Raw genomic sequence first — 56,787 nt, forward strand, 5'->3', positions numbered from 1 at the left:
TCCGACGACAGCCCCAGTTGCCGCGCCTTGTCTTGCGCGATGTCGATGCGCAGCACTTTGCCCGGCTCGTTCCAGTCGTAAATGATCTCGCCGATGTGCGGGTTTTTATCCAGTTCAGTGGCCAGGGCGATCGCGTGCTTGCGCACTTGATCGATGTCTTTACCGCTGACCCTGTATTGAATCGGACGCCCCACCGGCGGGCCCATTTCCAGGGCCTGGACGTAACTGCCGATGCCGACGAAGTCTTCACGCAAGCGCTTTTGCAAACGAGCAGTCAGCGCCGTGCGTGACTCCAGGCCTTTGCTGACGATCACCAGTTGCGCGTAGTACGGGTTCTGCAACTGCTGGTCGAGAGGCAGGTAGAAACGGATCGCACCCTCGCCGATGTAGGTGCTCCAGCGCACGATGTCCGGGTCGCCCTTGAGCGTCGCTTCGAGCTTGTCCACGGCTTTGCGGGTTTCGGCGATCGAGGCGTTTTGCGGCAGGTTCAGGTCGACGAGGATTTCCGGACGGTCCGAGGACGGGAAGAACTGGTTCTGCACGAACTGCATGGAAAACACCGAGAGCACGAACAGCGCCACGGTGATACCGATGGCCCACCAGCGGTTGCGCATGGCCCACAGCAGGCCGCCATTGAACGCCCGACCGATGCGCCCTGGCTCTGCGTCGTGAGGTTTCACATTGCTGCTCAGAATATGCACACCGAGCACCGGGGCGAACAGCACGGCGACGATCCATGACACCAGCATGGCCACCGCGATCACCGCGAACAGCGTGAAGGTGTACTCACCGGCGGAGCTCGCGTTCAAACCGATCGGCACGAAACCGGCGACTGTAACCAGCGTGCCGGTGAGCATCGGGAACGCCGTCGAGGTGTAGGCGAAGGTCGCCGCCTGTTCTTTGGTTTCGCCCATTTCCAGGCGTGTGACCATCATCTCCACCGTGATCATCGCGTCGTCCACCAGCAGGCCGAGAGCGATGATCAGCGCTCCGAGGGAAATCCGCTGCATGGTGATGCCACTGTATTCCATGAAGAGGAAGACCATCGCCAGCACCAACGGAATCGAACACGCCACCACCAGCCCGGCGCGCACGCCAAGGCTGACGAAGCTGACGATCAGCACGATCACCACGGCCTCGAACAATGCACTGGTGAAACCGCCGACAGCTTCTTCCACCACTTCGGCCTGATCGGAAACGTTGTGCACGCCAACGCCCACCGGCAGGTCGGCCGTCAGCTCGTTCATGCGCAGATGCAGCGCCTTGCCAAATGCCTGGATGTTGCCGCCCTTCTTCATGGCGATTGCCAGGCCGATGGCCGGCTGGCCGTTGAAACGAAACTCCGGGGTGGCAGGATCGACATAGCCACGGCTGATGTCGGCGATGTCGGCCAGGCGGTAGAAGCGGTCGTTGAGCTTCAGGTTGACGTTGGCCAGGTCTTTCTCAGAGGCAAACTGCCCCGAGGTCCGCACCGAAATCCGCTCCGGGCCGGCCTCGATCACTCCCGCCGGGGTCACGGCATTCTGTGATTGCAGGCTCTGCACCACCTGGCGCTGATCGATGCCGAGGGCGGCGAGTTTGCGGGTGGAGAAGTTCAGGTACAGCACTTCATCCTGCTCGCCGATCATTTCGACCTTGCCCAACCCTGGCACTTCACGGATTTCGGCACGCACCTGTTCCACGTAATCGCGTAGCTGGCGCATTGACAGGCCGTCAGAGGTAAAGGCATACACCGAACCGAACACGTCACCGAACTCATCGTTGAAGCCCGGCCCTTGCAGGCCTTGCGGGAAGTCGCCGCGGATGTCGTTGATCTTCTTGCGCACCTGATACCAGATTTGCGGAATGTCCTTGGCGCTGGTGGTGTCGAGCAGATTAACGAAGACCGTCGATTCACCGGGGCGGGTGTAGCTTTTCACGTAATCGAGCGAGTCGAGTTCTTCGAGTTTTTTCTCGATCCGGTCAGTGACCTGCTTGAGGGTTTCTTCCTGGGTCGCGCCGGGCCAGCGGGTCTGGATCACCATGGTTTTGATGGTGAACGACGGGTCTTCTTCGCGGCCCAGGTTCAGGTAGGAGAACACGCCCATCAACAGCGCGACGAACATCAAATACCAGACAAACGACTGATGCTTGAGGGCCCACTCGGATAAGTTGAAACTCCCTTTCATTGCGGGCCGCCCTCGTCAATTCTCACTTTCTGCCCCGGTTTGAGGCTATTCACACCGGCACTGACCACCCGCTCGCCGGATTTCACACCGTTGGCCACGACCACTGTGTCGTCGGTCCGGCTGACCAGGCTGACCTCCCTTGGGGCAACGGTTTGCGTCTGTGGATCGACGACCCAGATCCGTGTTTTCCCATCGACCTCCTGCAATGCGCTCGCCGGCAGTTCGAGGCGTGGTTTGATTTCAGAGCTGAGGGTCACGCTGATCGCCGTGCCGAGATGAAAACCCGGTGGCGTATCAGTCAGGCTCAGGCGGGCACGACGGGTACGGGTCGCGCTTTGGGCCTGGGGTTCGATTTCACGCACGATGGCGGTGCTGGTGATGCTCGGGTCCAGCTGCGAGGCGACCTGGAACACCACGTCGGCCGGCAAATCATCGACCAGGGTGTCGGGCAAGTCGATCACTGCTTCCTTGATGTCCGGCTGCGCCAGGGTCACCACTTGCTGGCCGGCGGTCACCACTTGCCCGGCTTCGGCATTCCACGCGGTGACAATGGCTTTGTGATCGGTGCGCAGCTCGACGTAGTTGAGTTGGTCCTGCGCCTGGTTGACGGCGGCCCTGGCTTGATCGAGGGACGCCTGGGTGGTTTTCAGTTCGGTCTGGGCGATGTCCAGTTGTGCCTGGGCGCCGACCCCGCGATTGAACAGTTCCTGCTGACGCCGGGCGTTGGCCTGGGCGTTGATGAGCTGCGCCTGAACACGCGCCAGGTCACCCTGGGCCGAGCGCAACTGGTTCTGCTGATCGGTGGGGTCGAGGGTGGCGAGCAAGGCGCCTTTCTGGACTTCGGCGCCGACATCGACATTGCGGCTGGCGATACGCCCCGGCACCCGGAAACCGACATTGCTTTCGTAACGGGCCTGAATGCTGCCGGCGAACCGGCCGAGATCCTCTTGATGGAGCGCTTTCACTTCCACAGACAACACCGGCCGCACCGGTTCTGGCGGCGCTTCTTCCTTGGAACAGGCGACCAGAAGTACAGCGGCGGACAACAGCAACAGGTGCTTCATGGTTGGGCTCCTGTGGTTGGGGTCTGATCGGTATTTTCGACGACCTCCACCCGTACGCCCGGGTGCAGCAACTGGCCGCCCGCAGTGACGACTTTTTCGCCACCGGTGAGGCCGGCGCTGACAATGACTTTGCCGGTCAGGTAACGGCCAACGGTGACCGTGTGCAACTGCGCCTTGCCCTCGGCGTCCACCAGCCACACGGCCGGGTCGCTGAGGTTTTTGGTCAGGGCCGCCCAGGGCAGTTCCACTGCGGTTTTACCCACTGGCTTAGCCGTGGCGCTCACCACCGAGCCGAGCTGCATGCCTTCAGGGAGACCATCGAGGCTGACTTTGACTTGCACCGTGCCGGTCTGCGCGGACACCGCTGGCGTGACCTCCCGAACGGTGCCCGTGGTCTTGATTTTCGGATTGTCGAGCAGGCTGACCACAATCGATCGGTCTGACGGCGGTTCGGTCAGTAGCGATTCGTAAACATTGAACACCGCGTCACGCTCGCCATCCCGGGCCAGGCTGAAAATCGGCACCGTGGCCTGCACCACCTGGCCGACTTCGGCCTGGCGCGCAGTAATCACGCCTGGCGCATCGGCAATCAACGCGGTGTAGCTCAGTTGATCGCGGGCGTTGGCCAATTGCGCTTGAGCCGCGCTCAATGCGCTCTGGCTGCTGCGCAAGGCCGCTTGGGCGGAGTCGTATTCGCTCTGGCTGGTGTAGCCCTTGGGCAGGAGTTTTTGCTGGCGAACGAAGGCGGCGGCAGTCTGTTTGACCCGCGCCTGCTCGGCAACCACCTGGGCCTGGGCCGAATCGACATTGGTTTGCAGGTCTTTGGGGTCAAGCCTGGCCAGCACTTGTTTGGCCGACACCCGGTCACCGACATCGACCATGCGCTGGATGATCTTGCCGCCCACGCGGAACGACAACTCGGTCTGGACTCGGGCCTGAACATCACCGGTGAGTGTCACCGCAGCGGCGTAATCGGTTGGCTTGACCTCTTGCACGAAGACTCGCGGACGGTCCTTCTCGACGGGCTTTTTTTCACCACAGGCGGTCAGCAAGGCGAAGAGGCTCAGGCCAACCATTAATTTCAATCCGGGACCCGCCATGCAGACTCCTTTGCGTTGTACGTACGTGCCAGTGACGATACGACTGTGAGCTTAGAACAGGGTTCAACAGGTGCACGGGTTTGCTACGTACCTTATGGCCTGGGGACTATCCTGTGGCGAGGGAGCTTGCTCCCGCTCGGCTGCGCAACAGACGCAAACCTGCTATCTCGTTTTGCCTGACACACCTCGTTTAACTTTTTTGAGCCGCTTCGTAGCCCAGCAAGAGCAAGCTCCCTCGTCACAGACGATCACAGTCGCCGACGATAAGACAAACTGGCGGACCCTGCAGCAGGAAGCTCCCCATGCTCAAAACCCTCGCGGTGGCCAACTACCGCTCGATCAATAAATTGGTGATTCCGCTCGAACGGCTGAACCTGATCACCGGCCCCAACGGCAGCGGTAAATCCAATCTCTACCGCGCCTTGCGTCTGCTGGCGGAAACTGCTCAGGGTGGAGTGGTCAATGGCTTGGCACGCGAGGGTGGGCTGGATTCGACCTTCTGGGCCGGGCCGGAAACCATCACCCAGCGCATGCGCACTGGTGAAATCCCGGTCCAGGCAACCATGCGACACGGCGTCAAGCGCCTGCGCCTGGGGTTTGCCGGCGAAGACTTCAGCTACTCGATCGCGCTGGGCCTTGCGGAACCGAGTCTTTCCGCGTTTTCTCTGGACCCGGAAATCAAAAGGGAATGCATCTGGTCCGGGCCGTTCTATCGCCCGGCCAGCCTGCTGGTGGATCGCGACGGCCCGATGATTCGCACACGGGCCGGACGCGGCTGGGAGGTGCTGGCCCAGCGCACGCCGAATTTCGACAGCCTGTTCGATCAGGTTGGTAGCTTGCGTACCTCGCCGGAAGTCTTGCAGCTGCGTGAATTCATCCGCCGTTGGCGCTTCTACGATCACTTTCGCAGCGATGCCGAAGCTCCGGCGCGACAACCACAACTGGGCACTCGCACGCCGGTGTTGCACCACGACGGTCGCGACCTCGCGGCGGCATTACAGACCATCCGCGAAATCGGCGATCCCGAAGCCTTGCAGGCGGCGATCAGCGATGCGTTCCCCGGCGCGACGCTGAACATCGCATTGCTGCAAGGTGGCCGATTTGCAATCGAGTTTTATCAGGAAGGGTTGTTGCGGCCACTGTCCGCCGCCGAATTGTCGGACGGGACGTTGCGCTATCTGTTGCTGGTCGCGGCATTGCTGACACCCCGGCCGCCGACGCTGATGGTGCTGAATGAGCCGGAAACCAGTCTGCATCCGGACTTGTTGCCGGCGTTGGCGCGGTTGATTATTCGAGCGTCCGAACAGTGCCAGGTGTGGGTGGTGTCCCATGCGCGGCGCTTGATCTCGGCATTGCAGCAAGACCCGGAATGCAATTGCATTGTGCTGGAGAAAGATTTCGGCCAGACCGGGATGGTCGGGCAGCGGATGCTGGATGAGCCGGTGTGGTATTGGCCTGACTGAGACACACTGATCGTTTCCACGCCCTGTGGCGAGGGAGCTTGCTCCCTCGCCACAGGTGGGAGCGATCATCTGAAGCCAATCACCCCTGCCACTTCCCACCCTCGACAATCACGCTTTCAGGCCTGGTGTCGTCGCTCAGCTCTTTGCGCACATACTGGTCGTACAGCTTGAGCAAAAACTTATCCTCACCCAGCTTCGCCAACTCCGCATTCACCCAATCACGCAGTTCGATGTTGCCCTTCTTTACCGCCGGGGCGATCGGTGCTTCGGCGCCCAACTTCTGCTCCAGTACGCGGTAGCCCGGGTTTTGTTTGGCCCAGCTGAACAGCACCAGATTGTCCTGCGCATAAGCGTCGCCGCGACCATTGGCCAGGGCTTGCAGGGACTCGGAGTTTTTCTCGAACTTCAGCAGTTTCCAGTCCGGATGATTTTTCGTCAGCCAGATGTCCGCCGTAGTGCCCGTGGTGACAATGGTGGTGCGGGTTGCCAGGTCATCGAGGGTCTTCACCGAACTCGCCTGCGGCACCAGTGCCTGCACCGCCACCTTGAGGTTCGGGTTGGTGAAGTCCACCGCTTCCTTGCGCTCCGGGGTGACGGTCATGTTGGCCAGGATCAGGTCGACCTTGTCGCTCTGCAGGAATGGAATCCGGCTCGCCGGCTCCACCGCCACGAACTCGACTTTGTTTTCATCGCCCAATAGATCCTTGGCGAATTGGCGGCCAATGTCAGTATCGAACCCCACGTAACGCCCGGCTTCATCGACAAAACCGAACGGCGGTTTGTCGGTGAACACGCCGACAATCAGCTTGTCCCGGGCTTTGATCTTTTCCAGGTAACCGGCCGGTGCGCTGCTGACGCTGGCGACTTTCGGCTTGGCCGGCTCTTCGGTTTTGTTGCAACCGGCCAGCAGCGCCAGGCCGAACAGCGGGAGTAGCAGCAGAGAAGACTTGGCAGTTTTCATGGCAGTTCCAATTCCTTTATTTGAGTCGTTTTGGGTAGTGCGGCGACGAAGGAGAACTTCTCCAGGAACTGCTGCGCTCGTGCGGTTTGCGGGTTCGTAAAGAAAATCTCGGGGGGTTGTTGCTCAAGGATGCTCCCGGCGTCCATGAACACGATGCGGTCGGCCACGGCGCGGGCGAAGGCCATTTCGTGGGTGACAATCAATAAGGTCATGCCCTCGCGGGCCAGGCCCTGAATCACTTCGAGTACCTCCTTGACCATCTCCGGGTCGAGGGCGGCGGTGACTTCGTCAAAGAGCATGACTTGGGGGTTCATGCACAGCGAACGGACGATGGCGATGCGTTGCTGCTGACCACCGGAGAGCTGACGCGGGAACGCGTCGCGCTTGTCCAACAGGCCTACGCGCGCCAGCAAGGCTTCGGCCTGGGCACGGGCTTCGCGGCGGTCGCGCTTCTGCACTTTCACCGGGCCAAGCAGCACGTTATCGAGCACGCTCATGTGCGGAAACAGGTGATAACTCTGGAATACCATGCCGATCTGCTGACGCACTTCGCGCCAGTCGGTGCCCTTGTCCAGCAACTCACGCCCGGCAAAATTCAAGCTGCCGCTGTGAGCGACTTCCAGGCCGTTGAGGCAGCGCAGCAAGGTGCTTTTGCCACAGCCGCTGGGGCCGAGGATGACGATCACTTCGCCCGTTCTCACCTTCAGGTCGATGCCGTTGAGCACCTGCTGCTCGCCGAAAAATTTGTTGAAACCCTTGAACTCGATCAATGCGCTCATGCTTGCGTCCAGCGCCGCTCCAGCACGCGGGAAGCGGCTGACAGCGGGTAGCAGATGAAAAAGAAAAACAGAAACAGCGCGCCGTAGATCAGTACCGATTCGTAGGTGCGCTCGATGATCTGCTGGCCGACCTTGATCACGTCCACCACGCCGATCAGCACCGCCAGAGAGCTGGTCTTGATGATCCGCGTGTAGACGTTGATGGTCGGCGGCGTCATGCGTTTCAGCGCCTGGGGCAGCAGCACGTAGCCATAGAGTTGCGGGCCGTTCAAGCCAATCGACAATCCCGCTTCTCGCTGGCCGCGCGGTAACGAATGCAAGGCGCCGCGCACCACTTCCCCGACTTCGCTGGCGCCCCACAGCGACAGCACCAGCACCGCGCACCAGAAGCTCGGAATGCTCAGGCCGAAAAAAATCGGCAGGCCGAAGAACAACAAATACAACCAGACCAGCACCGGGATCGCCCGGAACAATTCCAGATAAACCCGCAGCATTGCGTTGAGCCATGTCGAATTCAGCGTGCGCAACACGCCGTAGAGCACCCCGCCGACGGTGCTGAAGGCGATGCTCAGGAATGAAATCGACAAGGTTTGTGCAGCGCCCTTGCCCAATTGCGGCAACGACACCATGAGCAACTCAAGACCCGAACTGGCCATGCTGGAGCCTCCTTTCCAGACGGCTGAGCAGCAGCGACAACGGCAAAAACAACAGCACGCAGATCAACGTCAGCACGGCGAGCATTTCGTAGGTTTTGTAATAGAGCGCGATGTAGCTCTTGGTGGTGTAGAGAATCTCCGGCACCGCCACCGCCGAGACCACCGTGGTTTCCTTGAGCAGGAATATGAAATTGGCGAACAGCGACGGCAGGCTGAGGATGCCGGCCTGCGGCAAGATCACGTAGCGCAGCAATTGCCCGTGGGACAAGCCTATTGAACGACCGGACTCAAGTTGCGCCTGGGGCACGGCATCCACGCCGGCGCGCAGGACTTCGGTGAGGTAGGCTCCGCCGAGAAAGGTCATGGTGATGATCGCTGCGGCGAAGCCCGAGACTTTGATGCCCAGGGCCGGCAAGGCGAAGTAGACGAAGAACAACTGGATCAGCAATGGCGTGTTACGCGCCAACTCCACATACAGCCCGACCAGGCGCTGCAGGTAAGGCGTGCGAAACACCAGAATCGTCGCGTTGATCAGCGCCACCAGCAACGAAGTGCCGATAGCGATCAAGCCGACCTGCAGCGTCACGCCAACGGCTTTGAGAAACGCCGGCAGGGTGCTGAGGATAAACGCGTAATCGAAGGTCATTGAACATCCTGTACGCCGCTCGGTAAGCGGCGATGGCGCAGTCCATGGGCAGTGGATAACCACCCGGCAGGCGCCAACTTTAAAGGTATAAAAAGAGGAATTTAAATACCGTTAAAGCATATTGATATCACGCAAAAAACTATTCTGCGGATTTGCGACGGCAGCGGGGGACGGTTATTTTCCTTTGCACTGTAGGAGGGATCTTTTTTTCAAAATGCCCCTCCAAGGACGTGCAGCTTTTGGCCAGACTCCCCCGGCCGAACCATCACAAGGAAGAGAACATGGCTGACGTAAAAGTGACGCCGCGGCTGGATCCGCAGGACATCGTGAAATTGCTGGTGGCGCTGCGCAAGGCGTTGAAGACGCGGGTGGCCTGAAATCTTTTGATCTTGGCGCAATAAAAAACGCCGACGCTGTAGTAGCCGTCGGCGTTTGAAACCTTGAAGGGTTCGAGACTGCAATCAATCAGAACGCCGGCAGTACCGCGCCGCTGTATTTCTTGTCGATGAACGCCTTCACTTCCGGGCTGGTCAGAGCCTTGGCCAGTTTCTGGATGGCAACGCTGTCCTTGTTGTCCGGACGTGCCACCAGGAAGTTCACGTAAGGCGAATCGGCACCTTCGATCACCAGTGCGTCTTTAGCCGGATTCAGGCCCGCGTCCAGCGCGTAGTTGGTGTTGATCATGTCCAGATCGACCTGGTCCAGAACACGCGGCAGCATGGCCGACTCCAGTTCCTTGAACTTGAAATTGTGCGGGTTCTTGGCGATGTCTTTCGGGGTGGCCAAAGCGTTTTTCGGGTCTTTCAACTCGATCAGGCCAGCCTTCTGCAGCAGGATCAGGGCACGGCCGCTGTTGCTGCCTTCGTTCGGGATGGCGATGGTTGCGCCGTCCTTCAGCTCAGCCAGGGTTTTGACTTTCTTCGAGTAGCCGCCGAACGGTTCGACGTGCACGCCGATCACAGTCACCAGGTTCGTGCCTTTGCCTTCGTTGAAGCTTTTCAGGTACGGCAGGGTCTGGAAGTAGTTGGCGTCCAGACGCTTCTGATCGACCTGCACGTTCGGCTGAACGTAGTCGGTGAAGACTTTGATTTCCAGGTCCACGCCTTCTTTGGCGAGGGTAGGCTTGATCAGTTCAAGAATCTCGGCATGTGGAATCGGCGTCGCCGCAACCACCAGTTTCTCGCCAGCCTGGGCCAGACCCGCGGTCAGGGCAGCCGCCAATGCGGTGAACAACAGAACCTTTTTCATGCAGTGTCCTTATCGAAAATCACGGTCGTCATCGACGACGGCTAAATGTTTAGGCGCCAGTGAAGTGCTATCGCTGGCGTGACGCGGACGATACCGGGATTTTTTATTCCCGAACAATATCTTTTATTCACTTTCATATTCCATTTTGTTCATACAGCCCCCCTTCCATAAATCCATCCACGACCCTGCAGGAGCGCGACTTGCCCACTAAGCCGTCCTCCAGACAGACCGAGTTGTCTGGTTCGCGAGCAAGCTTCGCTCCTACAGAAGCCCCGTCGCTTTGAGCAGGTCTTTCAAGGCCTCTTTTTCGGCGGCGGAGCCGCTGCCGAGGATTTTTTTCAGTTGCTGCTCGATCTGTAGCAACGATGCAGGCGCCTCGGGCAGATTCAAATGCTCCGGCAAAATCTCATCGCCAGTACTCACCAGCAGCGCAAAGTGAATGACGTTCTCCAGCTCTCGGGTGTTGCCCGGCCAACTGTGTTGCTCCAGCAGATGCTGCGCGGCTTCGCTGATCAGTGGCACCGGCAGGTCGAGGCGCTGGCTGTAGATGCCGAGGAAGTATTCGGCCAGCGATAAAATATCGCCCACCCGCTCACGCAAGGCCGGCAGTTCGAGCTGGCCCTCGCTGAGGTAGTGATAAAGCCGCTCATGGAATTTTCCGGCCGCCACTGCCTGGGCCAGATCGATGCTGGTGGCCGCCACCAGACGCACGTCCACCGGGCTCGGCTGGTGCGCACCGACGCGGGTGACTTCGTGGTTTTCCAGGGCTGCGAGCAACTTGATCTGGATCGGCAGCGGCAGGTCGCCGATCTCGTCCAGGTACAAGGTGCCGCCGTTGGCCGAGCCGAACCAGCCGGCACGACTGCTGGCCGAACCGCTGTAACTGCCGGCGGCATAGCCGAACAGTTCAGCATCGGCGTAAGTCGGGCTGATCGCGCCGCAATTGACGGACACGAACAACCCGCCACGATCACTGGCGCGATGGATGTGCCGCGCCAGCAGTTCTTTACCGCTGCCGGTTTCACCGCGAATCAACACCGAGATCGAACGTGGCGCCAATTGTTCCAGCTCCTGGCGCAATTGCCGGGAACGCGGATCGACAAACACCAGCGCCTTGGCGCGGATGCTCAGCGGGCTTTTCTCCGCATCGGGAAAGGTCAGCAATGGCTGACCGAAGATTTCATGCAAACTCATGGCAGACTCCCGCCCAAAACCGCCGGGAGGCGGGGGCCGATTCAAAAAAAAGAAAAAAAGGAAAGGATTCAAGCGCGACGCAGGGCGTGCTGTTCCATGCGGTTCTGCAACCGATAAAGGTAGGCAAAACCCTGCTCCCAGCGCCGGTGACCGGACTTCACGTTGATGTGCCCGGCCCCCGATAAAATCCCCGCCTCGGCGCCCCACTGACGCGCCAGTTCAAGCGCGCGTGGCGCGCTCACGGCGGCGTCGTTGTCAGAGCTGACGACCTGGCTCGGGAACGGCAATAAATGGGTCGGGATCGGCGCAAAGTTGCGTAGGGCCGGCGCGCAGGCCGGGCGCTCGACGTCCGCCGGCGCGACCAGCAAGGCGCCGCGCACTTGACGCAAAAATTGCAGCGGCGCGGTGGCTGCCCAATGGGCAACGGTGATGCAACCCAGGCTATGGGCGATCAGGATCACAGGCGTGCTGTCGGCGGCAATCGCCTCGGCCAACGCTGCGACCCAGTCTTCACGACGAGGCGTCAGCCAGTCGGCCTGCTCCACCCGCGCGCTGTTTGGCAGACTGTTCTGCCAGTGGGTTTGCCAATGATCTTCTGGCGATCCTTGCCAGCCCGGCACAATCAGGTAGCGAATTGATTCGTTGCGCATGGGGGAGCTCTCCTGCTGTGTGTCTGTTCCTGATCGAGTATAGGGAGGAGAGTTATATTCGCTAAGGAATAAGAAGCTATTTATTAAGACCAATATCGAATATGCGTTTATCCAAAATAAAAAAGGGGCCGCACCCTGCCAAGGAGACGGCCCCGGAAACTCAAAATCTGTTTGCGCTGATCAACAATCCTGAAGCCGATGATTGGCGAAATCGGTTATCCAATAAAGGAATATTTAATTACTTTATTAGACCTAAATCACATATACGAATCATCTTCGGCAATCGCCGACCCCTCGCTGCTTGCGTCACAACTTAGCGTCCCTTTGGGTCAAATTGATGACGAGCGTTTTTCGCCTTTGAGTTTCCGGGTGCCTTGCTCAAACCTGAGCGGGATGCACTTGACGGGGTTCTGTGGTCGCCTTGTGCGCAAATCGGTTCGCCCGTGCAAACGTCCCGAAATCATTGAACCGAACCCCCATCTCACGCATCACCTCATGCGCCACCGGCACCGTCATCTGGCGGATGTAAAACGGCTCCTTCACCACAAAATGATGGATCCCGTGGCTGCTGCCGAAGTTGAAGCAGAACACCTGCAACGGCCACAGCCACCAAGGGTTCAAGACCTGAGTCTGCTGAATCACATTCCCCGGCTCGACGTCACCGTAGTAGTGCATGTTCGAGCTGACAAAATGCAGGCAGAACGTGCGCAACACGTTCGGACCGATGATCACCACGACAGCGATGTCGATCACTTGCATCACCGCCAATGTCGTCGCCGACCATTCGATGGGCGCCCCCGATAGATGCGCGATGCCGTTGGCGGCGTGAAAACCGAGGAACACATACCACGCCCCCCAATGCATCAGCGCCAGCGGTGCGTAAACTTTCAGGGAGCGCTTGAGGATGCTGAACTTGTGCGCCCAGGTCTTGGCCCGCAGCATGCGGATAAGCGCCGACATCACGTTGTCGCCAACCATCAACAGCCGCGCAAAACCCCAGCGCTCACCGTTGGTGATCGCCCGCTCTTCCATGTCGGCTTCAGTGCCGGACACCTTGTGGTGGTTGAGGTGCAAATGGCGGCGGATCCACGGATTGATGGTGCTCGGCCGCGCCAGCCACACCAGGCCCATCATCAGGTTATGCGGCACCCGCCGTTTGCGAAAATACATGCTGTGGATCAGGTCATGCTCAAGTTCATGGGTCAACGAGGCGAAGAACGCGTTGACCAACAGGCATGCCCACCAGGCCATGTATCCGTTGATATAGAGCACTGCCGAACCGATCATCCCGGCCAGGGCGAAGGCCAGGATGCCCGCACCCAAGGCGTCCTGATGGTTGAGAATCGGGTAGCGCCGACGCAACTCGACGCCCTTGGCCAATACCACCTGGCGAATATGCGCTGATCGTTGTGCTGCATTCAGTCGCAGGGGACTTGCAGAAGTACCGTCCATGCTTCCATCCTCTGGTTATTGATGTTCGCATCCTGCCCTGTGATGCTTCACACAGCGGTAGCCGTGAACGCCAACCTGTTGACCGGACGCGCCAATCGACATGACTGAACCGACCTCCCTCGCCAGCTGGACCCGCGCCCTGCGCAAGCAGCTCGATGCGCTGGGCCTCGACAGCACCGCCCTGTGCCGACAGGCGGGGCTCGATCCGCAGTTGATGGACGACCCGAACGCCCGTTACCCGTTGTCCGGCACCACACGCCTGTGGGAAATCGCGGTGCAGGTCAGTGGCGACCCGGCGATTGGCTTGCGGGTGTCGCGGTTTGTCAGCCCGACCACGTTCCATGCGCTCGGGTATGCGTTGGTGGCCAGCGGCAGCTTGCGGGAAGTGTTCGAGCGCATCGTGCGTTATCACCAGGTGGTCAGCGATGCGCTGGACCTGGAGTTGACCCGCGCCGAGGATCGCTACCGCTTCCGCCTGAAAATCCCCCAAGGCAACCCCGCGCCAGCCTTCGAAGCCATCGACGCATTCGCGGCGATTTACGTGCGCACCTGCCGTAACCGGCTGGGCCGCGACTACGCGCCGCTGGCGGTTTATCTGCGCCGTCCGGAACCTGCCGACCCGCATCAATGGCACAAAGTGTTCCGTTCGCCGGTGTATTTCGCCGCCGAGGAAGACCGACTGGAATTCGCCCTGGTGGATTTCGACAGCCACCTGGACGACGCCAACCCGGAACTGGCCGAACACAACGAGACCGTGCTCAAACGCACCCTGGCGCAACTCAAGCCCCTGACCTGGGAGCGCAAGGTTCGCGACGCCATTGAAGAGCAACTGCCTGAGGGCGAACCGTCGGCCGATCGCATCGCAGAAGCACTGCACTTGAGCTTGCGCAGCCTGCAACGACACCTGGCGGACGAAGGTTGTCGGTTCGATACGCTGCTCAACGAAAGTCGGGAAAACCTGGCGCTGCTGCACCTGCGCGACCCGCAATGCTCGTTGAGCGAGGTCAGTTATCTATTGGGATTCGCCGACACCAGCAGCTTCAGCCGCGCGTTCAAGCGCTGGACGGGAATGACGCCGGGGCAGTTTCGGGATGGGTTGCGGTAATAGATTCCCAAGGCGTGTTGAGATTTCCGGCCCCCATCGCAATTTCTCAAGCACCACTGAAACCGCTACCGCCCCCGATCCCGCCGCAACAGCTTGCGCACCCGCTTCACCAGCTCGCTGACGGTAAACGGCTTGAGCAGGTAATCATCCTCATGCAGCTCCAACCCGCGCAACCGGTCCTCGATGCCGTCCGTGGTGGTGAGCAATAGCACCGGCGTATCGCCGAGCTTGCGGATCTGCTGCAGCAACTGCCAGCCGTTGAGCCCCGGCAGCATCACGTCGAGGATGATCAATTCATATTCGCCAGATTCGATAAAGCGTCGGCCGTCCATGCCATTGAGCGCTACATCCACCGCATAACTCGCTTCGCTCAGGCCTTTGGCCAGGAGGCTGGCGGTCTCGGGCTCGTCTTCCACTAACAGCACACGCATGGCACACCTCGATTGTCGTCTTCACAGGCTAGGCGCGTTCGTGGACAAAGCCCATCAATAAAATCGACAGCGCCTGCAAGTGCACATCAAACCACCGCCAACGCCCGCAACCGCTGCGCATCCAGAATCTCGATCTCGCCATACCTGAGATTCAGAATCCCCTGCCCCTGCAAGTCCTTGAGGATCTGGTTGGTGGTCTGGCGCGACAGCGACAGCATCGACGCCAATTGCTCTTGCGGCAGTTGCAGAACGCGGCGCGGCAGGTCGATTTCACCATAGCCCTCGGCGATCATCAGCAAGCGATGGGCCAGGCGCGCCGGGGCTGGCATCAGGCTCAGCTGTTCGAGGTTGATGAAGGTCAGGCGCAGTTTGTGGCTCATCAGCAATGCCAGTTGCCGCCAGTACACCGGGTGTTCGTCGAGCAATGCCAGCAGCGCCGTTTGCGGGATGTGCAACAGAATGCACTGGCCCACGGCGTAGGCATCATGGGTTCGCGGCTGGCCATCGAACAGGCAGATTTCGCCGAACCAGTGCGGCGGTTCCACCAGGCTTAGCAGCGCTTCCTTGCCCTGCTCATTCACCGCGCCAATGCGCACCGAACCTTCAAGCACCGCATACAACCCGCACGGGGGATCACCGCGTTTGAACAGCAGTTGCCCCGGTGACAGCCGCCGAATCCTGGCGATTGCCAGCAGACTATCCTGTAAGGAAACAGGCAAGTGACTGAACCATTGCCCCGTCATCAGGCGCGAACGCCAAACCTGCATGTCCATGAAAACTCCTGGAGATTGTCGCCTGGCTGACAGAGCGAGAGATGAACCCGGGGCATCATCAATCACCCTACAGGAGGAATAACAATGAAAAGCCTCGTTGACCATCTCAGTCAATACGCCGCCTACCACCGTGATCCGCGCAATATCGCCAGCCACTTCGTGGGCATTCCCCTGATCGTCGTGGCGGTCGCGGTGTTGCTGTCGCGTCCGCAATGGGCCGGGGGCTGGCTGTCACCGGCAGTGCTGGTGTCACTGATGTCGGCGTGGTTTTACCTGCGCCTGGAACTGCGGCTGGGGGTGCTGATGACGGTATTGCTGGGCCTGTCGATCTGGCTGGGGCATATGCTTGCGCAGCAGAGCACATTCGTCTGGCTTGGCGCCGGCATCGGGATGTTTGTGGTGGGCTGGGCGATACAGTTTGTCGGTCATCATTACGAGGGGCGCAAACCGGCGTTTGTCGACGATCTGACCGGACTGATTGTCGGGCCATTGTTTGTGGTGGTGGAAGCAGGCTTCCTGCTGGGGCTTCGGACCGAGCTGAAACGAGCCATCGAAGAACGCGCCGGGCCAGTGGCCTTGCGCAATCAACGCTCCGCCGCCTGAGAAAAAGAGCGGTAACGGATTGATACCGTTACCGCTCCAGGTTTCACAGCGTGCCGAACTCGACCCGAACCGTCAGTGCACCGAGGTTGTCCTTCAAACCCGCACCGTAGAGGCCTAGCAGGTCATCATTGATACACAACTGCAGCTCGCCTTGCTGGCCGGCCGGAATCTGCGCCAGATCACCGATCAGGAAGGGAATGCCAAAGTCACCAACACGGCCGATCAAAGCACCTTCGGCGGCCCCCATCAGCGTATAGCCGAACTTGGCGATGTAGTTCGGATTGCCCTTTCCATCCACCCAATTACCCTCCGGGCTGGCGCACCATAAGCCAAGGACACAACGAGCCAGACGTGGAACCAGACCGTTGATCTGTACACCGGTGCCCTGCCAGGGCAGATTGGCCAGAACCTCCACCGTCGCAGCCTTCAGGTCGTTGGCCAGCGTATCCCCGGCCTGGAACGACAACGCAGCAATCGTCAGGCTCGGGTTCGAAGTGCCGGTGCTGGGGAAGACACCATCGCCCACCAGGAACAGGTTCTTGTGGTCCCAACTGCGCTGGTATTTGTCGACGACCGATTTGGTTGGATCATCGCCCATGCGATAGGTCCCCATCAGGTGTCCGGCGCCCTGGAAACTGTAGGGCTCATTGTCATAGGTGAACGTCCCGGGCGTGAGAGGCTTCGTCAGCTCCACCGCGCCGAGCAGTTCGGTGATGATGTGAGTCGCCAACTTCTTCGCCTGCTTGAAGCCCTCCTTGGTGTATTTGGACAGGTCATAGTGAATTTCCGGCCGGGGAATGCCGAGCCGGTCCTTGTACTCGGTCGACGGCACGATGTAACACGTGGGGTGATCGGGATCGTCCTCGACCTGCTCCACCAGAAACGCGATCCGGAACTGACGGATGAACAAGTCGTTGAGCTTTTGAACCAATGCTGTCCCATAGAGCACTTGCTGTGGTTTCAAGGCCGGCGGTAGCGGGTTGGTTTGACTGTGATTCGCCCCGTCGATGAAGTCAGCCACGGTGGTGTAAGGATCGGTGGCCGGCCAGTTCCAGCCCTCGTTACCGATTTCGATGCGCCACGCCGCTCGAGATTTGCGAAAGTCACCGTCACGCAAACTCTCGATGCCCGCCGTGGACAGAGGACCCCGGTACGGAAAAACCGCCTTGCCTTCAGGCATCAGCCCCCATGCCAGGTAGATCGGGTGATCGGCCAGGCTGCGTCCCACCTGTCCACTGCTGTTGGCCACACCTTTGGGCCAGGCATCGCTGACCGAGTTGAGCAATAACTTGGGTGTCTCGATGGCATGGGCGGCGATCACATAACGCTGCCCGATAGCGACGCCGGTTCCAGTGACCGGGCCGTCGCCAAGCTGATACTGAATGAATTCGATACCGTTGATATTGCTGTCCGCCCCGACGGTCACTTTGCTCGCCACGGTTCGGTACAACACCTTGACCTTGCCGGTGGCCAGGGCCTTGTTCATTGTCACTGTCGCATCGTACTTGGCCTGGATCGGACAGATCGGTGTGCAGTTGGTGTTGCCGGCACACACCCGGCGCCCCGCGTAAGGTTGGGAATTGCGCCCGGCGGGCGTCGGACTGACCACCAGCGGCAAGCCGTCGAACATCTGCCCCGTCACGGCCGTGACAAAACTGCCATCGACCAGCGACAACGGAATGCTATGCATCGGGAATGAATAACCTTCGGGAAAGGTCATGCCCAGATAGGCCTGGTCGGCGACATTGGCCGCCACGCCGATTTCCGCCTCGGCCCGGCAGTAGGCACTTTGCAGATCGTCGTAGCCGATAGGCCAGTCCACCCCGACGCCGTATTTTGATTTCAGGCGAAAATCGTTCGGCACCATGCGCAGACATGTCCCTACCCAATGCCAGGTGGTGCCGCCGCCGACCCGTTCATAGGTGCTGGTGAAGGGCATCGGGCCTTTCTGCACCAGGTAGCTGATCGCCGGCTTGTCCCAGCCCAGGATCAAATCGGCGATGGTCGCACGTGGGGCGTTCTCGTTGGCCGGATCACGCGGCGTGTCCAGGCTCGTCACCGGTGGGTAAGGGGCCTCGGGGGTTTTCAGCGTGGACGTATAGAAGCGCTCCAGGTATTGAGCACGGTTGGCCGGGATTTCCGGGCCTGATTCGAGCACCAGCACATCCACCCCAGCCATGCCCAGTTGATAAGCGATGATGCTGCCGGCCAGCCCCGCGCCAACGATCACTACGTCCGCTTGTTCGGTACTCATGACAAGGCTCCTTGCTGTCCGCTGGCGGGTACCCCGGTGTAATCCTCAAGGCTCGGCGGCGTGGTGTTCCAATAGCCGAAAAACATCTCGCTGTATCCCATGGGATGGGCCTGGGCAATTTTCCAGGCCCAGCTGTTGATGTAGGCCTGATCGGACACCACCATCGAGTCGGTCGATTTGTAGCTCCCGGTGGCATAGGGCTGATACCAGACACCCAACAACCACAGTTTCATGATTGAACGCGCTGCTCGGGCGGTTTGCGTGGTCGCCGGTTGCGCCCCATCCATCAGCACCGCCTGGGCGATCCGGTCCGGAGGCTCAAGGTCCGCCGCCATCGTGGCGTACTGAGTCAGCAAGGCGTTGAGCACATCAGGCGTGATGCGCGGCGTGATGAACTCGAGAAAGATCGGCGGTAAGCCCACCTGGTCGATGGCCGGCGCCAGTCGATCAGCGGGAATGCCGGTGAGGGCCGATGAAAGGCCAATGAAGTTTTGCAGATCACTGCTCATGGCTGACTCCTTGTCCACCCGTGGACTGTGCGCGTTCAAGCAGGTAGGTGAAATCCGCGAAGCTGGTGCGCGGGGATTCGGTGACATGGGTGGCCGCATTGCCGTGACACGCCATGCAGCTGGAAGACGCCAGGGGCACGGTGCCCTGGATATAGGTTTCCAGCGTGGCGTTGGCCAGGAACAAGGGCGCGGGACTGCCCAGTGGGTTGGTCGCCGATATCTGGCAATTGGGCTGTGGAGGGGCTGACGGCCACTGGGTGCTGATCAATTGATAGTTCGCCCACACGCTCTGCGGATTGACCGTTCGCAGCAGGGCCTGGTACGTGGTGTTCAGCTTTTTGGTGGCGTCGGTCAGCGGCGCGTCACGCTCGATCTGCGAGGGCGTCGCCTTGACTGCCGGGTTCCACGGCCGTGGCGGAGGCTGGTTGACGTCGCTCTTGCTGTTGACGTTGTAGAACAGGTACGGGCCCACCCGCTGCTCAGGAGGCGTGGATTTCTCCGGTACGTTTTTCACATGTTCAAAGGTTGACCAGACCCACTGCGCGGCATTGGCGGTCTTATGAACGATGTGCAACCCCACCAGCCCGACCGGCTCGGATACACACGACTCCTCGACAATCGGCCCATGACTCGGATCGTTGTTGCCCGGTGTATAGACCAGTGCATCGACGGTGTGGAAATCCTGTCGGCGATCATTGGGGCCAAGCACTTTCCACGACGCCTTCACCATCACCGCACCGACCTGCTTCGTCTCAGCCGAGCCACAGCTGAAAGCCACGGCGTTGCTCGGGCTCGCTGCGAAAAACTTCTGCTGGCCTTCGATGCTGTACAGCCCGTTGTTGACGATCCCGTCGAACATCGATTGGTTGACCACGATTTCGTTGCGCGTATAGACGCCGTTCTGATCCACCAGCGGGCCACTCTCGAAGGGCTGGATAAACTCATTCAGCACATCGGGCACCTTGCCCATTTGCTGCAGGAGACGACCAGGCTTGAGCGACTTGCACGCTTCGGGGAGGGTTTCCGGGGCATTCCAGGGCAGCGGTGTCTGGCCCTTGGCCCGGAATATCTGGTAGCTCTCTTTCCAGCTTTCCCACACCGTGGCCCCATCCTGCTTGCCGATGGGGGTGCCGGTATTTGGATCGCCATTGTCCAGCGCCGGCCAGCTCAGGGCGATGAAGGTCTGCCACGACAAGTCATCGAAATCGGCCTGCAGGCTGGGCAGAGAAACCGGTTGGGTAACCGTGACATCAAAGGGTATCTGCGGCGACAGTGAGGGGGCGGCAATGGCGGACGAGCCCAACAAAGCGCTCAACAAGGCACAGCCAAACGGGCCATGCCGACTGACTTCCATTCTCATGCTTTATCTCCTTGGCATCAGGGCGCCAGGAGATAACACCGGTCCGTCATGGACTCTCACTGCCTCCTGGCAAGTCAGAGTCTAGGTAGGGTTTGAGGCAAAAAAATCACGGGGGTAGAACCGATCGAAGCAAGGTCAGTTGGTGTTATTACAGATTGGGTGGGGTGTTCTTGGAGACGCCATCGCGAGCAAGGACTTTGGGTTGCCGACAGAGTTTGTGGTCAACACCAATCCACTGCTGGAACGAGCCTGCTCGCGATGCTTTGGCCCTTAAATGTTGGCGACTTTCTGCCAGACCTTGGGTTTGAAGAACAACGTCTCACCCTTCGTCAATCCAACCAGGCTGTCGTGATCCTTCACCACTTCAGCTTCAATCAACTCGCTCTGGCCTTCGACCTTCAGCGTCACCCGCGTGGTGGCGCCCAACGGACGAATATCCCGCACTTCAGCGGCGTGGTGGTCTTCTAGTTCATGCCGCGACAGCGACACTTCGTGTGGACGGAACAGTACGTGCCGGTCTTCGCCCAAATGCAGACGGTTCGAATCGCCGAGGAAGTGATAGACGAAATCGCTGGCCGGATTTTCGTAGACGTCGCCCGGTGAACCGATCTGCTCGATCACCCCCTTGTTCATCACCACGATCCGGTCGGCAACTTCCATCGCTTCTTCCTGGTCGTGGGTCACGAATACCGAGGTCAGGTTGATGTCCTCGTGCAGCCGCGCGAGCCAGCGACGCAGTTCTTTACGGACCTTGGCATCGAGTGCACCAAAAGGCTCGTCGAGCAGCAGCACTTTCGGCTCCACCGCCAGGGCGCGGGCCAACGCGATGCGCTGACGCTGGCCGCCGGAGAGTTGTTCCGGGTAGCGATCGGCCAACCAGTCCAGTTGCACCATGTTCAGCAGTTCGTGGACTTTCACCGCAATCTGGCTTTCGTTCGGACGCTGGTTTTTCGGCTTCATACGCAGGCCGAACGCAACGTTGTCGAACACCGTCATGTGACGGAACAAGGCGTAGTGCTGGAACACGAAACCGACGTTGCGATCACGCACGTCGTGGCCGGAAACGTCTTCGCCGTGGAACACGATGTTGCCCTGATCCGGGGTTTCCAGGCCGGCGATGATTCGCAGCAATGTGGTCTTGCCGCAGCCGGACGGCCCCAGCAGCGCCACAAGTTCGCCGCTTTGAATGTCCAGGCTGATGTTGTCCAGCGCCTTGAACGCGTGGAAGTTCTTGCTGACGTTACGCACTTCGATCGACATGACTTATTCCTCCGCGGCGCTGGCGCGCAGGCGGTTAATACGGTTTTCGCTCCACTGCTTGAGCAGCAGGATGAAGAGCGCCAGGATCAGCAACAGGCTCGCCACGGCGAACGCGGCCACGTGGTTGTATTCGTTGTAGAGAATCTCGACGTGCAGCGGCAAGGTGTTGGTCACCCCGCGAATGTGCCCGGACACCACCGACACCGCCCCGAACTCACCCATGGCCCGCGCGGTACACAGCACCACGCCATAGATCAGGCCCCATTTGATGTTCGGCACGGTGACGTGCCAGAACATCTGCCAGCCATTGGCGCCAAGCAAACGCGCGGCCTCTTCCTCCTGGGTACCTTGTTCCTGCATCAGCGGGATCAGCTCACGGGCCACGAACGGCACGGTGACGAAAATCGTCGCCAGCACGATGCCCGGCAAGGCGAAGACGATCTGGATGTCGTGATCCTGCAACCATGGGCCGAACAAGCCCTGGGCGCCGAACATCAGCACGTAGACCAGACCTGCGATCACCGGCGACACCGAGAACGGCAAGTCGATCAGGGTCACCAGCATGCTCTTGCCGCGGAACGAATATTTGCTCACGCACCATGCGGCGCTGACCCCGAACACCAGGTTCAGCGGCACCGAAATCAACACCGCAATCACCGTGAGTTTCAGGGCCGACAAAGCGTCCGGTTCGAAGATCGCGGTGAAGAACGCACCCAGGCCCAGCTTCAGGCCCTGGGACACCACGATGAACAACGGCAACAACAGAAACAGCGCAAAGATCAGCCAGCCGAGACCGATGAGGATTCGCCGCGAAGCTGCACTGCCACGGCGGGCGGCGTTCGAGGAGGCCGCTGCAATAGACGATTGGGACATTTTTCGCGCCTCCTTATGGGGTTTCGATGCGCCGCTGCAACAAGTTGATCAGCAGCAACAGGACAAAGGAAACCACCAGCATCAGTACACCAATGGAGGTAGCGCCGGTGTAATCGTACTGGTCGAGTTTGACCATGATCAGCAGCGGCAGAATTTCGGTTTTCATTGGCATGTTGCCAGCGATGAAAATCACCGAACCGTACTCGCCGACCCCACGGGCAAAGGCCAAGGCGAAACCGGTCAGCCAGGCCGGGAGCAGCGCCGGCATCAGAATATGGCGGAAAACCTGCAACGGATTTGCCCCCAGGCACGCCGCCGCCTCCTCCACTTCACGGGGGATATCGGCCAGTACAGGCTGTACCGTACGTACTACGAATGGAAGTGTTACAAAAGTCAGCGCCAGGGTGATGCCGAGGGGGGTATACGCGATCTTGAAACCCAGGTCCGCCGCGAACTGACCCACCAGGCCGGTGGGGGTGTACAGCGCGGTCAACGCGATACCGGCCACGGCAGTGGGCAATGCGAAGGGCAGATCGATCATCGCATCGATGACTTTGCGCCCCGGGAAGGTGTAGCGCACCAGCACCCAGGCCAGCAGCGTGCCGATCACGCCGTTGATGATCGCGGCGTACAACGCGGTGCCGAAGCTCAGCTTCAACGCGGCCAGCACCCGAGGTGCCGAGATGATTGCCCAGAACTGGTCCCAGGTCAGTTGAGCGGCATGCACGAACATCGCCGCCAGTGGAATGAGCACAATCAGGCTGAGGTACACCAAGGTGTAGCCCAGCGTCAGCCCGAAGCCGGGTATGACGGGGGAGATACGACGCGACATAAAAGTCCTTGGTTGAAAACGCACTAAGCCCCGACGGCAAGATCGGGGCCCGTTGGCAGATCTATTTCAGGCTACTGCGCCTGGTAAATCTGGTCGAACACGCCACCGTCATTGAAGAATTTCGGCTGGGCGGTTTTCCAGCCGCCGAAGTCCTTGTCGATGGTCACCAGTTCCAGGGTCGGGAACTGTTTGGCGTACTTGGCAGCTACGTCCTTGTCACGTGGACGATAGAAGTTTTTCGCCGCAATTTCCTGGCCGGCCGGACTGTACAGGTGCTTGAGGTACGCTTCGGCGATTTCGGTGTTGCCCTTTTTCTCGGCGTTCTTGTCGACCACGGCCACCGGTGGCTCGGCAAGGATCGACAGCGAAGGCACGACGATGTCGAACTTGTCGGCGCCGCCGTCTTCTTTCAAGGCCAGGAAAGCTTCGTTTTCCCAGGCCAGCAACACGTCGCCCTGACCGTTGTTGACGAAAGTGATGGTCGAACCGCGAGCACCGGTATCCAGCACAGGCACGTGCTTGAACAGGGTCTGCACATACTCTTTGGCCTTGGCTTCGTTACCGCCATTGGCTTTCAGGCCATAGGCCCAGGCCGCGAGGAAGTTCCAGCGTGCACCGCCGGAGGTTTTCGGGTTCGGGGTGATGACTTCCACACCGTTCTTGGTCAGGTCACCCCAGTCCTTGATGCCTTTCGGGTTGCCCTTGCGCACCAGGAACACGATGGTCGAGGTATAAGGCGTGCTCGCTTCCGGCAGACGCTTCTGCCAGTCAGCCGGCAGGCTCTTGCCGAGCTTGGCGATTTCGTCGATGTCGCCGGCCAGGGCCAGGGTCACCACGTCGGCCCGCAGACCGTCGATCACCGCCCGGCCCTGCTTGCCTGAGCCACCGTGGGACTGCTGGATCTTCACGTTGTCGCCAGCGTGGTCTTTCTTCCAGAAGTTGATGAACTCGGCGTTGTAGTCCTGATACAGCTCGCGGGTCGGGTCATACGACACGTTGAGCAGTTCGTAATCCTTGGCAACCGCGGAACCAGCAAAAAGGGCACTGGCCAGGGCGGCCAACGCAAAATGGCGAATCGACGACATGGTGAAAGCTCCTGGAATTCTTGGTGTGGTGGCTTTTTCTTATGGTCTGGAACGGGTTGCCTGACTCAAGGATCGAAGCCTTCGACGCTCCCGTAGGAGCCGCCGAAGGCTGCGATCTTTTGATCTTTGCTTCAGCTCGACTTGTTGCCCGGATGCTGCAAACGGAATTTCTCTTTGCGTTCGATCTGTACCACCTGGGCGTTGTGCACGGTGATTTCCACCGCACCAAAGCGCAGATCGCGCAACGCGCTCTGGATCTCGCGCAAAATGGTGGCTTCGTCCTGCCCGTCAACACTGCGTAGGGATGCGCTCATGGTGCTGCTCCTTTAATGAGATATGCCTGGCAGTGGTGGGCACTGCGTACGGCGTGAGAGCAATAGTAGATAGGCGCAGATATTCTTAAAAAGACTATTTAAGAATGTTTATATAACCAGAATGCATTATTTGATGGGACAAGGGATTGCGGGGGATCTACTATTTTCAGGGCCACACAAAACCCTGTGGCGAGGGGGCTTGTCGGAACGCCGCACCGCCCCGTTCGGCTGCGTAGCAGACGCAAAGATTTGGGGCCGCTACGCGCCCCAACGGGGGCAAGCCCCCTCGCCACAAGAAGCAGTTCAGGCACTCATCCAATCACCGGCGCCCGAACCCAATCCAAGGAAGCCGCCGGTACAGGTCGCCCAAACCAGTACCCCTGCCCCAGATCGCAATCGTGCTCGAGTAGGAAAGCGGCCTGCTCGACCTGCTCGATCCCCTCGGCATGCACCTGCATTCCCATGCTTTGCGCCAACGCAACGATCACCCGCGCGATCGCCGCGTCATCCTCATCACCCGGCAAGCCTGCGACGAATCCCTGATCGATCTTGAGTTTTTGCACCGGTAAACGCTTGAGTCGCAGCAACGACGAATAGCCCGTGCCGAAGTCATCGATGGCCAGCCGCACGCCTAACTCACGCAAGCGATGCATCTGCTCCAGCGCCACTTCCGGATCCTCCATCACCGCGCTTTCGGTGACTTCCAGCTCCAGATACGCCGGATCCAGCCCGGTGTCGTGCAGCACCTGAGCCACCTGCTGGTACAACTCACGGCGAGCGAACAGGCGCGAAGAAACGTTCACCGCAACAAACGACAACACCACGCCTGCGGCGTGCCACTGGCACATTTGCTGACAGGCCTGGCGCATGACCCAGGCATCGATCTCGGCAATCAACCCGGTGCGTTCAGCAATGGGGATGAACTCAGCCGGTGACACCAGCCCGCGCTGTGGATGCTCCCAGCGCACCAGGGCTTCGACGCCGATCAGACGGCTGGTTTTGAGGTCGTGCACGGGTTGGTAATAAACCCGCAACTCTTGCTGCTCCAGTGCTCGGCGCAATTCGAACGCAATCTCGACACGTTGCTGGGCATGCGCGGTCAGCTCTTCGGTGTAGAGGGCATAGCTGTCGCGACCGGCGCTCTTGGCCTTGAACAGTGCCGAGTCGGCATTGCGCAACAGTTGCTCGGCGCTCAACGCATCGCTGGGGAACAGGCTGATGCCGACACTGGCGTTGATGAACAACGAATGCCGGTCAATCTGAAACCGCTCCTTGAGACCATCGATGACCCGCTGGGCCAGCGCCGCGGCATGCCCCGGTTGCGGGCAATTTTCAGCCAACAGGGCAAATTCGTCGCCACTGAGCCGCGCCAGGGTGATGCCCGGGCCGAACAAGGTGTTCAGACGCTCAGCCACGCCCTTGAGCAATTGATCACCAACACTGTGACCGAGGCTGTCGTTGATCAATTTGAAGTGATCAAGGTCGATCATCAGCAACGCACAACCGCGCTTATGGGCCTGCGCCGAGGCCACAGCCTGCCCGGCACGGTCGGTAAACAGCAGGCGATTGGGCAGATCGGTCAGCGGATCGTGGTGGGCCAGGCGCGTCAGTTCATGCTCGGAGTTCTTGATCGCACTGATGTCGGAAAACACCGCAACGTACTGGCTGAGCCGCCCCTGATCGTCATGAACGAGGCGGATCGTCTGCCATTGCGGGTAAATCTCGCCGCTTTTGCGACGATTCCAGATTTCCCCGCTCCACTCGCCGAGGCTGTCGAGTGTCGCGAACATCGACTGGTAGAAACCCGGCGGGTGATGGCCCGACTTGAACATGCTCGGTCGTTGACCCAGCACTTCCTCACACTGGTAGCCGGTGATTTCCATGAACGCCCGGTTCACATGGACGATCAGCCCTTTGTTATTGGTGACTAGCACCCCTTCGCGGGTGCAATCGAACACCGCGGCCGCCTGTCGCAAACGCTCCCGGTCGGCATTACGCTCACGCAATTTGGCGCCGACGCCCAGGCAGCGAAACAAACGTGCCCGCGCGATGAAAATCAGCCCGGCACTGAAGGCCACCCAGGCATAACCGTTGATCAGTTGCCAGCGCAGCAGGTCGGTGGAGTTATCGAAGAAACTGTTCAATAAATAACCACTGAACTGAAGCCAGACTACGGAAAGCACCAGATAAAGTAGCGCTGCACGCAAGGCATCGCGATATGTGGCTGACATTCGAGCGTCCATGTCCCTACAAAAAAGACTGGAATTATAGATTAAAGAAACATCCGGCCACTCTTATCTGAAAGGGCGACTGGTTTTATCTGTGGGCTAAGTGATAATGCGACGGCTGTTTTTTTCTTTATCGAGGGTCCTATAGGCTATGTGGTACGAAGGTTTTCTTGGCTTATCGCCCTGGTCACTGGTGGCAGTCACCCTGCTGATGACCCACGTCACGATCGTCGGCGTCACGGTCTATCTGCATCGCTATTCAGCCCATCGCTCGCTTGAGCTCAATGCCGGCCTGAAACATTTCTTCCGCTTCTGGCTGTGGTTGACCACGGCGCAGAACACCCGCGAGTGGACAGCTATCCACCGCAAGCATCACGCCAAATGCGAAACCGTCGATGACCCGCACAGCCCGGTCATCAAGGGCTTGTCCACCGTTCTGCGCAAAGGTGCCGAGCTGTACCGCGCCGAAGCGGAAAACCCCGAGACCCTGCGCATCTACGGCAAGAACTGCCCCGAAGACTGGATCGAACGCAACCTCTACAGCCGTTTCCCACTGCTGGGCGTGGCGATCATGGGCGTCATCGACCTGCTGCTGTTCGGCACCATTGGCATCACCATCTGGGCCATCCAGATGATGTGGATCCCGGTCTGGGCCGCCGGCGTGGTCAATGGCCTGGGCCATGCCATCGGCTACCGCAACTTCGAATGCCGCGATGCGGCGACCAATCTGGTGCCCTGGGGCATCCTGATCGGCGGCGAAGAACTGCATAACAACCATCACACCTACCCTAACTCGGCCAAACTGTCGGTGAAGAAGTGGGAATTCGACCTCGGCTGGGCCTGGATCCAGGTCTTCAGCTTCCTGCGCCTGGCCAAGGTCCAGCGGGTTGCGCCGATCGCCCATCGTGTCGAAGGCAAAGGCAACCTGGACATGGACACCGCCATGGCGATCCTCAACAACCGCTTCCAGATCATGGCCCAGTACCGCAAGCTGGTGATCGCGCCTCTGGTCAAGCAAGAGCTGGAAAAGGTCGATCACTCGGTCCGCCACCAGTTCCACCGGGCCAAACGCCTGCTCTCGCGGGAAACCAGCCTGCTGGACGACAAGCACCACCTGCGCATCCAGACCATGCTCGAGCACAGCCAGGCGCTGAAGGTAATTTACGAGAAACGCCTGGCCCTGCAGCAGATCTGGGTCAAGACCAGCTCAAATGGTCACGACATGCTGGCCGCCATCAAGGATTGGGTACACGAGGCCGAGGCCAGCGGGATTCAATCCCTGCGTGATTTCGCCGACCAGTTGAAAACCTACTCCCTGCGCCCCGCCACTGCCTGACCCTGAATCAGGGGCGCACCTGTGGCGAGGGAGCTTGCTCCCGCTCGGCTGCGCAGCAGCCGCAATACCTGACGACGCGTTTTAACTGAAAAAACGCGTCGCCAATACCGCCCGGCGGGAGCAAGCTCCCTCGCCACGAAAAGCGGGAACTTCGCCCCAAATCTCCTATCTCAAAGACACTTCGCCACCCCGGCGGGCTTTGTGTTGGCCGCTGTCGAAATAGCGGCACGCCCTTTGAGACTTGTGCCGATGGTCAATAAAAACCTACAAGACACATCCCTTCCGCAGTGGCCCGAGGCCGCGCAAACGCTGATGGCGCTGATGCATGCGCAGGGCGAAGTGGCGCGCCTGAGCGAACGCGAACAGCTGTTCAGCTCGCTGCTGGTCAGCGTCAACGCCGTGCTTTGGGCATTCAACTGGGAAACCCGTCAGGTGCTCTACGTCAGCCCGGCCTATGACCGGATCTTCGGCCGCCCCGCCGGCCTGTTGCTGTCCGACTACAACCACTGGCGCGACAGTGTTTATCCCGACGATCTGGACTACGCCGAGCGCAGCCTGGCGCAAGTGCTGGTCAACGGCGCCGTTGAAGACCGCGAGTACCGCATCATCGCCGCCGACGGCCAAGTGCGCTGGCTCAGCGACAAGTGCTTCATCAACCGCCAGGCCGAACCGGGCCAGCCGGTGATCATCGTCGGCATTGCCGAAGACATCACCGAAAAGAAGCAGATGGAAACCGAGCTCCACCGCCTGGCCACCACCGACGTGCTGACCCAAAGCAGCAACCGCCGACACTTCTTCGAATGTGCCAATCACGAATTCGAGCAGGCACGCCAGCAAGGCAAGCCGCTGGCCTTCCTGCTGCTGGACATCGATGACTTTAAAGTGATCAACGACACCTACGGCCATCCGGAAGGCGACAAGGTGCTGCAACGCATCGCTGAGAGCGGTCGCGCGGCCCTGCGGCGTGGTGATCTGTTCGGGCGGATCGGCGGTGAGGAATTCGCCGCGGTGTTCCCCGGATGCGCACCGGACATGGCCATGCAAGTGGCCGAGCGCCTGCAACGGGAGATTCAACGGTTGAGTTTCAGCCATGACGACCAGACGTTCGGCATCACCGTCAGCCAGGGCCTGACCAGCCTCACGCCCGAGGATGAAAACCTCGACAGCCTGTTCGCCCGCGCCGATGCGGCGATGTACCAGGCCAAGCGCCAGGGCAAGAACCGGATAATCTCTGGCTGAGCCCATGTAGATCGTTCCCACGCTCTGCGTGGGAACGATCTACAAAGCCTATTTTTTGCGCAAGCGCATCAGCTCCGGCAATCCGATCTTGAGCAACCGCGCCGTGCGGCTCTTGGCCAATGCCTCGATCCCCTCATGCTCGGTCAGGCGCGCCAGTTGCGCGGCCATGTTCATCACCAGCGCTTCGCGGGAGTAAACCCCGCCACCAAGCTGATAAACCGCCGCTATCAGCTCACGCAGCTCCAGCGGCAGGCGCCAGCGGGTACGCAGCGCCGAACCGTAGGCCGCGCCGAATTCGGCCAGGGCATCGCCGACTTCCTCCCATTCATCCAGCTCACCACCGGCCTGCTTCCACTCCTGCAAACAGCGCAGCAACGCCAGGTCGCCGAGGCGGTGCAGCATGCCCGCGCAATAACAGCGCTCCTGATCCAGATCCAGCAAGCGCGCCAGCGTTCGCGCGTATTCAGCGGTGTGCAGGGACAATTCCCAATAGCGCTCGGCATAGTCCGCCAGTTGCGGATCACTGAGCCGGGCACTGCGTTTGAGGGCAAGGCCCAGAATCAGGTTCATGCTTTGCCCGGTCCCCAAGCGATGCAACGCCTGGGACAGGGTTTGCACGGCGGCGCCATGATGCTGGGCCGCGCTGTTGGCGGCGGCGATCAGCACGGCGGTGACTTGCGGATCCGTGCGGATCTCGTCTTCAAGCCGCACCAGATCGAGGCCATCGGGATTGAGGCTACGTTTGATCGCCACCTGCACATCGGTCATCAGCGGCGCGCCGTCGGCCAGTTCGCGCCGCCGCTCCAGATACACCGACAAGGTCATGCCCGGCGCCAGAGACGGCACTTCGCAGGACACCTCTTCACCCGCGCTCAGCAGTAAATCCTGCAGGCGCTGGGTCAGGTTTTCCATGTCCAGGGGTTTGGTCAGGTACGCCGTGGGCGCCAGGGGCAAGGCTTCACGCACGCTGGCGCTGTCGTTGCGGCTGCTCATCAGAATGAACGGCAACGGCGGATTACGTTTGCGCTGACGAACACTGCGCAACACATTCAGGCCATCGACGCCGGGCAACTCCCAGTCGACGATCACCAGGTCATAAGGGTTCTCTGCCAACAGCTGCAGGGTTTCCTGGCCATCGGCACACAGGTCCAGCCGTGCGTCGCAGCGCACATTCAACAACACCTGCTTGAGCAGGTCGCGGGACCAGGGGTCCGCCTCGGCAATCAACACTCGCGGTACAGCGGGTAACACCACAGCAGTCATCTGCACACTCCAACGGCAATGCTTGCACCTTAGTCAATGCTGGCCATTCGATACAGCCCAATTGCCCCTGATGTGTTTCAAGGGGCATAAAAAAACCCGCCGAAGCGGGTTTTTTGTCGATCAGTTCACAAACGGATCAGAGCTCGGCGAAGCACTCTTCGATGATCGCCAGGCCTTTGTCCAGTTGCTCGTCCGGCGCGGTCAGCGGTACCAGCACGCGCAGAACGTTGCCGTAGGTGCCGCACGACAGCAGGATCAGGCCCTTGTCGCGAGCCTTGGCCACAACGGCGGCTACAGCAGCCGGGTTCGGCTTGTGGCTGTCGCCGTTTTCAAACAGCTCGACAGCGATCATCGCACCCAGGGCACGCACGTCGCCGATCACCGGGTATTTGGCCTGAATGGCTTTCAGACCAGTCACCAGACGCTCGCCAACCGCTTTGCAACGGTCCAGCAGATGCTCTTCTTCGAACACTTCCATCACGGCCAGGGCCGCGGCGCAAGCGATCGGGCTACCGGCGTAAGTGCCGCCCAGGCCGCCTGGAGCGATGGCGTCCATGTATTCGGCCTTGCCGCACACACCGGCCAGCGGGAAGCCGCCAGCGATGGATTTGGCGAAGGTGGTCAGGTCGGCGGCGACGCCCATCTGTTCCATGGCGAAGAAGGTGCCGGTACGGCCAGCGCCCGTTTGCACTTCGTCAGCGATCAACAGAATGCCGTGCTGGTCGCACAGGGCGCGCAGACGCTTCATGAACTCTTTAGGCGCGACGTAGAAACCGCCTTCGCCCTGCACCGGCTCGATGATGATCGCGGCGATATCACGCGGCTCGGCATCGTTCTTGAAGATGCGCTCGATGCTGGCGATCGAATCGTCGATGCTCACACCGTGCAGTTCGTTCGGGTACAGCGCGCGGAAGATGCCGCCTGGCATCAGGCCCATGCCGGCCGAGTAAGGCACGACTTTACCGGTCAGGCCCAGGGTCATCATGGTGCGACCGTGGTAAGCGCCGGTGAACGCGATCACACCGGCACGGCCAGTGGCGGCGCGGGCGATCTTGATGGAGTTTTCCACGGCTTCGGAGCCGGTGGTCACCAGCAGGGTTTTCTTGGCGAAATCACCTGGCACCTTGGCGTTGATTTTTTCGCACACTTCCACGTACGGCTCGTAGGCCAGCACCTGGAAGCAGGTGTGGGTCAGCTTGTTCAGTTGTTCGGTGACGGCGGCGATGATTTTCGGGTGCACGTGACCGGTGTTCAGCACGGCGATACCGCCGGCGAAGTCGATGAACTCACGACCTTCAACGTCGGTCACGGTGGCGTTCTTCGCGTGGTCGGCGAAGATCGGGTGAATCTGGCCAACACCACGGGGTACGGCAGCGGTACGGCGGGCCATCAACTCAGCGTTAGTCTTGCTCATACATTCCTCATTCGCCGCTCATCGGTCGGCGTGGTTCAAGGATTAAGCGGCGGGGAAGCAACTACGGCAGCATGCGATGATCGACTGCCACAGCGTTCCCGGCCACAGAGAAAATTCCGTTTGAAGCGCGCAAAGGGACAGCGCTCTCGTGCCCTTTGCGTTTGAAGCAATGCCTTGCCGGGCTTATCCCTTCGGGCCTAGATGCCCAGGCAGAGGTATTTGATTTCCAGGTAATCTTCGATGCCGTACTTGGAGCCTTCACGGCCCAGGCCCGACGCCTTGATGCCGCCGAACGGCGCGACTTCGTTGGAGATCAACCCGGTGTTGACGCCGACCATGCCGTATTCCAGGGCTTCAGCCACACGGAACACACGGCCCAGGTCACGCGCATAGAAGTACGAGGCCAGACCGAACTCGGTGTCGTTGGACATCGCGATCACGTCGGCTTCGTCTTTGAAGCGGAACAGCGGCGCCAATGGACCGAAGGTTTCTTCCTTGGCCACGGCAGCGTTGTTCGGCACGTTGGTCAGGATGGTCGGCTCGAAGAAGTTGCCTTGCATGCTTTTGCCACCCGCCAGCACGGTGGCGCCTTTGCCGACGGCGTCAGCAATGTGCTCTTGCACCTTGGCCACGGCTTTTTCGTCGATCAGCGGGCCAGTAGTGGTGCCGTCTTCCAGACCGTTGCCGATCTTGAGTTTGGCCACAGCCACTTTCAGTTTTTCGGCGAACGCGTCGTAGACCGAATCCTGAATGTACAGGCGGTTGGCGCAGACGCAGGTCTGGCCGTTGTTGCGGTACTTGGAAATGATCGCGCCTTCGACGGCCTTATCCAGGTCCGCGTCGTCGAACACGATGAACGGCGCGTTGCCGCCCAGTTCCAGCGAGACTTTCTTGATGTCCTTGGCGCACTCGGTCATCAGCTGACGACCGATTTCGGTCGAACCGGTGAACGACAGTTTGCGCACGATCGGGTTGCCGGTCAGCTCGCTGCCGATGTCGCCGGCGCTGCCGGTCACCACACTGAACACGCCGTTCGGAATACCGGCACGCTGAGCCAGTTCAGCCAGGGCGAAAGCAGAAAACGGAGTTTGCGAAGCAGGCTTGAGCACCATGGTGCAACCGGCGGCCAAGGCCGGGCCGGCTTTACGGGTGATCATCGCGGCCGGGAAGTTCCACGGAGTAATCGCAGCGGTCACGCCGATCGGCTGCTTGATCACGATCAGGCGCTTGTCTGGCTGGTGGCCCGGAATCACGTCACCGTAGATGCGCTTGGCTTCTTCGGCGAACCACTCGATAAAGGAAGCGGCGTAAACGATTTCGCCCTTGGCTTCGGCCAATGGCTTGCCTTGTTCCAGGGTCATCAGACGAGCCAGGTCATCCTGGTTCTCGATGATCAGCTCGAACCAGCGACGCAGCTTGTTCGCGCGCTCCTTGGCGGTCAGTGAACGCCAGGCCGGCAGCGCTTTATCAGCAGCTTCAATCGCACGGCGGGTTTCGGCAGCGCCCATTTTCGGCACAGTACCCAGAATTTCGCCCGTTGCCGGGTTGTTGACCTTGATCGTCTGACCGTTGTCCGCATCGACCCAAGCGCCATCGATAAAGGCTTGCTGGCGGAACAACTGGGTGTCTTTAAGCTGCATGTCGGCTTTCCTTAACAGCACCGCGGCCAGCGCGGAGCGAATTATGATTGTAGAAAGGCGCCTTATAGGCTGCCGTCAGGGAAATCATTCACCGGGCTGAAGCACATAAATAGCGCACTGATCGAACTCGTGCGGTTCAGCACCCAGACAAGAGCGTTTGAAATCTCAAACGAATCCTAGGATCAAAGGGGGTAAAGGACAATAGGCTGTTCGAAAAAAAGAACGAAAACGCCGCATTTGCCTATTTTTTCTGATCAACGTAGCAAACGCCGGTTACGCTTTGGAAAAACGCAGACGATTCAGCAGCATGGACGCCCGCAGCGCATATGAGTATCATGGCGCCCGCATTGCACCAGTAGCTCAGCTGGATAGAGTACTGCCCTCCGAAGGCAGGGGTCGTGGGTTCGAATCCCGCCTGGTGCACCATATGTAGATACGAGAAAGCCTCAGGTCTTAGGGTCTGGGGCTTTTTTGTGGGCACAAAAAAACCGCCAAAGCGGTTTTTTCATTCTGTCGTCCAGTCAAACTCGTCGTATTCATCATCGTCTTCTTCGTCCTCGATCAACTCATCATCAAGGACGTCTTCCTCAAGATCATCTTCTGCCTGCTTCGCCAGAAGAAACTCCTTACGACTCTCAGTCACTGCTCGCCGCAGTTCCTCACCCTTCACCGGGCAGTTGAGCATTTGGGCGATGCGGTCGATTTTTTGGGCCACGGCATCCTCCAACGCATCGGCTATGGGCTGATAGTGCGCGCTTTCGGGTGTCGATGCCAAATCGGCGACCGCTGTTCAGCTCATTTTTTCTGCATTTCTTTGAGTTTGGCCGCCAGGTTTTCCTTGGGAAAGCGCTTGTGCAATGTCGTCATCAGCGCTTCGGCGGCTTGGGTCTGACCGGCGTCTTGCAGGCGCATCACTTCACGTAATTGATCATCCAGTGACTTAACCGGCGCGGCGGCGCGTTTGCTGAGTTTGGCTTCGTCGGCCATTTCGCTGTTGATCGACTCGCGCTGCATCGGTGCAGCAAAATCCGCCATCGGCGCAGCCGGTGCGGGCGTAGCCTGGAAGCGGGCAGCGGCTTCCTGTTTGGCGGCCGGTGCGGACGCTTTCGGCGCAGGTGCGAAGTCGTAACTCGGCAATTGCTCGGGCGTGCGTTGCACCAGTGCCAGCATCAGGGCCACGCCGACGAGGCTTGCGAACGCGACTTGCCAACGGGGCTGTTGGCAGGCGCGGAGCCAGCGTTGCCACAGGTTCGGCTTCGGCGCGGGGGCTTCGCGGTGGGCAGTGGCGAGGATGAAGGCGTCGAGGTGCGCCGGTGGTTCGCCGCTGCTGTGGTCGCGGAAATGCTTGAGCACTTCATCGTCGGACGATGGCGGTGTTTGTTTGGCGTCAGTCATGTCAGTACCTCCTCGGCCAGCAGCCGACGCAGTTTTAGCTGGGCGTAGCGCAAGCGGCTTTTCACGGTTTCCAGCGGTGTTTCGGTGAGGGTAGCGATCTGTGGCAGGTCGAGGTCGCCGTGGGCGCGCAGCAGGAACACTTCGCGCTGGTCGGCGGGCAGGGTTTGCAGGGCGGTTTCGAGGCGTTGACCGTCGCGGCTCAGGCTCAGCAGTTGTTCAGGGTCGGCTGCGTCGTCGATCAGGGCGTGGGCCTGTTCGTCATAGCTGTCGTGCAAGGGGTTGTGGACACCATGTTTGCGCCAGTGATCGATCAGTCGGTTGCGGGCAATCTGGTAGAGCCAGGTACGAAAGTTCGCCCGGCCTTGTGGCTGACTGGCGCTGCGGATCAGGCTCAGCCAGGTTTCCTGGTACACCTCTTCGGCCAGTTCGGGTTTGCCGCTGAGGCCGAGAAGGAATCGATACAGGCCCTGGCGGTGGCGGGCGTACAAAACTTCGAACGCCGGTCCGTCGCCAGAGCGGTAGCGCGCCAGCAGCGATTCATCGCTGCTGGCGGTTGAGCTGATTGCAGGATCGGACATGTCAGCTTTCACTCTATCCGGTTGTCGTTGGGCGGTTGATTCGAGGCGGTGGAGGTTCGCAGGCTCTGCGCCAATTCCACCAATTGCACGAACTCACCACGCAGGCCAAACGGGTCATCACCCCGTGCGCCACGGGCCAGGGCTTCGGTGTCTTTCAGGCTGTAATTACCGGTGTAGCGCCCATCCTTGAGCTGCTGGGAAAAGGCAGCGACGGCGGCGGCAAAGCGCAGGTCATCGCTGGCGGCCGAGAGTGTACCGGCCTCCCCCTTCAGGATTGGCCGCTCGATCAAGCGACTGTTCCCACCTTCCGGTAACTGATAACGCACCCGCAGCATCGCCAATTCCCCGGTTTTTGCGGAAACTTCTGCCCCGGAATTGCCGTAGCGCAGCGGTTCCAGCCAGCCCTTCTCGCCCTTGGGCACAATTTCATACAGCGCCGTCACCGTGTGCCCTGCGCCGATTTCTCCGGCGTCGACTTTGTCGTTGCTGAAATCCTCACGCTTCAAGGCGCGGTTCTCATAACCCAACAGCCGATATTCGCTGACCTGAGCCGGGTTGAACTCCACCTGCAGCTTCACGTTTTTCGCCACCACCGCCAGGGTTGAGCCGAGTTGATCCACCAGCACTTTGCGCGCTTCGCGCAGGTTGTCGATGTAGGCGTAGTTACCGTCGCCGGCGTCGGCCAGTTGTTCCATCAGGTGTTCATTGTAGTTATCCACACCAAAACCCAGGGTGGTCAGGGACACGCCAGTCTTGCGTTTATCCACAGCCATTTGCTTGAGGCTGTCGAAGTCGCTGATGCCGACGTTGAAGTCACCGTCAGTGGCCAGCAGGATGCGGTTGATGCCTTTGGGGATAAACGCCTGTTGCGCCATTTGGTAAGCCAGTTCGATACCCGATGCGCCGGCGGTCGAGCCGCCCGCCGTCAATTGATCGATGGCGGTACGAATTTTCGCTTTTTCCCGTCCGGAAGTCGGCTCCAGCACCACACGGGATTCTCCGGCGTAGACCACCAGCGAAACCCGGTCCTGCTCGCGCAATTGATCGACCAGCAATTTCAGGGTGCTTTTGACCAGAGGCAAGCCTTCGCGACGGTCCATGGAACCAGACACATCCACCAGAAACACCAGGTTCGCCGGGGCCAGTTCCGCCACCGCGTGATCAGACGCCTTGATGCCGATGCGCAGCAATCGGGTATGCGGGTTCCAGGGTGACGGCGCCAACTCGGTAGTCACGCCGAACGGCGAGCCGTCGGTGGGCAAGGCGTAATCGTAGGGGAAGTAATTGACCATTTCTTCCAGCCGCACCGCTCCTTCCGGCGGCAAACGCCCCTGATTGAGCAAGCGCCGGACATTGGCGTACGCGCCGGTATCGACATCGGCGCTGAAGGTCGAGACCGGCGCTTCGGCCACGCTGTGAACCGGGTTATCCGCCAGCGCCTGATATTGCTCGCGCTGTTCATCCCGGTAGCCCTGTGGATAAGTTTCACCCGCGGGCACTGGCGCGAAAGCGACCAACGGACCAGGTCGTGCGCTGCGCTTGGCCATCGCGGAGTCCGCCATGGCCGCTTCGCGCACCAATGCTTCGGTTTTCGGCGCATTTTGAGCCGGAGGCGCAACCGCTGCCGGGTTGCCCGTCTCAGAGGCTGGTGTGGATGAACCGCCGCAACCGGCAACGGCCAGCAGCAACCCGGCGGCGAAACCCTGGGCGGCCGGGCGGAGGACATGCAGAGGAAGGGACATGGGGGCTGACCTCAGGAGGAAATTGACTCATTCATCCTCTGAGACGGACAGCCCGCCGGGTTCGGGTTAAGCCGAAGTGAAAAATCTTCAGCGGTGATAACGCCGCACCACGCTGCTGTTTTTCAGCACATGGCCTTTGATCTGTTCCAGCAACTGCGCGCGGGTCAGGCCGGCAGGCAAGGCTTCTGGCGCCAGGTCCAGGGCGTAGATCTGGATGATGTAGTGATGGGTGCTGTCACCGATGGGCGGGCACGGGCCGATGTAGGTGGTGGTGCCTTTGATGTTGGTGCCACCCACGCCTTCGAGGGTGGATTTAGTGCCGACACCGGCCGGGATCTGCCGCGTCGTGGCCTTGATGCCGTAACGAATCCAGTGATCGACGCCCAGGCCTTTCTGGCCGTCCGGGTCGTGCATGACGATGGCGTAGCTGAGGGTGCCCTGGGGGCCGGCGCTCCAGCTCAGGGCCGGAGACTGATTCTTGCCACCGCAACCGCTGGCATCGCTGGCCTCCGCCGACGTGAACAGCCGATTGTCCGAAACGCCGGGGATGCTGAGGGTGAAACGCTCCTGGGCCTGCGCCGGTAACTGCACGCAAAGGGCGACTGCAACGGCCGCCAGCCAAGGGTTCAAAGAGGTCAATCGGGTCATACCGGAGCACCTTGTGCGGGGTGGGGCCGTCGTCGGCACGCAAACTATAGCCGGACCGTTCGTGCGGTGGCAGTGGGAATTGGCTGAACCTGGGAATAAGCGCCAAACTCCTAAGTGAAATACCTGCCTGGAGATCGATCATGGCACTGCACCGCGTCGCCCGTTTCGCTGATGTGCCCCTCGACCGTGGCCTTGAAGTCCGGATCGACAAGATGAAAATCGTCTTGCTGCGGGTCGGCGATCAATTGCGCGCCTATCAGGGCAGATGCCCCCACGCCGGGGCTCCCTTGGCCAAAGGTGCGCTGTGTGAGGGCCGACTGATCTGCCCGTGGCACAAGGCGGCTTATCGGCTCGAAGACGGCGCGCTGTGCGAGCCACCTTCCCTGGACAGTCTGCGGCGCTATCCGCTGGAGTTGCGCGACGATGAGGTCTGGGTCGACGACCAGCCGATGCCCGGCCCCAGCACACCGCCGGAGGATGATAAGCGGACCTTTGCGATCATCGGCGCCGGTGCAGCGGGGACGGCCTGCGCGGCGGCGCTGCGGGAGAAAGGCTTCGGCGGTCGGGTGCTACTGATCGACCGTGAGCCCGAAGCCGGATACGACCGTACGGCATTGAGCAAATTCGTGATTGCCGGGGAAATGCCACCGGACGAAGTTCCGCCGCTGCGCGATGAGGACTTTTATCGTGAACAGCGCATTGAACGGATAAACAGCGATGTGATGGGCCTGGATGCACCGAACCGGACCCTGCGCCTGGCCGATGGTCAATCGTTGAGCTATGACGCCGCGGTGATTGCCACCGGCGGCATACCAAAATCCCTGTCGCTGCCAGGCGCCGATCTGCCGCAGGTGTTCGTGTTGCGCTCGAAGGCGCAGGCGCAGCAGATTCTGACCACCGCAAAACCGGGTCAAAGGGCAGTGATTGTCGGCGGCAGCTTCATTGGTCTGGAATCCGCTTCATCCCTGCGTCAGTACGGCTTGGATGTCACCGTCCTGACCCGCCATGCCATCCCTTTCGAGGCGCAATTCGGCGAGGCCGTCGGCAAGGCGATTCGTGCCCTGCACGAGGCCAATGGTGTGGTGTTTCATACCGATGGCGAAGCGGCGAAGATCGAAGGCACAGGCACAGTCGAAGCGGTGCTGCTGGACAACGGCCAGCGCTTGCCGGCGGATCTGGTGCTGGTCGGCATTGGCGTCACCCCGGCGACCACCCCGTTTACCGATCTGACGAAGGAAAAAGATCAGTCATTGAAGGTCGACGGCGGCATGCGCGTGACCGACGGGCTCTGGGCCGTCGGCGATATCGCGACCTTCCCGCTCAATGGCCAGCCCCAACGGATCGAACACTGGCGCCTGGCCCAGCAACAGGCGCGGATTGCAGCGGCGAATATGCTCGGCGGCGACGAACGCTACCTCGACGTGCCGTATTTCTGGACCTGGCACTTCGGCAAAAACTACGACTACCTCGGACACGCCGAGGCCTGGGACGAGGTTGAATTCAAAGGCGACCCAGAGCATCCACCGTTTATTGGCCTGTTCGCCAAAAACGGCGTGGTAGCGGCAGCCGTTGCCTGCGATCAGGAACGGGCCATGGCGATGCTCGCCGAACGGATGAAACAACCGCTGTCGATGGACGAGGCGTGGCGCCTGGTTCGAGACCTGAGCTGACGGCGACTTAGTGGCGAGGGAGCTTGCTCCCGTTCGTCTGCGAAGCAGACGCAAAATCGGTGACCGCGCTCTATCAACGACAGCGCGGTTAATGGCATCGGGAGACCTTCCGCCTCCAGCGGGAGCAAGCTCCCTCGCCACAGATGAACATATACCTAGAGATGGCTTATCGGCTCGCGGTTGTCATCATCTTCGGCCGGCAGGCGGATCACCAGTGGATGTTCCAATGGCGCCAAGGGCGGCGGCAGTTGAGACGGGTCGACCGGGGTGAAGTGCGTAACGACGTGACTGACATCGCCTTCCTGATCGTTGTGAATGGTCATCGAGCCCGGTGCGCGCAGTTTCTCCAGCCGGTCGCCGGTGAGCTTGAAGCTTTTGCTCAGCCCCTGATCGTCCACCACCGGCGCCGGCAAACGGCGCTGGGCGAAGCTCTTGCTTTTGCGCTGTTGATAACGCGCCCAGCCAATCAGGATCACCGCGTTGAACAGCGCCACCCACAGGTAGATCTGCAATGTGCCGAGGGCGTCGAAAAACGACCCATCGATGCGCGGCCCGTCATGGGTATCGATCAACGGCCACAGACCCCGCGCCAGCAAATACAGCAGCCCGATCCAGGCCAGCACGGTGAAGAAAACATCGAGAACGACCAAAAAGGGCCGCTGCCGGGTTCTGATGATTTTCATTTGATGACCTCCTCTTCATCGTCATCCAGCGGCTTGATGCCCCGGTCCGGACTGACCCACCGCGCGCGCTTCTGATGTTGGCCAAACAGCACTTTGGGGAAGCTGACCAGGGTGGTGAGCAGGCTGATGAACCAGAACACCAGCGGGTACCAGACCACCCAGAACATGGTCCTGCCGAGCCCTTTTTCGTAACGGCGATCGATCATGATGCTGACCGCGAATTGCACCAGGCAAACCACCGCCAATAGCAGCCCGGTAAAGGCCGGTGGCATCAGGTGATGGACGGCAATGGCGGGCGGCATTTCGACGAAGTTGCCGACACCCCAGAAAATCACCGACAACAGGAAGGTGAAGGCCCAACCGGTGGACAGGCAGTATTCGAACAGCAGCGGCCACAGGTAACGATGGCGGTATTGCCAGATGCCCCGGATGTTCTTGAACAACACCTCGGCGCCGCCCTGGGCCCAGCGCAGGCGCTGCTTCCACAGGCCGCCGAGGGTTTCCGGCATGAGGATCCAGCACAACGCGCGGGGCTCGTAGAAAATGCTCCAGTGATCCAGTTGCAGCTTCCAACTGATGTCGATGTCTTCGGTGATCATGTCCGGGCTCCAGTAGCCGACCCGGTTCAGGGCCGTACGACGGAAGGCGACGATCACCCCAGAGACGGTAAAGATCCGCCCGAACACCCGCTGGGTACGCTTGATCAGGCCGATGATCGAGGAGAACTCGCCGACCTGTACCCGGCCGATCAGGGTCGAACGGGTGCGGATTCGCGGGTTGCCGGTCACGGCGCCCAGTCGCGCGTTGTCGAGCATCGGCGCCACCAGATAGGCCGCGGTGTTCGGCGCCAGCAGCGCGTCACCGTCGATGCACACCAGGTACTCGCTGCGCGCCGCGATGGCGCCCATGCGCAGGGCAACGGCCTTGCCCTGGTTCTCCGCCAGGTGCAGCACCCGCAAACGCGGATCCTGCGCCGCCAGTGCGTCGAGCACCGCGGCGGTGTTGTCCTTGGAGCCGTCGTTGATCGCAATCACTTCAATGTTCGGGTAATGCTGGGCCAGCGCCGCGTGGATGGTATCGGCGGCGTTGTCGCCTTCGTTGTAGCAAGGGATCAGGATCGAGATCAGCGGTTCGCCGGCCAATGGTGGCGGCAAGGTGTCGTCCTGCCACGGCCAGTGCCGCTCCCAGTGCAGCCAGAAATACAGGCCGCCGGCGATCCACAGCCCCGACATGAACAGTGGGTAGAAGAACACGAAGTCCATCAGGAATTGCCCGGTGACCAGAAAGATCAGCCCGAGGGGAACCCCCAGGACGATCGCCAGAACCAATAGGGCCAGAAGTCTGTCCAGCATGTTATGGATTCCACTTGTTGGAGAGCGCCGGCCGCACGGCTTTCAGGTCCGGCTGGTTCTCGAGGAAGTTGTCTGGGTAGTAGCCGAAACTGGTGGCGCCCTGACGCTTGAGGCGGCCCATCCAGTCAGCCAGCTGCCCGCCGTCGATGTCGGCGTGTTTATTTTTCGTCCAGTCGCGGGCCTGCAATTCGAACACCGTGCGGTCGAGGGCGCCGGGGCGCGATTTGACCGTCGCCACCAGTGCTTCAAGCCAGGGGCCGGATTGCTGATGGCTCTGTTTTTCCATCAGCGGCATGGCCATCGGTGCCGTCCAGTCGTAGGCGCCCAGGAAGTCGTCGAGATTCTGCGCAAACCAGGCTTCGCTCTCGGGGTTGAGCATCGGCTCGGCGAAAATATTGCGTGCCGTTTTCACTTGCGGGCCGCGAATGGCGCGAACCTTGGCGGTCAGCTCATGGGTGAAATCGATCAGGTAGCGGCTCTTGAACCGCGTCCAGCGTTGCAGGGTGGCCGGATCCTCGCGCAGGGCGGCAATCGAACCGGGCAGACCGTTGGCGGCATAGATTTTCAGGGCTTCGGGGCCGGCGTCTTCGAAGTCCGACAGCACCGCGTCATCGTGATAGAGGATGCCGTCGACCGAGGTCAGGCGTGCCACGTCTTCGTAGATTTCACCGATGATGCGCCGCACGTTCGGATCGAACGGTGACAAGCGCTTGTACTGGTCCGGATCAATCGACGTGGTGCCGGTTTTCGGGTCCCAGCGAGTGACTCGCGGCAACTTCGAATCCAGGGCAAAACTCAGCACCGGCATCCACGCGAAAACTTTGACGTGAGCCCGGGTGCGCAGCTGCCAGGCCACACGGTCAAAGATATCGGCACGCATCGGCAGGTGGCGGTTGGGGAAGTACAGCGAATGCACCAGGCCATCGCCCGCAGGGTCGGCGAAGGCTTGCAGGAACACCGTGTTGGCGCCCATGTCGGCCATGCGCTGGATCAGTTTGCCGAGGTTGATTTCCTGTTGGGCCGGGTCCGGGTCGTAGACGTTGTCCAGGTCCACATGCACCACGCGCATCGGCGATTCGGCCTGCACCGCGACGACGCTGTTGGCGAAGTGTTCGCCATCCGGGTCCGAGGCCACCAGAAAGCGCGGGCTGCTCATCAGGTTGTCGAGGGCATCGAGGCCGTCGTCCAGTGTCAGGGCCATCTTATAACCCTGGTCGTTGATCACTTGCAGCGAGGTGCCATCCGCCACGCCGTACGGCCAGACCCAGACTCGCGGTTTGTAGCCAGTGACCTTGCGGATCTTCTCCGAGATGGCCGCTACGTCGGCGCGCATCCGGGCCTGGAATTGGGCTTCGGTTTCATAGCGACCGGTGGCGGCGTCATAGCGCCGGGTCGCGGCCGCCGGCTGCAGGTTGCCTTGCGGGTTGGCCAACACGCCTTTGTGGCTGGCGTCGGTGTGGGCGGCGATTTCCACCAGGCCGGACCGGGAAATCTCGCGGATCTGCTCCCAGGTCAGGAAATCCGAACGCTTGCGCGGTGTGCCGGCGAAGTCGACAGGCTGGTTCGGCGGCGTGTCGATCCACACCCCGACCGGCGCCAGCAAGGCGTGCCAGTTATAGGCACGCAGCACCGGCAACACGCGGGTGTAGAAACTCGAATAGCCGTCGTCGAAACTCAGCAGGATCGCCCGTGGCGGCAATTCAGGGCCGCCATTGCGAGCGGCGATGATCTGGTCAACGGTGACCGGTTGGTAGTTGTTCTCCCGCAACCATGCCAGTTGCTCGATCATGCGCTCGGTGCGCACGGCCACCACCGCCTGATCGGGGTCGCGGTCTTCGACATCGTGGTAAGCGATCCCCAATACATGGTTTTTCGGCCACGGTTTTTCATTGGCCGACACTGTACGTTCGGACGGCGGTACGAAGGTCGGAGCTTGCTGGGCACAGGCGCTGATCAACAGCACTCCCAGCAGGAGGATGAAACGCGAAATAAAAGGCATCTTCAAACTCTTCTAGAAGCGGTAAGTAAGGTCGACGAGCAGGCGCAGATCGGTTTCCCGGTCACCGTCAAATGGCCGGTTGATCACGCTCAGCAGGCCGCCCACCTCGAATACGTCGTTCCAGCTGTAGCGCTGGCCGTAGCCCAGCAGGGCGATACCGCCGGTGCCGTGATCGCGCTGGCTGTAAGTGCCCGCACCGGCCTGGAACTGCTGGCTCCAGGAGGTTTCGTAGCGGTGGTAGAGCACGTGATTGACGTTCACCGTCGGCAGCACGCTTAAGTCGGATTTGGGGTTGAAGTACGGCACGTCGTCGGACTTGGAGTTATGGCTGCTGCCGACTTCCAGGCCGAGGTCGACTTGCAGCCCCGGCGCGCGATAAACACCCTCGCGACCGGTGAGCACGGCTTCGACACGGTTGTTGCCGTCGCTGAAGTGCGAGGGGCTGACCGCCAGTCTCCACTCACGGCTTTCATTGGCGCGCCAGCGGATAAAACCGCTGCCGCCGTTGGCCGTGATGTCGCTGTTCAACGCTCGCAACGGCGTTTGTGCCGACAGGTATTCGAGGCTGCCGCCGTACTGCCAGTGATCGTCGATGTCTCGGGCAATCGCCAGGCGCGCGCCCTGTTTATCGCCAAAGCCGTAGGAATGGTTGGAAACTTCCGCTTCCAGGGACATGTCACGGGTCCGGCGTTCGAGCCCGACACGCTGGAAGCGATGGTGACCGGTGCCTTCCTGGAAATCGCCAGTGGCGTAGCCGGCACCGGCGAACAGGCGCCAGTCTTCATCGATGGGCGGGCTGTACAGCGTGGTTTCGATGCCGAAATCGCGGCTGCCGTTGACCGCCCCGACATCGCCGTTGCCGCCGCCATAACTCTTGCCGCCGTAGGCCTGCACTCGCAGCTCGGCCATATCATGGACCGCACGCTGACGCTGCAAACGCTGCACCTGACGGTTGTCCGGAAAACGCGCGACCACATCGTCGGTCAGCGCATCCATCTGCCGCCATTCCTGCAGGTCCATGGCAGTGTGGCCCTGAGCGACTTCCAGCCCGATATCCCGCGGGGCCATGCTCTCGGTTTCCTTGAGCTGATTCTCGGCGCGTCGTGGCCAGTCCCGGGCCAGGTACAGATCGGCCTGGGCCAGGCGCAGGCCGATGTTGCCCGGCGCCTGATCCACCAACGCCTGTAAACGCTGCTCGCCCGATGGCAGATCGGCGCCGTAGGTGCCGGCCTGGGCGGCGAGTTGCTGCGCGTCCATCCATTCATCATTGGGGTTGCCCACCGGCAAGCCCTTGAGCTCGACCCGTGGCTTTTGGGTCTTGGCCAGGTCCTCGGCGACCTTGCGCGCATCATCGGCCTTGTCGCTTTCGAGCAGGGCGTAATAGAGCGCGGTGCTGTCTTCCAGGCGATCGCCGACATCGGCATCCGGCGCCACCAGCACCTGGCGATACAAATCGGTGGCGATTTCCGGCTGACGCTGATCCAGATAGGACGACGCCACCCAACGCAGGGCATAGGTCGGAATCTTCACGCCTTCGGCGAGCAGCTTCTGGTATTCGGTGATCACATCGGCGGTGCGCGCTCGGGCCTTGAGGGCGCCCATGCGGTCGATTCGCCAGCGGATGACGTCATCGTGGGCCGCAGGGTCCGGCGTCCAGGTCGCCAGTAACTGGTCGTAGTCGGCCAGGGCCCGATCGGCGATCACATAACGTTCTTTTTCGCTGCGGGTGGCGAGTTCGGCCAGGCGCACGCGTTCGGCGGCCAGGTCACCTTCGAGACGGCGTTGCGTGACCGGATCAATCAACCCCGGCCGCTGACGCGCCAGGCGCAAGGCCGGCTCCGGCAAACGAGCGCGTTGCAGGGCAATCACGTATTCCCGAGCGACTTCGGGTTTGCTGCCGGCGCGGGTGAAGGCCTGGTCGTACTCAAACAACGCATCGTAAGTGGCACCGGCGCGGGTCAAGGCGTAGGCCAAAGCCAGACGGCGGCCAGGATCATCCGGTTTCGCCGCCACCAGAGCCCTGGCGCGGGCAACCGCCTCGTCAGGTTTACCGGCGTCGGCCTGGGTCATCGCCAGGCCCAGCTGCAGGTCGGCATTTTGCGGTTCAAGAGCCAGGGCCTTGTTGTACACCTGGGTCGCCGAGTCCCAACGCTTGAGGTTGCGATAGGCCCGCGCGGTGGCAGTCAGGGCCTGGACCGGCAACGCTCGATCACGTCCCTGGGTTTCATAGACCTGTACCACTTCGGCATCCAGACCGGCCCAACTGGCGATCTGCAAGTGATCGCTGATCTGGCCAGTGGAGGCCTGGCTTACCGGCACCTGGCGCAACACCGTCAGCGCAGGCGTGTAATTGCCGGCCCGCGCATCGCGAACCATTTGATCGTAAGGGGTATCGGCGAGCGCCAGCACCGGCCACAACAATTGGCCGCACAGCGCAACGCGAAACAAGGGGCGCAGCCCACGGTGAATAAAGGGACCAGCAATACGCGGCATTCGTCAGCATCCTTACATGGCCAGCCGGGTCGCAATGCCCCTTGCCCACTTGTGACGGAAAGCCGGATCGAAAGACCCGGCCAAGCTTTATCGAAGCAGTCTTGCATGCAAGCGTAGTCAATAATTCAAGACACAATATTTCTTCAGATTCGTGACGGGCCTCCCCTCACCCCGTTTCGGAACCCCAGACAGCAAAACGCCCGGCGTCTGCGTGTTGCAGAGGCCGGGCGTTGCGCTGAAGCCTGCGGTTTTACTGGATGGTGACGTCGCCAGTGCCGCCGAGCTTACTCATCACAAAACCGACAAACTCTTCGAGGGTCATTTTCTGGCCGTTGAAGTCCACCTGATTGTTGGCGTAATGCAACTTGGTGACGACGTTGTTACCGTCCAGTTTTGCCAGTTGCGTACCGACCGCCATGCTGCTGAACATGTCGGCGGTTGCGCTCGCCTGATCGGCGATGAGCTTGGCATCGGTCTGGCCGTCGATTTGCGACTGTACGGTGAGCAAATCAATGAGCATTGGCTTGGACACCAGTACGTTGAATTCCAGCAACGCAATCAACTGCTTGACCAATTGGTCCGGCGGCAGGTCCATGGATTGCGGTTTGGTCAGGTCCAGCACCAGGTTGGCGCGGCTTTCGCCGTTGCTGGTGTTGAACGACAGGTTTTCCAGGGCCACCTGGGGACCTGCGGCCAGCAGTTTCTCCAGACCGGTCTTGACCTGTGCCTCTTCGGCCGGGGTCAGGTTCAGCGGCGGCGCCGGCAGACCGGCGGCAGTGGCTTCGGCGGCGGCCCGCTCGTACGGTTGCAGTTTGGTCTGATAGATCTGCATCAGCGACATCGTCGACGGGATGTCGAGGTTTTTCAGGCTCATGGCCATCTGCGCAGAGCCGATAACCTTGCCGTTCAAGGACACTTCACCGACCTTGTAATCGGCACGCCCCGAAGCGTTGGTGCCTGATTCCCCGGTCTGATTCTTCATTTCAAAGTTCTTGAAACCGAGTACCGATTGCTTGGGGCCAAAGGTGGTTTTGCTGTTTGTCAGCTCGAGGGTGTTGTCACCGACGTAATAGCCGTAGGTGCTTTTGTTCAGGTTACTGGCCAGGGTCAAGCCGTTGAGCTCGACCTGAACCGGGGTCTGGTCTTCAGCCACAGTGGTCAGCTTCAGGCTGTCCATGTAACCGTCGGCCTTGACCTTTTGCGCCTGGGCGCTGGCGGCCACGTCGAGTTTCAACCCGGAGAACGTCAGGTTGGACTTGTCATCCAGTGCCGCTTCCAGCGGCAGGAATTCGAGCGAGCCCTTGGTGGAGTTGTCGTAGCCGATGTTGACCACACCCTTGACCGGGGATTTGTCCTTGGCGGCGGCGAACCACTTTTCGGTCAGCGGGGTTTTTTCCAGCTCGTAGTGACTGGTGGCCAGGACTGGCAACCACTTGAACGATACCAGGCGCGAGAACGGCAGCGGGCCGTGTTCGATGCGGTCGACGAACAGCATCTCCACCGGCGCTTCACCAAACATCTCACCCTCGCCCTTGAGGCGGTAGTGCGCGGTGCTGCTGAACACATGACGCTCCAGCGACACCAGCTCCAGCGACGCCGTGCCGTTGGAACCTGCCAGCGCGGCATGCAGTTCTTTGTTGGCGTCGGCGATCGAGCTGTTCAGCACCCCATCAAGTTTGCTGCCGGTGTACCAGGCGCCGCCCGCGCTGATTGCACCGATGGCCACGACAATTCCTAGAAGCACGCCTGCTGATTTATTCATGAAGTACCCGATCAATGTCCATTGTTGAAAGTCTGGTCGTCTTCCCTGAACCCATAACGGGTCGCGGTCACGACTGCGCTGAAAGTGGCGAGGAGATTAGCATTTGCGCCGTGGGACGGCCCAATGATTAAAGGTGAAAGAGTGTCCATGGGCTGCGGCGGCCTGTGGACAACTGGCAGGGGAGAGTTTCGGCGATCGTTCAATCGCCTTCGCGAGCAGCCCTGCCAATACAACCTTACGAATACTGAACCTCGATCTCATCAAGCTGATGATCAAAACTTTTTAGCCGCGCGGTCCACGTATACACCAGCACTTCAAAATCCCGATTGATCACCGCCCCTCCAGTCACTTCCGCGCGTGGGTCACAGAAATCCAGTTGATAGCGTTCGCGGGCCATGGCGTTGGCGACATCGGACAGTTCTCGGGCATTGTTGAGCCAGTGCCAGCCCTCGTCGGCCACTTGCTTGTCCAGCGCCTGGCATTGCTTCTTCAAGGTTTCGAGGCTTTTTTCCAGTGGCGTGCCGGTCAGTTCGCCCATGACTTCCTGAAACGTGCGCCCCGGTTGCCAGTAACTGCCCCAGAAATATCGGTCGAACACCGTTTCTACCCGACGCAAAGCCACCTTGGTGTCCCAGATCAGTACCAGGGTTTTGCCTTGTTCGAGTTGTCGTTTCTTGATGCGCTGGTTCTGGAGCGAAGCCCAGGCGACCACCACGATGGCCATCACGGCGATCAGTGCCGCCGCGCTGTCGAGGAATATCAGCGCCTTGTCGATCTGGTGGGCCAGCATGACGCCATAGAAATAGGTGGCCGACAGCAAAACCAATGCCGCAATGGCGCACCAGAAGCCGGGAGCGTAAGGGTTTTTCATTATTAGATCCCCATGACCAACGCAAGCCTTGATCGACGGGTTCGCCGCGCGCCCCCATCAAATCAAAGCATAGCAACGGCCTCAGGGTTTGCCGGGTTGTGAGCCTTGCGTTCGTCCGCTTTCCCAGCCGCCGCCCAAGGCGAGGAACAAATCGATCTGGCTCATGGCGACCTGGGTGTTGGCCGAGGCCAGTTGCGCCCGTGCATCGGTGTAGGTGCGGGTGGCTTGCAAGTCCGCCAGGAACGACGCGCGACCGGCCTGGAAGAAGCGGTGGGTCTGGTCTGCCGCCAATTGCGCCGACTGTTCGGCGTCCGCCAACGCATCGCGACGCTGAAGTTGCGCGGAATATTGCGCCAGGCCGGTCTGAGTCTCGCGGATGGCGTTGAGCACCACGCCATCGAAATGCGCCAGCGCGCCTTGAGTTGCGAACTCGGCCTCACGGATTCGCGCGCGGGAGCCGTTGGACGGTACGGTCCAGGTCAGCAACGGACCGAAGCCCCAGCGATTGGTCGACGGTTTGCCAAGGTTTTCCAGGGTGCCGACCGTGCCCACGGTCGCGCCGATGCTGATGTCCGGGTACAACTCGCCGGTGGCAATGCCGATGCCGGCGGTGGCCGCCGCCAACTTGCGCTCGGCCTGGCGCACGTCTGGTCGGCGTTTGAGCAGAGTGGCGCCGTCACCCACCGGCAACAATTGGGTAACTTTCGGCAGCTCGGCACAGTCGCTGGTGCCCGCCGGCAGTTGCTCGACCGGTTTGGCCAGCAGCATCGACAAGCGGAACAACCCGGCCTGACGTGCGGCTTCATAACGCGGCAATTCGGCGCGCAAGGATTTGAATTGGGTTTGCGAACGGGTGACCTGGGTTTCATCGCCGCGTCCGGCATCGCGCAAGCGCTGGGTCAGGGAGGTGCTCTGGGCTTGCAGGTCGAGGGAATGCTGCGCGATCTCCCGCTCTTCGTTGGCCGCACAAACCTGGGTGTAAGCCCGCACCACATCGGCCACCAGGGTGATGCGCGCGATGTCCGCTGCCGCCTGGGTCGCATCGGCATTGGCCTTGGCCGCTTCGATGCCGCGCTGCAAGGTGCCGAACAAGTCGAACTGATACGAGGTCGTGATGCCGATATCGCCGACGTTGGCCACGGGCACTTTTTCCGGTATCAAGAACGCTTCGCCGGACTCCTGCAAACGCTGGGCGCCGACCTTCACGCCGCCGCTCCAACCGCCCGCCGCCTGCGCTTCGTCGACCTGAGCGCGAGCCCGCGAAAGATTCGCCGCCGCCACCCGCAAATCGGTGTTGGAGGCCATGGCCTGCTGCACCAATTGGTCCAGACGCGGATCCTGATACAACCGCCACCAATCGGCGGGCACCGGTGCCGAGATGACATGTTTGCCGTTCACCGCCAGGTCGCCCTGAAAGTCTTCACGGTGCACGGCGGCCTCGTCCGGCAAGTGATAATCCGGCCCCACCACCTGACAGGCCGACAGCAACAAGCCCAATCCGGCAACCGCCAAACCCGAGGCCCTGCTCATTTCGCCGGCCCCCCGATTTGATCGTCGATGATCGACACGGTGGCCGTACGCCCGGCAATCATGCGGAAATCTTCCGGCACCTCATCGAAAGCGATTCGCACCGGAATCCGCTGGGCCAGCCGCACCCAACTGAACGCCGGGTTGACGTTGGGCAACAGGTTGCTGCCGCTACTGCGGTCACGGTCTTCGATGCCGGCGACGATGCTTTCGACATGCCCGCGCAGGCGCGCACGGTCGCCGATCACTCGAATGTCGACGCTCTGGCCGACATGAATGCCGTCCAGTTTGGTTTCTTCGAAATAGCCGTCGATATGGAAGGAGTTACTGTCCACCACCGACAACACTGGCCGCCCGGCGCTGACGAACTCCTGGGAGCGTGGCGCCCGGTCGTTGACGTAGCCATCCACCGGGCTGCGGATCACCGAGCGGTCGAGGTTGAGCTGGGCACTGTCCACCGTTACTTGCGCTTCCATCAACGCCACTTCGGCGCGGGCCACCCGGGACTGGCTTTCTTCCAGTTGCTCGGCCGGGACCAGATTGCCCAAGCCACGGTTACGCTTGGCCTCGCGCTGGGCCTGGGCCAAGGTTTCCTGACGATCGGCGACCGCCGCTTTGGCTTGGCGCAGGGCCAGTTTGAAGCGGTCCTGATCGATGCTGAACAGCACCTGGCCGCGTTTCACCCACTGGTTGTCGCGCACCTCCACTTGCTGGATCAGCCCCGATACATCCGGGGCAATCTGCACGATGTCGGCACGGATGTGGCCGTCCCGGGTCCAGGGCGCGAACATGTAATACATGACCATGCGCCAGACCACGACAATCGCGAAGGTCACGATCAACAACGTCAGGATCACACGGCCGAGGGTCAATAAAGGTTTTTTCATGTCATCAGGTATCGACTGAGTGAGTCCACGGCGCCGAGCAGCACAGCGTAGAGAGCCACGTTGAACAATGCCCGGTGCCAGACCAGACGGTAAAAGTGCAGGCGCGTCAGCACCCCGTGCACCAACAGGAACAACACGTAGGTAATGCCCATCAACACCAGCAGCGTGGGCAGGAACACCCCGCTGATATCCAGATCACCGATCATAAAGGCGCTCCATCGATGCCATGGGGAAGCGGTTCTTCGAGTTCGCCCGTGCCGACAAACTCGACGCCCGGCAACAGCGCCAGACGCAGGCCGCTCAAGGCGTGCAGCAGATGCAGACGGGTTTCGTCATCACCTTGGCCGCCGAGGGCGCGGCGGGTGCGATCGAGGGTCATCAGCAACGGGCCAGGCGCGGGCAGACGTTCACCGGCCTTGAGGCAGGCCTTGAAGTACTCGCCGACTTCAGCCACCACCTGGCGCAGCAGCGCTTGCGGCGCACCCGGCACTCGCGGCGAATAGGCGAGCAGGTCCAGCAGATTCAGGGCCACGCGCACTTCGCGCAGGGCGATGCCAGTGTCCTGGCCGGTCATGGCCAGTCGCGGCAAATGCTGCATCAGGCGATCGAGCATCTGCACGCCCATGTGCCGGTGTTCGGCCAGCGTGGCCGGCTCGGTCAGGCCGACGATGTCGCGCCAGCTGAAACGGGTCAGGCGCTTGGCCGCCAGTTCCGCACCGAATGGCCGGGCGATCAGGGTCCAGATGAACGCGAACAGTAACCCCATGGGCCCGGCCAGGTTGGAGTTGGTGAAACTGAGAAAGTCCGCGTCGTAGGCGCCCTGAATGCTGATGAAGGACGAGGTGTTGACGATGGTCAGCAACATCCCCAGATAAAAACGCGGCTGCACTGTCAGGGTGCCGACGCAAATGAACGGTATGGCGAACGCCAGCACCAGCATCGGGAAGTCATGCAGGTTCGGCAGGATCAGAAACAGATAAAGGCCGGCGAACAGCACCGACATCGCGGTCCAGAAAAAGAACCGGTAGATCTGCGGCGCCGGGTCGTCCATCGACGCAAAGAAACTGCACGCCACCGCCGCCAGGATCACCGCGCTGCCGCCGTCGGTCCAGCCGAGCAGAATCCACAGCACCGAGGCGACGATGATCGCGGTGACCGTAGAAGCCGCCGAATAGAGCATCAAGCCACGGTCGAGAAACGGTGACAGTCGCCCCAGGCGCCAGTGCCGATACACCGCGCGCCAGTTGTCCTGACTCTCGCACTGAATGGCGTATTGCAGGCTGCGACAGTCTTGCCACAGGTCGATCCACTCGCCGAGGCGATACAGCGCGTTGGAAAACAGCAATTGCTTGCGATCGTCCAGCGCCTCGGCACTTGGCTGCAGCGCTTCGAGCCGGTTTTTCAGGGCCTGCCAGCGGTCGAGATCAGCGTCTTTGTGGTCAAGCCATTCGCTGGTTGCGATCAGCAGTGGCGCGAACTTATCCACAAGCTCCGGCGTGCGCCGCTCGAGGGCATAAAGCGCATCGTCGAGGGCGTCGATCACCGGCAACAGATGAATCATCCGACCGCGCAGCTCCTTGGTGTTGCGCACCGTTTGCGCTCGCGCGCCCTCGTGCGGCAGCTGACCGATCATCAATTCCAGGCTGTTGAAGTTCGCCACCATCGATGAACGCAAGGCGCTGACTTCCTCCGGCTGCACATTGCGGCTAAGGAAACGCAGGCTGTAGGTCGAGGCATCGGCAAACCATTTGTTCACCGAGTCGTTGAACACCGGCGCCAGCCGCCGTGGCCAGAACATGGCGCCGACGACCGCCGCGCAGGCGATGCCGAGAAAAATCTCTTCGGTCCGCGCCTCGGCCACGTCCCACACCGCCAAAGGGTTAGCCACCACCGGCAAGGCGATCAGCGGCAAGGTGTAACCGGCGAGCATCAAGGCGTAGTTGTTGGCGGTGCGCAGGTGCAAGGACAGGAACAGCAAAATCCCGGTCCACAGCGCGATGACCACCACCAGCACATAAGGGCTCTGAACGAACATCGGCACAAAAAACACCGCCGCCGCCGCACCGAGCAAGGTACCCGCCGCGCGATACAACGCCTTGGAGCTGGTAGGGCCGAGGAACGGGCTGGAAACGATGTACACCGTGGCCATCGCCCAATACGGACGTGGCATTTGCATGAGCATGGCGATGTACAGCGCAATCATCGAGGCCGCAAACGTGCGCACACCGTAGAACCAGTCTCGCGCCGGGGGCACGCCGGTGAAAAAACCGCTCAAGGCTGAACCACCGGCAGATGATTGGCCGCTTCGAAGGCTTTGAGTACCCGCAGTGCCGCTTCCAGGTCACTCTGGTCGATGCCTTCGAGCACGTCCTGGCGCAAACGCACCAACTCGGCTTCGACCGCCTGCACCAACTCGCGACCGGTCGCGGTCAGGCTCAGGCATTTGGCGCGTCGGTCATGAATGTCTTCGGTACGGCAGACGTAACCGGCATGACACAGCTGATCCAGCAACCGCACCAGCGACGGACTCTCCATCCCCGCCGCCTGCGCGACCGTCACCTGCCGCACACCCTCGCCCAAGCGCCCGATCATCAACAGCGGGACAGCGCAGGCTTCGGAGATTCCATAGTTGACCAGCGTGGTCTGGCAGATCTTCCGCCAATGCCTGGCGGCCACCACCATGGAGCTGCTGATGTTCATCTGGAGAGCGGCGAGGTTCTTTGGCACGAGGGAATGCACACACTGTTAGTTTGCTAACTATCAATATGGCATTCGAGGGGAAAGTTGGTCAAGTTTTGAAACAAATTGGCGAGCAACGGCCAGACGCGGAAAAAGCTAACAAACTCAGTTTCTGCCCAGATTTTTTTACCACTCACCAGTTTTTTTACATTTCGCTATTTCTCTCCAGATTTTTTTACACCCCCCGCCCCTTCCTCAGCATTACATCCAGCTGATCCACCACCTCCGCCCAATCCGCGTCATCCAGAATTTCCTCACGCAGCAACTCTGCCTGGCTCTCGCTCCAGAAGAATGCGTCCGCCAGGTGCAGTTCGGGTTTGAGCGGTGAATGGGTGGCGATGAATTTATCGATGCTTTCGGCGTCGTCGGGCAGGCCGAGTTGTTTGAACAGGGCCGGGAGGCTGTGGGTGGGGGATTCCATGTGGGGCTCCTTTGTGATCGCGTATTGGATGGGTGACTGTGGCGCGGCCATTCGCGGGCAAGCCTCGCTCCTACAGGGACGCGCGGTCGAATGTAGGAGCGAGGCTTGCCCGCGATGACGGCAGTTATGTCGACACTAGGCCGACAGACTCAACTCGCAGACCTCGGCATGCGGCACCATTTTCAGATATTCAGGCACGCTCATGTGTACCAGGTTGTTGTGGTTGCCGGCTTCGAGGTAGATGTCTTGCTGCCGGGTCAGCAATGGGTCGATGACCATGTCCAGGCCATAGGATTCGCCCAATGCAGGCACGGCGCCGCGTTCGCAATCGTCGAACAGGTGCGGCAGGTTGCTTTCCCGGGTGACTTGCCATTCGCTGCTGCCACGGACTTTGCTCAGGTCCAGGTGACGGCTGGCGGGCAGCACGGCCATCAAGTAATGCCCGTGGCGATCGTCGAGGATCACCGATTTGGCCACCCGTTCAGCAGGAATGCCTGCGAGCCGCGCCGTTTCAAGGCTGCTGGCCGAGTGCGGATGGGAAACGATGTCATATTCGCAGTGCGCCTTGTCCAGGCTGGTCTGCACGGTTTTTGCCATACGCATGATGCACCTCGGTGTCCGCAACAACGAATGGCGGACGATGGTTAGAATTTTTTCTCTCCATTAAAAGTCTAGGCCCGCGGGTGGAATTCGGCGGGAAATCCGCCCGTCGGAGGCGGTCAACAACTGGTCAAAATTCATACAGCCACAGGCTCAACTAGACTTGTACACAGAGCCACGAACGGCTCGCGGACGGATGACTCTCCCGGAGGGTCAAGTGAACATTCGTTGCTGTGTAATTGCGCTGCTGCTGGCCCTGAGCGGACCGGTTTTCGCAGCGGACACCGTTGTAGTGCTGGTTCCTGACCCGATCGGGATCTGGCTGATCACCTTCGGCATTGTGTTTATGATCGCCGAGGCGGCCTTGCCCAATTTCGGCGTGGTCGGATTGGGCGGCATTGTGATGTTTGTGATCGGCGCGGTGATTCTGACCAATGCCGAAGTGCCTGTTCCCTTGATCATCGGCCTGGGGCTGATCAGCGCACTGCTGCTGATTTTCCTGCTGATCCGCGCCTTGAAAACCCGACCGCGCCGCAACTTCAGTGGCGACGCCGAATTGCTGGGCAGCGTGACGCCGATAACGTCGTTGCAGGCTGGCAACGCTTATGTCGGCTGGGTGCACCTGCAAGGCGAACAATGGCAAGTCATGAGTGCCACACCGCTGAAACCGGGACAACAGGTCCGGGTGGTGGCACGCAAGGGTCTACTGCTGCAAGTGGCCGCGACTGACGCGGCACCGGGTGGAGAATAGTCATGGGTCTGCAATTGGGTTTTGCCGCGCTGCTGTTATTGCTGATTGCACTGGCGGGGTCAACTTTCCGCATTCTGCGCGAATACGAACGCGGCGTGGTGTTCCAGCTCGGACGCTTCTGGCAGGTCAAGGGCCCGGGTCTGATCCTGCTGATTCCGGCGGTTCAACAAATGGTTCGTGTCGACCTGCGGACCGTGGTGCTCGACATACCGCCACAAGACGTGATCACCCGCGACAACGTCTCGGTCAAGGTCAATGCAGTGCTGTATTTCCGCGTGCTCGACCCGCAACGGGCGATCATTCAGGTCGAGGACTTTCTCATGGCCACCAGCCAACTGGCCCAGACCACGTTGCGGGCGGTGCTCGGTAAACATGAACTCGATGAATTGCTGGCCGAACGGGAACGGCTGAACGTCGACGTCCAGCAAGTGCTCGATGCCCAGACCGATGCCTGGGGCATCAAGGTGGCCACGGTCGAGATCAAGCACGTGGACCTCAACGAATCGATGATTCGCGCCATCGCCAAACAGGCCGAAGCCGAACGGGAACGCCGGGCCAAGGTGATCCACGCCGAAGGCGAATTGCAGGCCTCGGAAAAACTCATGCAGGCTGCCGAAATGCTCGGGCGTCAGCCGGGGGCCATGCAGTTGCGCTACATGCAGACGCTGAGTTCGATTGCCGGTGACAAGAGTTCGACCATCGTCTTCCCGCTGCCGATCGAATTGCTCAAGGGGATGGCGGATTTGTCGTCAAAATCCTGATCCACCGA

The 56,787-nt window shown here is 60.5% G+C and carries 51 protein-coding genes and 1 tRNA gene (1 of these 52 running past the window's edge); 9 read left to right on the forward strand and 43 right to left on the reverse strand.

What is annotated here, in order from left to right; all coding sequences use genetic code 11:
- The 3 genes in view from AC07V0_RS06090 to AC07V0_RS06100 are tightly spaced (each overlapping or abutting the next) and all read right to left on the reverse strand, a layout consistent with a single transcriptional unit that may run on beyond the window.
- On the reverse strand, positions 1 to 2,168 hold the 5' portion of the coding sequence (locus AC07V0_RS06090; protein WP_495019512.1) for an efflux RND transporter permease subunit. The gene continues 886 nt to the left of window position 1, outside the view; 2,168 of the gene's 3,054 nt are visible here — the first part of the coding sequence; the start codon lies at positions 2,166 to 2,168; its stop codon lies beyond the left edge, outside the window.
- Complete coding sequence (locus tag AC07V0_RS06095; protein WP_495019513.1) at positions 2,165 to 3,232, reverse strand: efflux RND transporter periplasmic adaptor subunit; 1,068 nt, start codon at positions 3,230 to 3,232, stop codon at positions 2,165 to 2,167. The genes AC07V0_RS06090 and AC07V0_RS06095 overlap by 4 nt, the downstream gene beginning before the upstream one ends.
- The gene (locus AC07V0_RS06100; protein ID WP_026286661.1) at positions 3,229 to 4,332 is read right to left on the reverse strand and encodes an efflux RND transporter periplasmic adaptor subunit; all 1,104 of its coding nucleotides are present in this window, start codon (positions 4,330 to 4,332) and stop codon (positions 3,229 to 3,231) included. The genes AC07V0_RS06095 and AC07V0_RS06100 overlap by 4 nt, the downstream gene beginning before the upstream one ends.
- 302 nt (positions 4,333 to 4,634) lie before the next feature.
- Here AC07V0_RS06100 and AC07V0_RS06105 point away from each other — a divergent pair, with 302 nt between their 5' ends.
- A complete protein-coding gene (locus tag AC07V0_RS06105) occupies positions 4,635 to 5,795 on the forward strand; it encodes an AAA family ATPase (protein ID WP_018929347.1) in 1,161 nt (386 codons plus the stop codon).
- Between the two features lie 79 nt (positions 5,796 to 5,874).
- Here AC07V0_RS06105 and AC07V0_RS06110 read toward each other — a convergent pair whose 3' ends face one another.
- From AC07V0_RS06110 to AC07V0_RS06145, 8 genes are all read right to left on the reverse strand, one after another.
- Complete coding sequence (locus AC07V0_RS06110; protein WP_495019514.1) at positions 5,875 to 6,756, reverse strand: transporter substrate-binding domain-containing protein; 882 nt, start codon at positions 6,754 to 6,756, stop codon at positions 5,875 to 5,877.
- Entirely contained in the window at positions 6,753 to 7,535 is a 783-nt protein-coding gene (locus tag AC07V0_RS06115; protein ID WP_086944176.1) for an amino acid ABC transporter ATP-binding protein, read from the reverse strand. Before AC07V0_RS06115 ends, AC07V0_RS06110 begins: the two co-directional genes overlap by 4 nt.
- A complete protein-coding gene (locus tag AC07V0_RS06120; RefSeq protein WP_018929350.1) occupies positions 7,532 to 8,191 on the reverse strand; it encodes an amino acid ABC transporter permease in 660 nt (219 codons plus the stop codon). The genes AC07V0_RS06115 and AC07V0_RS06120 overlap by 4 nt, the downstream gene beginning before the upstream one ends.
- A complete protein-coding gene (locus AC07V0_RS06125) occupies positions 8,172 to 8,837 on the reverse strand; it encodes an amino acid ABC transporter permease (RefSeq protein WP_258698081.1) in 666 nt (221 codons plus the stop codon). Before AC07V0_RS06125 ends, AC07V0_RS06120 begins: the two co-directional genes overlap by 20 nt.
- Positions 8,838 to 9,302: 465 nt before the next feature.
- Complete coding sequence (locus AC07V0_RS06130; RefSeq protein ID WP_007941045.1) at positions 9,303 to 10,085, reverse strand: MetQ/NlpA family ABC transporter substrate-binding protein; 783 nt, start codon at positions 10,083 to 10,085, stop codon at positions 9,303 to 9,305.
- 261 nt (positions 10,086 to 10,346) lie between these two features.
- Complete coding sequence (locus tag AC07V0_RS06135; RefSeq protein WP_086944178.1) at positions 10,347 to 11,279, reverse strand: sigma 54-interacting transcriptional regulator; 933 nt, start codon at positions 11,277 to 11,279, stop codon at positions 10,347 to 10,349.
- A gap of 68 nt (positions 11,280 to 11,347) precedes the next feature.
- A complete protein-coding gene (locus tag AC07V0_RS06140) occupies positions 11,348 to 11,929 on the reverse strand; it encodes an alpha/beta hydrolase (protein ID WP_064615794.1) in 582 nt (193 codons plus the stop codon).
- Positions 11,930 to 12,307: 378 nt separating this feature from the next.
- Positions 12,308 to 13,381 (reverse strand): fatty acid desaturase, encoded by a 1,074-nt coding sequence (locus tag AC07V0_RS06145; protein WP_495019515.1) that lies wholly within the window; start codon positions 13,379 to 13,381, stop codon positions 12,308 to 12,310.
- Positions 13,382 to 13,481: 100 nt separating this feature from the next.
- On the opposite strand from AC07V0_RS06145, the gene AC07V0_RS06150 reads away from it, so the two are divergent.
- On the forward strand, positions 13,482 to 14,486 hold the full coding sequence (locus AC07V0_RS06150) for an AraC family transcriptional regulator (RefSeq protein ID WP_019581709.1): 1,005 nt from the start codon (positions 13,482 to 13,484) through the stop codon (positions 14,484 to 14,486).
- Between the two features lie 65 nt (positions 14,487 to 14,551).
- Here AC07V0_RS06150 and AC07V0_RS06155 read toward each other — a convergent pair whose 3' ends face one another.
- Positions 14,552 to 14,917 carry a response regulator gene (locus AC07V0_RS06155; RefSeq protein ID WP_019581708.1) on the reverse strand — a complete coding sequence of 122 codons (366 nt, stop codon included), beginning with the start codon at positions 14,915 to 14,917 and terminating at the stop codon, positions 14,552 to 14,554.
- An 86-nt stretch (positions 14,918 to 15,003) separates the two neighbouring features.
- On the reverse strand, positions 15,004 to 15,690 hold the full coding sequence (locus AC07V0_RS06160) for a Crp/Fnr family transcriptional regulator (RefSeq protein WP_111453987.1): 687 nt from the start codon (positions 15,688 to 15,690) through the stop codon (positions 15,004 to 15,006).
- Positions 15,691 to 15,774: 84 nt separating this feature from the next.
- On the opposite strand from AC07V0_RS06160, the gene AC07V0_RS06165 reads away from it, so the two are divergent.
- A complete protein-coding gene (locus AC07V0_RS06165; RefSeq protein ID WP_495019516.1) occupies positions 15,775 to 16,293 on the forward strand; it encodes an Mpo1 family 2-hydroxy fatty acid dioxygenase in 519 nt (172 codons plus the stop codon).
- Positions 16,294 to 16,336: 43 nt separating this feature from the next.
- On the opposite strand, the gene AC07V0_RS06170 is transcribed toward AC07V0_RS06165, so the two are convergent.
- From AC07V0_RS06170 to dibA, 9 genes are all read right to left on the reverse strand, one after another.
- A complete protein-coding gene (locus AC07V0_RS06170; RefSeq protein WP_495019517.1) occupies positions 16,337 to 18,547 on the reverse strand; it encodes a GMC family oxidoreductase in 2,211 nt (736 codons plus the stop codon).
- On the reverse strand, positions 18,544 to 19,056 hold the full coding sequence (locus tag AC07V0_RS06175) for a hypothetical protein (RefSeq protein ID WP_019581704.1): 513 nt from the start codon (positions 19,054 to 19,056) through the stop codon (positions 18,544 to 18,546). Before AC07V0_RS06175 ends, AC07V0_RS06170 begins: the two co-directional genes overlap by 4 nt.
- On the reverse strand, positions 19,046 to 20,416 hold the full coding sequence (locus AC07V0_RS06180) for a cytochrome C (protein ID WP_495019518.1): 1,371 nt from the start codon (positions 20,414 to 20,416) through the stop codon (positions 19,046 to 19,048). The genes AC07V0_RS06175 and AC07V0_RS06180 overlap by 11 nt, the downstream gene beginning before the upstream one ends.
- Before the next feature lie 270 nt (positions 20,417 to 20,686).
- Positions 20,687 to 21,676 carry a sulfate/molybdate ABC transporter ATP-binding protein gene (locus AC07V0_RS06185; RefSeq protein ID WP_018929361.1) on the reverse strand — a complete coding sequence of 330 codons (990 nt, stop codon included), beginning with the start codon at positions 21,674 to 21,676 and terminating at the stop codon, positions 20,687 to 20,689.
- Between the two features lie 3 nt (positions 21,677 to 21,679).
- A complete protein-coding gene (gene cysW / locus AC07V0_RS06190; protein WP_007941037.1) occupies positions 21,680 to 22,549 on the reverse strand; it encodes a sulfate ABC transporter permease subunit CysW in 870 nt (289 codons plus the stop codon).
- 13 nt (positions 22,550 to 22,562) lie between these two features.
- On the reverse strand, positions 22,563 to 23,381 hold the full coding sequence (gene cysT / locus AC07V0_RS06195; RefSeq protein WP_018929362.1) for a sulfate ABC transporter permease subunit CysT: 819 nt from the start codon (positions 23,379 to 23,381) through the stop codon (positions 22,563 to 22,565).
- 71 nt (positions 23,382 to 23,452) lie between these two features.
- A complete protein-coding gene (locus tag AC07V0_RS06200) occupies positions 23,453 to 24,466 on the reverse strand; it encodes a sulfate ABC transporter substrate-binding protein (RefSeq protein ID WP_018929363.1) in 1,014 nt (337 codons plus the stop codon).
- A gap of 131 nt (positions 24,467 to 24,597) precedes the next feature.
- Positions 24,598 to 24,780 (reverse strand): sulfur starvation response protein OscA, encoded by a 183-nt coding sequence (gene oscA, locus AC07V0_RS06205; protein WP_018929364.1) that lies wholly within the window; start codon positions 24,778 to 24,780, stop codon positions 24,598 to 24,600.
- Positions 24,781 to 25,091: 311 nt separating this feature from the next.
- Complete coding sequence (dibA, locus tag AC07V0_RS06210; protein WP_192350743.1) at positions 25,092 to 27,011, reverse strand: phosphodiesterase DibA; 1,920 nt, start codon at positions 27,009 to 27,011, stop codon at positions 25,092 to 25,094.
- Between the two features lie 148 nt (positions 27,012 to 27,159).
- On the opposite strand from dibA, the gene desA reads away from it, so the two are divergent.
- Both desA and AC07V0_RS06220 read left to right on the forward strand, forming a co-directional pair.
- Positions 27,160 to 28,344, forward strand: coding sequence for a delta-9 fatty acid desaturase DesA (desA, locus tag AC07V0_RS06215; protein WP_018929366.1), 1,185 nt, complete (start codon positions 27,160 to 27,162; stop codon positions 28,342 to 28,344).
- Between the two features lie 249 nt (positions 28,345 to 28,593).
- Positions 28,594 to 29,583 (forward strand): GGDEF domain-containing protein, encoded by a 990-nt coding sequence (locus tag AC07V0_RS06220; protein ID WP_018929367.1) that lies wholly within the window; start codon positions 28,594 to 28,596, stop codon positions 29,581 to 29,583.
- Between the two features lie 48 nt (positions 29,584 to 29,631).
- On the opposite strand, the gene AC07V0_RS06225 is transcribed toward AC07V0_RS06220, so the two are convergent.
- The 3 genes from AC07V0_RS06225 to gabD form a co-directional block, all read right to left on the reverse strand.
- Positions 29,632 to 30,846: a response regulator gene (locus AC07V0_RS06225; protein WP_138866612.1), complete on the reverse strand. Its 1,215-nt coding sequence runs from the start codon at positions 30,844 to 30,846 to the stop codon at positions 29,632 to 29,634.
- A 136-nt stretch (positions 30,847 to 30,982) separates the two neighbouring features.
- Positions 30,983 to 32,260: a 4-aminobutyrate--2-oxoglutarate transaminase gene (gene gabT, locus AC07V0_RS06230; protein ID WP_305424248.1), complete on the reverse strand. Its 1,278-nt coding sequence runs from the start codon at positions 32,258 to 32,260 to the stop codon at positions 30,983 to 30,985.
- 197 nt (positions 32,261 to 32,457) lie between these two features.
- On the reverse strand, positions 32,458 to 33,900 hold the full coding sequence (gabD, locus tag AC07V0_RS06235; RefSeq protein WP_495019519.1) for an NADP-dependent succinate-semialdehyde dehydrogenase: 1,443 nt from the start codon (positions 33,898 to 33,900) through the stop codon (positions 32,458 to 32,460).
- A gap of 349 nt (positions 33,901 to 34,249) precedes the next feature.
- Between gabD and AC07V0_RS06240 the strand changes: the two genes are divergently transcribed.
- A tRNA-Arg gene (locus tag AC07V0_RS06240) sits at positions 34,250 to 34,326 on the forward strand.
- 79 nt (positions 34,327 to 34,405) lie between these two features.
- Here the strand turns inward: AC07V0_RS06240 and AC07V0_RS06245 are convergent.
- The 5 genes from AC07V0_RS06245 to AC07V0_RS06265 form a co-directional block, all read right to left on the reverse strand.
- On the reverse strand, positions 34,406 to 34,675 hold the full coding sequence (locus AC07V0_RS06245) for a hypothetical protein (protein ID WP_219731001.1): 270 nt from the start codon (positions 34,673 to 34,675) through the stop codon (positions 34,406 to 34,408).
- 20 nt (positions 34,676 to 34,695) lie between these two features.
- Positions 34,696 to 35,295 carry a hypothetical protein gene (locus AC07V0_RS06250; RefSeq protein ID WP_495019520.1) on the reverse strand — a complete coding sequence of 200 codons (600 nt, stop codon included), beginning with the start codon at positions 35,293 to 35,295 and terminating at the stop codon, positions 34,696 to 34,698.
- The gene (locus tag AC07V0_RS06255; protein WP_495019521.1) at positions 35,292 to 35,873 is read right to left on the reverse strand and encodes an RNA polymerase sigma factor; all 582 of its coding nucleotides are present in this window, start codon (positions 35,871 to 35,873) and stop codon (positions 35,292 to 35,294) included. Before AC07V0_RS06255 ends, AC07V0_RS06250 begins: the two co-directional genes overlap by 4 nt.
- An 8-nt stretch (positions 35,874 to 35,881) precedes the next feature.
- On the reverse strand, positions 35,882 to 37,615 hold the full coding sequence (locus tag AC07V0_RS06260; protein WP_495019522.1) for a vWA domain-containing protein: 1,734 nt from the start codon (positions 37,613 to 37,615) through the stop codon (positions 35,882 to 35,884).
- Positions 37,616 to 37,702: 87 nt separating this feature from the next.
- Complete coding sequence (locus AC07V0_RS06265) at positions 37,703 to 38,263, reverse strand: YbhB/YbcL family Raf kinase inhibitor-like protein (protein ID WP_018929375.1); 561 nt, start codon at positions 38,261 to 38,263, stop codon at positions 37,703 to 37,705.
- A 140-nt stretch (positions 38,264 to 38,403) separates the two neighbouring features.
- Here AC07V0_RS06265 and AC07V0_RS06270 point away from each other — a divergent pair, with 140 nt between their 5' ends.
- Positions 38,404 to 39,933, forward strand: a complete 1,530-nt coding sequence (locus AC07V0_RS06270) for an FAD-dependent oxidoreductase (protein WP_495019523.1) — start codon at positions 38,404 to 38,406, stop codon at positions 39,931 to 39,933.
- A 155-nt stretch (positions 39,934 to 40,088) separates the two neighbouring features.
- On the opposite strand, the gene pgaD is transcribed toward AC07V0_RS06270, so the two are convergent.
- From pgaD to AC07V0_RS06335, 13 genes are all read right to left on the reverse strand, one after another.
- Positions 40,089 to 40,616, reverse strand: a complete 528-nt coding sequence (gene pgaD, locus AC07V0_RS06275; protein WP_018929377.1) for a poly-beta-1,6-N-acetyl-D-glucosamine biosynthesis protein PgaD — start codon at positions 40,614 to 40,616, stop codon at positions 40,089 to 40,091.
- Positions 40,613 to 41,968 (reverse strand): poly-beta-1,6-N-acetyl-D-glucosamine synthase, encoded by a 1,356-nt coding sequence (gene pgaC, locus AC07V0_RS06280; protein WP_018929378.1) that lies wholly within the window; start codon positions 41,966 to 41,968, stop codon positions 40,613 to 40,615. The genes pgaD and pgaC overlap by 4 nt, the downstream gene beginning before the upstream one ends.
- Position 41,969: 1 nt before the next feature.
- A complete protein-coding gene (gene pgaB / locus AC07V0_RS06285) occupies positions 41,970 to 43,967 on the reverse strand; it encodes a poly-beta-1,6-N-acetyl-D-glucosamine N-deacetylase PgaB (protein ID WP_064615770.1) in 1,998 nt (665 codons plus the stop codon).
- A 12-nt stretch (positions 43,968 to 43,979) separates the two neighbouring features.
- Positions 43,980 to 46,460: a poly-beta-1,6 N-acetyl-D-glucosamine export porin PgaA gene (gene pgaA / locus AC07V0_RS06290; RefSeq protein ID WP_495019524.1), complete on the reverse strand. Its 2,481-nt coding sequence runs from the start codon at positions 46,458 to 46,460 to the stop codon at positions 43,980 to 43,982.
- A 250-nt stretch (positions 46,461 to 46,710) separates the two neighbouring features.
- Entirely contained in the window at positions 46,711 to 48,222 is a 1,512-nt protein-coding gene (locus AC07V0_RS06295; protein ID WP_026286662.1) for a YdgA family protein, read from the reverse strand.
- Between the two features lie 235 nt (positions 48,223 to 48,457).
- A complete protein-coding gene (locus AC07V0_RS06300; RefSeq protein WP_019651562.1) occupies positions 48,458 to 49,093 on the reverse strand; it encodes a hypothetical protein in 636 nt (211 codons plus the stop codon).
- A gap of 81 nt (positions 49,094 to 49,174) precedes the next feature.
- On the reverse strand, positions 49,175 to 50,623 hold the full coding sequence (locus AC07V0_RS06305) for an efflux transporter outer membrane subunit (protein WP_495019525.1): 1,449 nt from the start codon (positions 50,621 to 50,623) through the stop codon (positions 49,175 to 49,177).
- A complete protein-coding gene (locus tag AC07V0_RS06310; protein ID WP_495019526.1) occupies positions 50,620 to 51,507 on the reverse strand; it encodes an efflux RND transporter periplasmic adaptor subunit in 888 nt (295 codons plus the stop codon). Before AC07V0_RS06310 ends, AC07V0_RS06305 begins: the two co-directional genes overlap by 4 nt.
- Complete coding sequence (locus AC07V0_RS06315; protein ID WP_018929385.1) at positions 51,504 to 51,713, reverse strand: DUF1656 domain-containing protein; 210 nt, start codon at positions 51,711 to 51,713, stop codon at positions 51,504 to 51,506. The genes AC07V0_RS06310 and AC07V0_RS06315 overlap by 4 nt, the downstream gene beginning before the upstream one ends.
- On the reverse strand, positions 51,710 to 53,782 hold the full coding sequence (locus AC07V0_RS06320) for an FUSC family protein (RefSeq protein WP_495019527.1): 2,073 nt from the start codon (positions 53,780 to 53,782) through the stop codon (positions 51,710 to 51,712). The genes AC07V0_RS06315 and AC07V0_RS06320 overlap by 4 nt, the downstream gene beginning before the upstream one ends.
- On the reverse strand, positions 53,779 to 54,207 hold the full coding sequence (locus AC07V0_RS06325; protein ID WP_018929386.1) for a MarR family winged helix-turn-helix transcriptional regulator: 429 nt from the start codon (positions 54,205 to 54,207) through the stop codon (positions 53,779 to 53,781). The genes AC07V0_RS06320 and AC07V0_RS06325 overlap by 4 nt, the downstream gene beginning before the upstream one ends.
- A 214-nt stretch (positions 54,208 to 54,421) precedes the next feature.
- Positions 54,422 to 54,667, reverse strand: coding sequence for a DUF2789 domain-containing protein (locus AC07V0_RS06330; protein WP_007940999.1), 246 nt, complete (start codon positions 54,665 to 54,667; stop codon positions 54,422 to 54,424).
- Positions 54,668 to 54,802: 135 nt separating this feature from the next.
- Positions 54,803 to 55,270 (reverse strand): aminoacyl-tRNA deacylase, encoded by a 468-nt coding sequence (locus tag AC07V0_RS06335; protein WP_018929388.1) that lies wholly within the window; start codon positions 55,268 to 55,270, stop codon positions 54,803 to 54,805.
- Positions 55,271 to 55,484: 214 nt separating this feature from the next.
- On the opposite strand from AC07V0_RS06335, the gene AC07V0_RS06340 reads away from it, so the two are divergent.
- Together AC07V0_RS06340 and AC07V0_RS06345 are read left to right on the forward strand one after the other, a co-directional pair.
- Complete coding sequence (locus AC07V0_RS06340) at positions 55,485 to 56,018, forward strand: NfeD family protein (protein WP_495019528.1); 534 nt, start codon at positions 55,485 to 55,487, stop codon at positions 56,016 to 56,018.
- A gap of 2 nt (positions 56,019 to 56,020) precedes the next feature.
- Positions 56,021 to 56,779: a slipin family protein gene (locus tag AC07V0_RS06345; RefSeq protein WP_018929390.1), complete on the forward strand. Its 759-nt coding sequence runs from the start codon at positions 56,021 to 56,023 to the stop codon at positions 56,777 to 56,779.
- Positions 56,780 to 56,787: the final 8 nt, after the last annotated feature.

The sequence above is a fragment of the Pseudomonas sp. GW821-FHT01E10 genome (genome assembly GCF_059422365.1).

Coding starts and splice junctions, on each gene's coding strand:
- AC07V0_RS06345 (WP_018929390.1), top strand. CDS start 56,021: ATGGGTCTGCAATTGGGTTTTGCCGCGCTGCTGTTATTGCTGATTGCA.
- AC07V0_RS06160 (WP_111453987.1), bottom strand. CDS start 15,690: ATGGACATGCAGGTTTGGCGTTCGCGCCTGATGACGGGGCAATGGTTC.
- AC07V0_RS06250 (WP_495019520.1), bottom strand. CDS start 35,295: ATGACTGACGCCAAACAAACACCGCCATCGTCCGACGATGAAGTGCTC.
- dibA (WP_192350743.1), bottom strand. CDS start 27,011: ATGTCAGCCACATATCGCGATGCCTTGCGTGCAGCGCTACTTTATCTG.
- AC07V0_RS06330 (WP_007940999.1), bottom strand. CDS start 54,667: ATGGAATCCCCCACCCACAGCCTCCCGGCCCTGTTCAAACAACTCGGC.
- AC07V0_RS06260 (WP_495019522.1), bottom strand. CDS start 37,615: ATGTCCCTTCCTCTGCATGTCCTCCGCCCGGCCGCCCAGGGTTTCGCC.
- pgaD (WP_018929377.1), bottom strand. CDS start 40,616: ATGAAAATCATCAGAACCCGGCAGCGGCCCTTTTTGGTCGTTCTCGAT.
- AC07V0_RS06155 (WP_019581708.1), bottom strand. CDS start 14,917: ATGCGTGTGCTGTTAGTGGAAGACGAGCCCGAGACCGCCAGCCTCCTG.
- AC07V0_RS06110 (WP_495019514.1), bottom strand. CDS start 6,756: ATGAAAACTGCCAAGTCTTCTCTGCTGCTACTCCCGCTGTTCGGCCTG.
- AC07V0_RS06130 (WP_007941045.1), bottom strand. CDS start 10,085: ATGAAAAAGGTTCTGTTGTTCACCGCATTGGCGGCTGCCCTGACCGCG.
- AC07V0_RS06100 (WP_026286661.1), bottom strand. CDS start 4,332: ATGGCGGGTCCCGGATTGAAATTAATGGTTGGCCTGAGCCTCTTCGCC.
- gabD (WP_495019519.1), bottom strand. CDS start 33,900: ATGCAGCTTAAAGACACCCAGTTGTTCCGCCAGCAAGCCTTTATCGAT.
- AC07V0_RS06200 (WP_018929363.1), bottom strand. CDS start 24,466: ATGTCGTCGATTCGCCATTTTGCGTTGGCCGCCCTGGCCAGTGCCCTT.
- AC07V0_RS06135 (WP_086944178.1), bottom strand. CDS start 11,279: ATGAGTTTGCATGAAATCTTCGGTCAGCCATTGCTGACCTTTCCCGAT.
- AC07V0_RS06220 (WP_018929367.1), top strand. CDS start 28,594: ATGGTCAATAAAAACCTACAAGACACATCCCTTCCGCAGTGGCCCGAG.
- AC07V0_RS06225 (WP_138866612.1), bottom strand. CDS start 30,846: ATGACTGCTGTGGTGTTACCCGCTGTACCGCGAGTGTTGATTGCCGAG.
- AC07V0_RS06175 (WP_019581704.1), bottom strand. CDS start 19,056: ATGAGCAGTGATCTGCAAAACTTCATTGGCCTTTCATCGGCCCTCACC.
- AC07V0_RS06120 (WP_018929350.1), bottom strand. CDS start 8,191: ATGGCCAGTTCGGGTCTTGAGTTGCTCATGGTGTCGTTGCCGCAATTG.
- AC07V0_RS06115 (WP_086944176.1), bottom strand. CDS start 7,535: ATGAGCGCATTGATCGAGTTCAAGGGTTTCAACAAATTTTTCGGCGAG.
- AC07V0_RS06125 (WP_258698081.1), bottom strand. CDS start 8,837: ATGACCTTCGATTACGCGTTTATCCTCAGCACCCTGCCGGCGTTTCTC.
- AC07V0_RS06335 (WP_018929388.1), bottom strand. CDS start 55,270: ATGCGTATGGCAAAAACCGTGCAGACCAGCCTGGACAAGGCGCACTGC.
- AC07V0_RS06265 (WP_018929375.1), bottom strand. CDS start 38,263: ATGACCCGATTGACCTCTTTGAACCCTTGGCTGGCGGCCGTTGCAGTC.
- AC07V0_RS06170 (WP_495019517.1), bottom strand. CDS start 18,547: ATGAGTACCGAACAAGCGGACGTAGTGATCGTTGGCGCGGGGCTGGCC.
- pgaB (WP_064615770.1), bottom strand. CDS start 43,967: ATGCCTTTTATTTCGCGTTTCATCCTCCTGCTGGGAGTGCTGTTGATC.
- AC07V0_RS06300 (WP_019651562.1), bottom strand. CDS start 49,093: ATGAAAAACCCTTACGCTCCCGGCTTCTGGTGCGCCATTGCGGCATTG.
- pgaA (WP_495019524.1), bottom strand. CDS start 46,460: ATGCCGCGTATTGCTGGTCCCTTTATTCACCGTGGGCTGCGCCCCTTG.
- AC07V0_RS06255 (WP_495019521.1), bottom strand. CDS start 35,873: ATGTCCGATCCTGCAATCAGCTCAACCGCCAGCAGCGATGAATCGCTG.
- oscA (WP_018929364.1), bottom strand. CDS start 24,780: ATGAGCGCATCCCTACGCAGTGTTGACGGGCAGGACGAAGCCACCATT.
- desA (WP_018929366.1), top strand. CDS start 27,160: ATGTGGTACGAAGGTTTTCTTGGCTTATCGCCCTGGTCACTGGTGGCA.
- AC07V0_RS06315 (WP_018929385.1), bottom strand. CDS start 51,713: ATGATCGGTGATCTGGATATCAGCGGGGTGTTCCTGCCCACGCTGCTG.
- AC07V0_RS06105 (WP_018929347.1), top strand. CDS start 4,635: ATGCTCAAAACCCTCGCGGTGGCCAACTACCGCTCGATCAATAAATTG.
- AC07V0_RS06180 (WP_495019518.1), bottom strand. CDS start 20,416: ATGAGAATGGAAGTCAGTCGGCATGGCCCGTTTGGCTGTGCCTTGTTG.
- AC07V0_RS06185 (WP_018929361.1), bottom strand. CDS start 21,676: ATGTCGATCGAAGTGCGTAACGTCAGCAAGAACTTCCACGCGTTCAAG.
- AC07V0_RS06325 (WP_018929386.1), bottom strand. CDS start 54,207: ATGAACATCAGCAGCTCCATGGTGGTGGCCGCCAGGCATTGGCGGAAG.
- AC07V0_RS06150 (WP_019581709.1), top strand. CDS start 13,482: ATGACTGAACCGACCTCCCTCGCCAGCTGGACCCGCGCCCTGCGCAAG.
- AC07V0_RS06145 (WP_495019515.1), bottom strand. CDS start 13,381: ATGGACGGTACTTCTGCAAGTCCCCTGCGACTGAATGCAGCACAACGA.
- pgaC (WP_018929378.1), bottom strand. CDS start 41,968: ATGCTGGACAGACTTCTGGCCCTATTGGTTCTGGCGATCGTCCTGGGG.
- AC07V0_RS06165 (WP_495019516.1), top strand. CDS start 15,775: ATGAAAAGCCTCGTTGACCATCTCAGTCAATACGCCGCCTACCACCGT.
- AC07V0_RS06310 (WP_495019526.1), bottom strand. CDS start 51,507: ATGAAAAAACCTTTATTGACCCTCGGCCGTGTGATCCTGACGTTGTTG.
- gabT (WP_305424248.1), bottom strand. CDS start 32,260: ATGAGCAAGACTAACGCTGAGTTGATGGCCCGCCGTACCGCTGCCGTA.
- AC07V0_RS06270 (WP_495019523.1), top strand. CDS start 38,404: ATGGCACTGCACCGCGTCGCCCGTTTCGCTGATGTGCCCCTCGACCGT.
- cysW (WP_007941037.1), bottom strand. CDS start 22,549: ATGTCCCAATCGTCTATTGCAGCGGCCTCCTCGAACGCCGCCCGCCGT.
- AC07V0_RS06295 (WP_026286662.1), bottom strand. CDS start 48,222: ATGAATAAATCAGCAGGCGTGCTTCTAGGAATTGTCGTGGCCATCGGT.
- AC07V0_RS06140 (WP_064615794.1), bottom strand. CDS start 11,929: ATGCGCAACGAATCAATTCGCTACCTGATTGTGCCGGGCTGGCAAGGA.
- AC07V0_RS06095 (WP_495019513.1), bottom strand. CDS start 3,232: ATGAAGCACCTGTTGCTGTTGTCCGCCGCTGTACTTCTGGTCGCCTGT.
- AC07V0_RS06305 (WP_495019525.1), bottom strand. CDS start 50,623: ATGAGCAGGGCCTCGGGTTTGGCGGTTGCCGGATTGGGCTTGTTGCTG.
- cysT (WP_018929362.1), bottom strand. CDS start 23,381: ATGTCGCGTCGTATCTCCCCCGTCATACCCGGCTTCGGGCTGACGCTG.